The organism is Borrelia sp. A-FGy1, from assembly GCF_014084025.1.
Lineage (GTDB): Bacteria > Spirochaetota > Spirochaetia > Borreliales > Borreliaceae > Borrelia.
In genome coordinates this window covers 115,344-173,014 of the sequence record NZ_CP043682.1, presented here as the reverse complement: position 1 = coordinate 173,014, position 57,671 = coordinate 115,344, and the positions used below count along the sequence as shown (strand labels likewise).

Genomic DNA, 57,671 nt, shown 5'->3' with positions numbered 1-57,671 from the left:
ATATCATTAGTTTAATTTTAAATAATTTTGAAAGTGCTGAGTATTCGCTTACTGTTTTTAAAGGTAAACCAGTTTTAATTTTACCCTTTTCTAGAGATAAAGCTAGCTTAAATAAGATATTAAATTATATCCAGCCTAATTTAATAAGCTTTCCTGGTAGTTTTTTGAGTGAAGGAGTATTTAGTGCTATACAGGAAATAAAAGATGATTCTTATCATAATTTTTTAATAATTTTAACGGATGGAGATGAATGGGGGGAAAATAATTATTATAGATTTTCTAAATTAGTTGATGTTATGGATATTAAGAGTTTTATAGTTGGAATTGGTGGTAATAATCCTTCTCCTTTAATTGATAATAATGTAAGTGTTAAAAATAAGAAGGGAGAAATAGTTAAAGCTTTGCTTAATGAAGATAATTTACGTCTTCTTGCATCTTCTCTTAAGGGATCTTATTATGATTTATATTTAAAGGGAACAAATTATGTTATTAATGAAATAAGAAATGATATAATAAAAAAAAGTTCAAGTGATATTATGATTATTAGTATTCCAAGATATAAAATATTCTTAGTTGTTTCTTTGTTATTTATGATGTTGTACATATTTGTTAAGGTTATTAAATGGGACGAAACTTTTTAGTTAAATTATTTTTAGTGTTTATGTTTGTACTTTTTTTTTCTTGTACTAATCTTAAATCTATGTCTCTTATGGCCATTGGAAATTATGAATATATTAGAGGCAATTATCAAAGTGCAATTTCTACTTATTATAATCTTGTAGATAATGTTAAGAGTTCTGCTTGGGGTTATTATAACCTTGGGATTGTATATTATTCTTTAGGTGAATATGAGAGTTCACTTCGTATGTTTTCATATGCAAGGAGAGATGATGATGTTTTTTTGAATTTTAACATAAATTATAATGAAGGAATAATATATTATAATCAAGGGCTTTACCGAAAGGCTGAAAAAGCCTTTAAAGAAGCTTTAAAGATTAATCCCGCAAGTTATAATGCTAAATATAATCTTGAACTTGCAATAATTAAAAAAAGAACTATTTCAGATAATTTTGAAACTTTAAGTGTTGATAAGAGTAAAGATTTTATTGAGAATAATGAAAATTTTTTGAGATATATTGAAAATCTTGAGAGGATTTTATGGGTAACGAAGTCAGAGGAGGATACTGTGTCTCCAAAAGAAGATTGGTAGTTTTAATATTTTCAATCTTCTTTTTTATAAATTTTGAAATTTTTGCCTTATCTGGTAATGATTATTTATTATCAACTAAAGTTCTTAAAGGAGATAAAGTTATTCACATTATTAGGTTAAATATGTTTCAGGAGTTTGATAATAGTTTATTAAAGTTAGAAATAAGCAAAGATATGGATGATAAAACTAAGCTTGTATCAATATCTAGAGTTGCGGATGGAAATAGTTTTATTATTGAAGTAGTAATTGAATATTATTTTGAAAAATTAGGATTTGTTAAAATTCCTTCTTTAAAATTAATTTATCGTGATAAGGTTTATTTAAGTTCAGAATATGAAGTAAGTATTTTGAGGAAGGATGAGATGCAGTCTTTTGGTTTACCGGTTGAATTGTATTGGGACTTCGGCAATAAAGAAATTTATGAGTATCAAAGTATTGGGTTTATTTTACGTTCAAATTGGCTTACAAATAGCAATTTAAATTTTGTTACTGGTACTTTTAGTGCGGTTAAAGATACTATGATTGATAGGACGCCTATATTTGGAAGTATTAAGTATAGGACTTTCAATAGTAAAGAAATTTTAGATGTTCCTCTTTATAATTTTATTTTAACTCCTCTTAAGGGAGTAAAAGAGATTATTATTCCTAGTGTTTCTTTTAATGTAGACGAAAATATTACTCGTATAGTTCCTGAAATTTTTTTAAAAGTTAAATCTATCCCAGACGAAGTTAAGTCTTTAGCTGTAGGCAATTTTAAAATTGAATATGAATATCCAAATTCAACTTTGATTAATCAAGATACTTTTACTATTTTAGTCAAAATAACAGGACAAGGAAATCTTCCACATATTCGTTTTCCAGAAATTGAAACTTATAATTCAAAAATCATATATAAAAAAGAATATTATAATTTTGAGCCTTCTAAAGATGGATATAAAGGTAGTATATCTAAAATTTATACCATTAAGCCAGATAATAGAGGTAATTTATTTTTAAATATTGGTGATTTTACTTATCTAGATCCTGAAGATGAACAGGTTTATAGTCTTGAGGGCAAGCGACTGAAATATGAGTCCTATGGAGAATTTAAAAGTGGTGATGATTCTAATAAGGATTTATTTACTGATTTTAAGTTGCTTTCATATTATGATATTTTAAATTATAAAAATAAAACTTTTTTATTCCTTGTGCCTGTTTATTACTTGATTTTAATTCCAGGATTTTTATTCTCTTTAGTTATTTTTATTAGATATAAAAAATTTTTTCTTGCTTCGGGTTTTGGATTGGTTATTTTAATATTAGCCATTGGGGTTAGTCTTAATGCTATAAGTGATGGTTCTTTTTCGGAAGAGAGTATAAATGATTTAATTAAAAGTTATAAATCAGAAAATTATAATGACTCGCTTAATAAGATAGATAATATTATTAAAAAAAATCCAAGTTATTCAGGACTTTGGTTAAATAGAGCTCTTATTTTGAGTAAAATGGAAAAAGATTTTGATGCTATTTATTCTGCATATAAGGCATTTTTCACTTCTCCAAATAATGATACCTTTTATAAAGTTATTGATTTAATTGAAGCTAGAAGAGGAGTTAGTGAGAATATTAGAAATAATAGTTTTGTGTTTTCTAATGTTTTTTTCATTGTTAGTTTAATTTTAATAAATGTTTTAATAATAGTGCTTTCTTATAAATTTTATGCAAGGAATTTAAAGAAAATAATTTTATTTTTACTTTTTTCTGTGACTTGTTTTACTTTGTTTCAAACATATTATTTTTATATAGAACAACAGTCTGAAATTGGGATTATTAAAGGTGATTTGGTTTCTCTTTATAAAGTTCCTGATAATTTTTCAAGGAGCTGGAAATTTATAAAAGGAAATGTAAGCGTTTATATGCTTGATAAAAAAGGTGACTTTGTACTCATTCAAACAAATCATGGACTTCAAGGTTGGATTTATAGAAATTTCATTTCATCTGTTAAGGATAACTTGATATAAGAAATAGTAAATGATTTATTTCTCTCTATATATTATTCTGCCCTTTGTAAGGTCATAAGGTGATAAGGCGACCTTTACCTTGTCACCAGGAACTATTTTTATAAAATGTTTTCTCATCTTTCCAGACAAATGAGCTAGAACTAAATGTCCATTTTTAAGTTCTACTCTAAACATTGTATTAGGAAGAGATTCTTTAACAATCCCTTCAGTTTCAATAGCTTCTTCTTTAGTATCCAAAATGTCTCCTTGTTGCTTATAGAACCACAATAAATTGTACACAATTAATAATATCATTGCAATTATTTTTTTGATAAAAATTAATGAGCTAGTTTACATTGTATGGGATTGTTTATATAATTACACGAAGTTTTTTAAAAAGTGTAATTTATTATAGGGAGGTAGGATCATGCAGAAAAATAACTTTGAGCATGAGTTTGTTTTAAAGATGAAAAATCTTCTTTTGGAAGCAAAAAGAGAAATATTGAATTCTATAAAATCTGTTGAAGATAGCAAGAGAGAAATTATTAGCAATGATCTTCATTTGAAGGACGTACTTGATATTGCGTTTGATAACATGGATGGAAATAATCTTGAAGCTCTAAGCTCTGTTGAGAAAAAAAATCTTCATTTAATAAATCAGGCACTTTATCGTATTTCTCAGAGTACTTATGGAAGATGCTTAGCTTGTGATAAGGATATTGCAAAAGAGAGACTTGAAGCTATCCCTTATGCATTTTTGTGTATAGGTTGTCAGACTAGGAAAGAGAAAAAGAATAGAAGATAAAATTTGCATTTAATTTAATTATTTAGAATGGTAATTTCTACTCTTCGATTTTTTGATGCTAACGGAGATGAGCTTTCATACTTAGGTTTTTTAGCACCCCATCCTTTGAAAAATATTTGATTTTTGTTTTTTACTTTCATTTTTAATAAATAGTTTCCAATTGAATGAGCTCGTTTTTCTGATAATTCTTGCATTTCTTTTTCTGTTCCAAATTTTGCTGTATGTCCTTCTATTAGGATATTGTTATCTTTGAATTTTTCTAATAGCTTAGCTATATGATTTAGTTTTTTATATTCTTTTTTCATTATTTGGAAAGAGTCGGGGTGAAATTCAATATCTAAGCTTAGGTTAACTCCTTTTTCATTTTTCTTTATATCAATAGAGTCTATTTGTTTTTCTTTAACATATTCTTTTACTTCATTCTCTATTGATTTATCATTTTGCAATTCAATGGAGATTGTTTCTCCAGATGAGTTACCAATCATTTTGATATTATTTTTATCATTTTTCATTTCAAACAAGTATGTATCATTGTATTTATATGTATTTCCTGCTTTTGAATCAAAGTAAATTATTTGTTTAACTTTTTGAGAGAATGAAATGTTTTTTATATTATATCTAGATTCATAATTTGAGTGAATTATATCGTAATTTTTCCCTTTTATTTTTTCTTTACCCTTATACACATAATTTACATTAAACTTTACAATAAAATCTTTTATTTCGCTTGAGATTGTAGATGCTTGAATGTATTCTTCTGCTGGATATGTCCAATTTTCATTTATTCTTAAAGATCTTTTTGGGAATCTTGGGATTCCTCTAACAGAGGGTCTTTTTTGATTATTGCTTATTTTATATTCACCTTGTTTATTTATGCTAAAGTTTCCTTCAAATTCTTCCTTAAGAAGAAAGACATCACTCTCATTATCTCTCTTGAGTACCCTAAAATAAGATCTAATATCTGCAAAGTTATCTTTTATGTCTTTTACTTCGCTTGAAACTTGGATATTGGTTTTAGTTTTTGCATGAAGTTTTCCGTTTAGATAAATTTCTTGATTGTCCGTGCTTTCTATTCTAAATTTGGTTCCTTTAACATATTTGAATTCTAGTATTTCAAATGCAAAGGTTATATGCTTTATTAAAAATAATAGGGTAATAATTTTAAAATTCATTTAAGAAATTATACCACAATTGAGAAAATATTTTATTGTTAAAATATTTCATTAAATCTTTTTAATAAAGCTTTAATGTTATTATATTTTGTTTATAATAATTATATATAGACATTAGTTTTATTGGTTTAATTAAATTAAATTATTTTTGAGGTTATAAAATTATGAGAAAAAGTGGAATTTTACTAAGTATTAGTTCTTTGCCATCTAAGTATGGAATTGGGGATTTAGGAAAAGGGGCATATAGATTTGTAGATTTTCTGGCCGCTTCATATCAAGCTTATTGGCAAATATTGCCTTATTTCCCTACAGATTTTGTAGGTTCGTCGCCTTATTCAAGTTGTTCCGCCTTTGCAGGCAATATTAATTATATTGATTTAGAGGCTATTAGTAGATTTATTGATATAGATTTAGCTACTCTTGAATGCTTGGAAAATAGATGTATTGATTATAATAAGGTTATAAGTGTTAAAAACACTGTTTTAAAAGAAGCTGCTTTAAACTTTTTGCATAGAGCAAGTGAAGATGAGATAAAAAAGTTTGAAAAATTTAGAAAGTCTGCTTCTTATTGGCTTTTAGATTTTTCAAGCTTTGTTGTTTTTAAAAATTATTATTCTAGATCAGAATCTTTAGAGGCTTTTAATGTTTTATTTAGTAGAGAAATTCTTAAAAGAGATAATAGGGCTTTAGCTAAGCTTAGGGAAGTGCTTGATGTTGATATTAAAGTACAACAAGTATTACAATATTTCTTTTTTTCACAGTTTAAAGATTTAAAGAGGTATGCTAATTCTGCTGGGGTTAGCATAATAGGAGATATTCCTATTTTTGTTTCTTATGATTCTGCTGATGTTTGGGCACATCAGAAGTATTTTAAGTTAAAGTTTGATGCAAGTAAAGATAAGGTAACAGGTGCTCCACCTGATTATTTGTATAGGGAAGGACAGCTTTGGGGTAATACAGCTTACAACTGGAAGGCTTTAAAAAAAGATAGCTATGAGTGGTGGATTAATCGTATTGATTTTTTACAGAAATATGTAGATATTGTCAAAATTGATCATTTTAGAGGATTTGTATCGACTTGGGAAGTAGATGCGAGAGAGACTAACGCTATTAAGGGACATTGGGTTAGGTGTCCTGGAAAGGATTTTTTGAAACATCTTTTAAGTAAAATTAATAATTTGAGAATTTGGGTAGAGGATCTAGGATCGGGATTTGAAGATACATTTAAATTGAGAGATTATTTTAATTTTCCAGGAATGAAAGTAATGCAATTTGCATTTGATTTTGATGCTAAAAATCCATATCTTCCTCATAATTACATAAGGAATTGTATTGTATATACAGGCATTTATGATAATAACACTACTCGTGAATTTATTAGTTCTCTTGATGATAAACATAAGAGATATATTTTTGATTATTTTAATACCGATGAAGATTCTGTTGTTTGGGATATGATAAGAGGTGCTATGGCTAGTGTATCAGATAGTGTAATAATCCCAATGCAGGATTATCTTGACTTGGAGGGTGAATTTAGGATGAATATACCTGGTACAGTTTTTAATAGTTGGACTTTTAAGATGCTTAATAGTGATTTGACAGATAATTTAAGCAAAAAGATAAGTGATATTACAAAACTTTATGGGAGAATTTAGTAACAAATTTAATTATTTGTTAAAATAGTATTTATTTTAAGCGATTCTTGTTTTAAGAAAGGTTGTATGTTATTTGTATGAAGTTTAATATACATAGGATATTTTTTTACCTAATTTATTTTTTATTGTTCTTTCATTTATATTCGTTAGAAGAGACTGAGTATTTTAAGAATAATGATTTATTTTTTGTACATGAAGGTGCATTGTACAAGAAACACAATAATACAGTATTTAAGGTTGATCCAAAAGGGCTTGAGACTAGATGGATATATCCTTTTACAAAGCCTGTTCCTAAAAGAATAACCTCGGTTTATGAGGACTTTTATTCATCAAATGCTCTTTTAACAACAAGTGATTCTGTTTATTTTTCTCATAATTATTTTAAGAGCTTTATAAAATTATTTGGAAGAGATAAGTTTAATAAAAATTCTTATATTACATCAAGTGCATTATCTCAAGGAGAAAATAAGCATATTGCTATTGGAACTTCTAATAGCGGAATTTATTTGAGTGTGAATGGTAATTTGAATTTTAAAAGCTTGAATTATTTAATTCCTAAAACCTATTTAGGCGCTGGTTATTATGATATTATAAGTGCAATAGAATTTTCTAGAAATAATCAAGGTGAATTGTATTGCTCCTATGGAATTTATGGAGATATCATCTTAATTAATGTTGCTTTAGGGATTGTTAAAAAAATAGAGTTTCCTTTTAAGAAGCAGATAGTTCGAATTATTGATTTATCTCATTCAAAAAAAGAAAAATTGTTAGTTAGAACTTATGATAACTATTTTTATTCTTATTCTGATGGTAAATGGACTTTTGATAGTCAATTTTCTATTTATATGGGCGATTCTTTTGCAAAATCAAATAGGATGACCCTTGCTTCTAATAAAGGCGCTATTTATTTAACGGCCTATACTCTCAAAGATAAATCTGCTGTTGATGCTAGATTTGAATTTATAAGAAATTTAGGTATGAATGCTGTTATAATTGATTTTAAAGATGATACTGGCATGCTGACTTATTCAAGTGAACTAGTCATGCCAAATAAGATAAAGGCAGTTAAAAATTTAATAGATGTACCCTATATCTTAAAGAAGGCGAGAGACTTTGGCATATATGTTATTGCTAGAATTGTTGTATTTAAAGATAAAAAACTTTATTCTTACAATAATTTTGAGTATGCTCTTTGGGATAAGGCAAATAATCAACCTTGGGCAAATATAATAAGGATTGATGATGGTGATTCTTATAAATATATTCAAAAGGAGCATTGGGTAGATTTATTCTTAAAAGATACATGGGAGTATAATATATCTATTGCAAAAGAAATTCAGTCTCTTGGAATTAATGAAATTCAGTTTGATTATATTAGATTTCCAACAGATGGGCCTATTTCTCTTATATCTTCAAGATTTAGTAAGTATAATATGAGAGCAATTGATGCTATTGAATCTTTTTTAATTATGGCTAGGGAAAATATTTCTATTCCTATTTCTATTGACATTTATGGAAATAATGGATGGTTTATTACAAATAGTATTGGACAAAATATTTCTATGATTTCAGATTATGTTGATGTTATTTCTCCAATGTTTTATCCTTCTCACTATACTAATGATTTCTTAAATGATGAATTGTATTACACTACTCGTGCCTATAAGATTTATAAGGAAGGTAGCAATAGGGCTGCTGTGTTTTCTTTTAATAAAGCTGTAATTAGGCCTTATGTTCAAGCTTTTTTGCTTGGACAAGAACGATATGTGAGTAAAGAAATATATTTAGGATATTTTTCTAATCAGTTAAGAGGGATTAAGGAATCCTTAGGCAATGGATTTAGCCTTTGGAATGCATCTAACGTTTATTATATGGTTAAGAATAATTTAAGTGAATTTTTGCCTAATTGATATAATTTAAAAGGAGATTGTTTTGGAATACGTTCATTTTTTTTATGTAGTATTTAGTATATTTTTATTGTATTTTGGTGGAGAATATCTTTTAAGAAGTTCTGTAAGTATTGCCACTTATTTTAAAATTCCTCATCTTTTAATTGGCGTTACTATAGTATCATTCTCAACGAGTGCACCAGAGCTTTTTACAAGTTTAGTAGCATCTTTTAAAGGTAAGAATGAAATTATTGTTTCTAATGTTATTGGAAGTAATATTATTAATATGTTACTTGCACTTCCTTTGACGGGAATCTTTTTGAGTATTGAAACAGAATTTAAAAGACTTAAGCTTTCTTTTATAATTTTATTTTTTTTAATGTTTCTCCTTTTAGTGCTTTCTTTTGATATAAATTATTTAGAATTTTTTAGAATGCCTTATTATAAGATAAGTTCATTAATAATTTTAATTTTCTTTTTATTTTATCTAATTTTATTTTATAGAGAAGAAAAGAAATACAATCTTGTTTCAAAAGAGATAAAAGAAGCTAATTGTGATTATGGTATCAAATTTTTATTTTTAAATGCGTTTGCATTATTTTTAGGTATTTATTTTTTGTATTTGGGTTCAAAATTATTAGTGGATAGCTCAGTCTATATTGCGCACAATGTTTTTAATGTTAGTGAGAAAGTTATTGGGATTATTCTTGTAGCTTTTGGAACTAGTATACCAGAAATTGCAGTTTCTTTATTTTCTGTGGTTAAAAAAGAAACAGAAATTGCTATTGGAAATATTATTGGGAGTAATATATTTAATATTGGATTGATTTTATCTAGTAGTAGTTTGGTAAGACCAGTATTGATGAATGATATTTATTTTTTTGACTTTATTATAATGTTTTCTGTATCTTTAATTTTGTTGTTAATAGTTAAATTTAAAGGAGTTTTTAGTAGGGGTCCTTCTATTCTTTTTTTGCTTTTATATGCTTTATATAATATATTTTTGTTTGTAGGTGACTGTACTTACTGTACTTAGTTATTTTATTAATGTTATGTTTGTATGCTATTATTTTTTTTCGTATGAGGAGATTGAAAGTATAAAATGAAAAAATTGCCAGAAATTTTCTATCTCAATGATAAAGATTTGGATATTTTAATATCTCAGATAGGAATATCTTCAGATATGCAGAAGATGATTTTAAGAATTATTATTGAGCATAAACAAAATGTTATAGATTATGCTGGATTTATAGAGGATTATTCTGTTAAGATTCGTAGCCTTAAAGGAGAGCTTGATTTTTTATTTCGTAAGCTTTATGAAGTTAGGAGAGGAATTATTATTAATAGAGTAACATCGGACGGGGAATTTTTACCTTATCGGATTATTATAACAGACGAAGGGAGCTATGATTTTTATTATTATGCTATTGAGGATTTATTTTTAAAACATTATTTGGGAATAGAACTTTTTAGTAATTTACTTACAGTTAAGAATATAGATACGAGTTTGTTAGTTTTCCAGGAAAAATTTGTTATTATTTCTAATTCAGATATTAATTTAAGATACTTTCAAGAAAATGCTTCATTAAACAAGATTTTTGTTTTAAATTCTTTAATAATTCCATCAGGAAAAGCTTTATACTTTATTGAATTTATGAAGAAAATTTTATTTAGCATTGCTTCTAATAGTATGGTTAAAGATATTTTTGTTAAGACTAAAAATTTGAAACTTAGTGAGTATGATCGAATTTTGGAAGATAGTGTAAGTGGGTCTGGGGTTGTTTATAATCTTCTTTTGGGAATCTTAGAAAGTAAAGATGAAATTTTAAATAAGAAGGGAGTTAATATTTCTAAAAATTACTTTACTTTCTTAGAAATATTAAATATTTATATCTTTAATGAAAAAAATTTAGAAGAGCTTAAGACTGTAGAGAGTATTAAAATAGACGAAACTTTAAAATCAATTGAAAAAACAATGGAGTTTAAGCCTGGGTTTATTAACATAGAAGAATTTAGAAAGATTCTTAAGGAGCATTCTGAAGAGTTGTCTGATCCTGAGTATTTTTTAAAAGTTTCCAATGAATATTTTTTTGAGTCCAAGATTAAGGATATTTTACCTAAAGTATTTAGCATTAAACCTGGTATTTATTTATATAAGTCAAGAGTTTATTCTATGTTTTTAAAAGAATTCGATCGAATTTTAATTGATGTTAAAGATGAATTAAGGAATGAATTGTTTAAGATTCTTAAAAATGGAAAAAATTCTTCTTCTATTTTTACTGAAGAAGGACTTGATAAGACTTTAAGAGAGTTTATTTCTAATTATGATATTAATGATTATTGTTTAAAAAATAAAGTTTCATTTCTTGATTTTATTGTTTCTCATTATAGGAGAGTTTCTAAAACACAAAATATACAGGCGCATCTTAAAGAGATAATAAAAGCAGAGGCAGCTAAATACTTTAAGAATAGTAATGAATTTTTACCACTTTATAGGATTTATAAAATTGATTTGTTTAGTATTTTAAATTCTGCATATAAGGATTTAGGTTTGTTAAAAAAGATTTTTCTTTTCTTAACAGGGAAGCATCAAAGCTATAAAGAAGCTTTGTCTAGACTAGATATTAAATCGGGATCGGTGGTTAAGAGTAGAGGTACAGGTCTTTTTGATCCAAATGAAAGAATGCAAAGGCAATTGAGTAAGAGACGGAAACAAAGAGAAGACAAAAAAGAACAGGTTAGGAATTCTTACTTGAAAAAAGATAAAGGGAACTTAACTCCTAAAGAAACAAATAAAGACTATAGTAAAACAGAGCAAGATGAAGCTTGGTCAAAATTTGAGGATAGACTTAATAAAAATAACTTAAAATAAATCTTTAGGCTTTCTTGCTATATTCTTTGAAGTTTGACATTCAGCATAGTGTCTTATCTTCCCATTTTCAAATTTAGACTTCATTATGATTTTTCCGCCCCATCTACTTAATAATTCTTTAGTTCCACTTCTTTGAGCATTCTTGGAAAGCTTTGCCATCTTAAACTCCTAATCATAACATTAATTTATTGTATAATAAATCTATCAGAATAAGGTTAATTTATCAAGGAATAATTATGTTTTTTATAATATTTTTTATGACTTATAATCTTTTTTCAAAAGAAGTTTACTATAGATTTGTTGATTATGATATTGATTATAAAATAAAAGGGAAATATAAGATAAGTAAAGAAGAAGCAGAAGAAGAATGTGGATATAAGTTTATTTATAATGATGAAGATAGGCTTATATTTGTAGATTATATTGGTAAGCTCAATATTTTAATACCTTCTTTTTTTTGTGTAAATCAGGTTAAAATAGAATATTTTAAGAATATAGAAAGGCGTTTATTTTTAAATAGAGGCTATGCTGCTCGGAATTCAAAGGATGTTTATATTGAGCAAATAGAATATCTTCCAGGAGGCAGAATTAAGAATATTTTTAATTATAATAAATCTAATGAAATTATAAGTGATAAATATGGAGTTTCCTATTATTATTTTGTTTATCATGATAATAATAGTTTTGATGTTTATAGGTTTAGTGAGTCTGGGTTTCAAATTAAAGATTTAAATGATGTTCATTATACTAGGATTTTTTATGATGAAGCTATTCATACAAAAACAGTTTTATATTATGATGATAATAACTTTAATATAAAAGCTAAAAATGGAATATATGGATTTAGATTAACTTATGATAGCGAATATAATATTGTAAAAGAAGAATACTTAGACCAGGAATCTTATTTGTATGCGAATCCTTTTTCTGTTGCAATAAAGACATATCGTTATGATGTTGAGGGTAAGATTATTGAAATTTTAAATTATGATCTTAAACATAATCTGACTCCTGATGAGAATAATGTAGCAATATATAGATATGAATATAATTTAAAGGAAAAGGATTATTTTCATAAAGAATATAATTATAATCCTAATAATAACTTGACTGTTAGTCAAAATGGTTATGCTATGAAAAAAACAATTTTTTATATACAAAATAATGAAAAAAGGGTAATAAATTATAGCAATAAAATAAATAAAAATTATAATAGTGATGTTCCTGCTAATTATGAAGAAAAATATGAAATAATTGATAATTTTAGGGGTGTTGCAGTCTATAGTTATAAGTATGATAGTAACTTTTGTTTAATTGAAAACCTTTTTTTTGATAAAAATTTTAATTTGGTAAGTGATATAAATGGTGTTATGATTTATAAATATTCTTATAATGAAAATGGGCTTCTTATAACCCAAGAACATTATGGAGATTTTGATAATCCTATAGAAAATATTCATGGTGTTTTTAAATATAAATTTGCTTATGATATAAATGGAAACATGACCTTTAAGAGTAATTACTCTAAGAATGGAGTTTTGGTTGCAGATCTTAGTTCTGTTTTTGAATATGCTTATGAGTATGATAAGCAAAATAGGCTTATTAGTCAGAAGAATTTTGGAAATTTGGGTCAATTACAAGATGATATTTATGGAGTTAGTATGTATAAATATGAGTACAATAAATTTGGAAAGATTGCTAAGAAAACAAATCATGGTCCAGACTTAAGGTTAAGAGATGATATTGGGGGCATTTCTATTTTTAAATGGATTTATGATAGTAAGGGGAATTTGATTAATTTTCAAAAATTTGATTCTTTGGGTAATTCAATATAAATATTTTTTGTTTTCATGTTTTCCAATTGAACAGATTATTTCATAATTGCTCATGCCAGATGCTTTGCTAAGTTCATCTAAAGTTAATTTTTCAGAAACTATTTCTACTTTTTCTCCTATATTGATTTTTAAATCTTTAGGTATTTCAATTATTGTTATATTCATGCATACTTTTCCTCTAATGGGACATTTTCTATCTTTTATTAGAAAATAAAAATTGTTAGATGTATTTTGCGGAATACCATCGAAATATCCAACAGGTACAAGTCCAATTTGTATGTTTTCTTTTGCGATAAATAGACCAGAATACGATACTGTTTCTCCTTTACTTATCTTTTTGAGAAAGATAACTTTTGAATATAAACTTAATACAGGCTTTAAATGTAAATTATTTTTTGATCTCTTTGGATTTGAGTGGTATCCGTATAGAATAAGTCCGGGTCTTACCATGTTAAATTTTTCACATATTGTGTAATTTTCTGTGTGTTCTGAGTTGGATACATGAATAAATTTGGGGGTTATGTTGTTTTGATTAAGTTTGTTTATTAAACATATAAACTTTTCTGTTTGTTCTTTGGTGATTTTTATGTTTTCTGTTGTAGGTAGATGAGTACAAACTCCTTCTAATTCTATGGATTTTGAATCCTGAATTTTCTTAGCTAAGGCTAAAGCATTTTCTATATTAATGCCATATCTATTCATTCCAACATCAACTTTTAAATGGACCTTGATTTTTTTACCTTGCCTTAAGCATTCTTTTTCTATTAATGATAGGTATTGAGAATCAGCAATAAAGGGTGTAATGTTGAACTTGACCAGATTTTTTACTTCGCTTTCATCTGTATTGATATAGAGTAATATTTTTGCGTTTTTGTCAATTTTTTTAAGTTTTAATGCATCATCTATCCAAAAAAGCCCAAAGTAATTTATTCCCTTTTCTTTTAAAAAGTTAAATATTTCAATAAGCCCATGTCCATAAGCATCAGCTTTAAGAGTTGCTATTATTTCTCTACTTTTAATATGTCTCTTGATTGACATTAAATTATACTCTAAATTTTTTAAGTTTATTATTATTTCTTTATTTCTATTCATTTTTAATATTATATATTAATATTTATCTTAAAATAAAATTTTCATTTATGCTTTAATTTTATTTATTCTACTGGTATTGGGAAGTATTTAAAGTTTTTCTTTTTATAAACTAATCTTAATTCTTTTTGAAAGTCGTTATATATCTTAGGATTGATTCTTATTTTATATTTTTTTTCTAATCCATTTTTTTTATTTTTTACTGTTATTCTTGAAATAATATAGTACCAATGTGGATGCTTGTAATATCCAGCAATTGTTTTAGCAAGTGTGCTAGTTCTTATTACTCCAAAAGAATATGCATCTGTGCAGCCTTCTTTTTGTGAATTTTGTTTTCCAGTTGCTATGCTATTTAAGTAATATATAAAGTTTCCATTATCAGGAGTTAAAAATTTTAATTGGGTTATTTCATATTTTTGAGAAGCTTCACTTGACAAATCAAATGAAATAGTAGCTGCTGAACCAATAATGACAAAAGCATTGACAAATGAATAAGTTATTCCTTTAAGTTCTTTTATTTTTTGACCTTTAGGATCTGTTAATTCCATATAGGGCATGCTAACTGCGACTTCAGCTGTTGCGAAAAAGAGACTTTTTTGTAATGTTTTAACATCTACTTTTATATTTTCTTTTACAATATTTTTATTATTTTGGAATAGATCTATTTTATCTGTTGCAAACATAAATTGACTTAATCCTATAAAGAGAAGAGATAAAATTGATTTTTTTGGCATTTAATTCTTATTTATGTCCTTTTTAAGTAATTTTTGTTTAGAATACAAGAAGATAAATTTATCTAATTATATCATAATAAAGAGATTTTATAGATAGGATAACCTTATTGTGATTTTATTTTTTGTAAGAATTCGTGGTCTTTTTTTAAGAAATAAAATATCTGGAATTATCAGCTTAAAGTTATGGTTTAATTTGTAATTGATTTGAATAATAGTAATAAAATAGTTTTATGGATAGAAAACTTTATCAATTAGAATTTTTATTACCGATGCTAGTTTGGATATCAAAATAATCCGCCTTTCACATTGTTTTGATATCGAATAAATCAAAAGCTATTTCTTTAATTTTTGGATGCAATCTTGCTACTTCTTTTAATAGATCATGTACAAATTTTGAGTTTAAGGATATTTCATATATTTCTAATTTTTGACTCTTTTTATTTTTTAAAGTTAGTTCAGCAATCATATAGTTCCATTCTCCATTTATATATGTATGGTCAAAGGCCAATCTAACTTCATCGCTTATTAGTTTTCCAAAGGGATAGGATGTTACATAGCCTTTTTCCCCTGATGGCTCAGGTGGGAGTAATTTGGAGTTTTTAATTACTAGGTTATCACCTGCTGTTTTTAGTTTTAAATTTTCAACTATGTATTCTAGGTCACCTTTTTGAGTTGTTTCAATAAGAATTAAAAGAGATACAGTATCGCTTAATTCTTCATTCATCTTAATAGGAGAAACTACATAAGAATAGCCCATCTTTTCCCTAAGATTGGAAATTTGTTTTCCTTGTTTATCAAGAATTGGCATTGTTTTTGTTTTTTTCCAGGTAACAATTGCACTTTTATTTATTACAGGTAATTTTTCTATGTATTTTTCTCCATCGATGAATTCTAGTTTATTGTTCCCTATTTGTATTCCAACTTCTCCACTTAATTTAACTTTCTGATGTTTTCTGAAAAAGGCACATCCTATTATTAATAAAAATAGCATGGGAAGTATAAGGAATTTTATATTTATTTTGTTTAACATAATATTTTTCTCCCCTTTTTATGAATATTCTTTAATCAATGCTTTAAGCATGTTTGATGGAAATTGAATTAGTAAATTGCCACATTCTCCTTCTTTTATAAGAATATTATGATTTAAACTTATCTAATAATAACATCATTTTAGTATTATTATTGCACGTTTTAGTTATTTTTTTAGAAATTTAAATAGAACTAGTATATTTTTTTATAGTAAAGGTACTTTTGCTGCAAAAAAATGAATTGTTCCAATAATTATTGAAAATATTCCTATTAATTTCTTATTTTTTTCAAGTAAAGATTTAAATTTTTCATATTCTTTATTGTTTTGAATATTTGTTGGAATCTTTTGGCTTAAGAAAAAGATAAACCCTATAAAAAATAAGCTAATGGCAGGAAGTAAATTCCCAATTATAGGCAAACTATAGGGTGTAATTATTTCAAAAATGCTAGCTATTAAAAATACTGTCCCAAAAATGCTTCTTATATTTTTGTTATTATTAATTAAATTTACGAATTCTTCGAATAAAATGGAGAACTTAAATTTTTCTCTTAAAATTGGGAATGTTAACACTATACCTCCCAATATATTAAGCAAGACTGATATAAAATACACTTGTAACATTTCTAACCCTCCAAAATCTATTGTTTTACTAAAGCAAGCCTTATCTTCTTGTTAATTTATTAAGATTACACTCAGTAAAATTTCACTTCTATATGCAACATTAGTATATAATGTATAGCTAATATTGTCTACGTGATCATGTTATTTTCAGTGATCTTATTATCTAATTATGTTTTTAAGCTAGATTTTCTAGCTCCTTGTTTTTTTCTTTGAGTATTGATTTTCAAATATAAATTTTATTCATTTTTTCGTATTTTATTATTACTATAGGTTTGTAGTTAGTTTAGCTTAGATTTTATAAATTTTAGAATTAATATATATTTTTATAACAAATAGTATTACAACAAAGATCATCCCTATAATTAAACGTTTTGTTAATGTTTGTTTATATTTTCTTTGTTTTTTTGTTTTGCAATTTTTGTTTTTCATGGATTACTTATTAAGTATGAGTATCATAGTTTAAGTAGTGTGTTTAAATTCCACCAATAAACACTTACTCCACTTTTTTCTCCGTAAAGTATGCTAAGTATTCCATCTTTAGATAGACTTTCGGCAAGAAATGTAAGGTTTGTAGGTTCAATTAAAATCATTTGTTCTTTAATTTGTCCGTTGATATCCAAGTTCCATATTAAAGTATTGAGCAGGTTTTTTATGTTAGTAGATGCTATTATTCTATCTTTTTGAATTCCAATAATGTTTATAAAACTTTCCTGTTGATCGTCTAATAGATTTTTGGGTAAAATAATTTTGTCTTTTATTTCAAATTCTTTATTATTATTTAAACTTATTTTGTGGAGATATTGATTTTTAATTCTTACGCCAAGATCATTGATATTTTCATTGGTTCCAATGTTTTCATAGTAGGTTGTCTTGACATAAATAATTTTTTTATTTACTTCAAAAAATACTTTATCTATTGATATATTATATTTTTTGGTTTCTTCTTCAGGTATTTTTAGCATATATTTATTAACGTAAATCTTATAAAGAGGCAATAAATTATTATCATAAGAATATATGATATACCCTTCGCTATATATAGTTATTATTGCTATATGATTTCCATCATCAATATTTATGTCGTAAACTTGTGGAAATGGTGTTCCATTTTTTCCTTCTTGTCCTAAAACTTCTACAGATAAGTCTTTATTTAAAATAAATATTTTAGTAAAGTATGCAATATTTTCCTTTTTGTCAAACTTAGCCTTTCTGTAGTCAAGTTTGTCTGACACTATAATAAAATCTTTTGACGGATAGATGGCTTGAATGCCTTCAAAGTCTATTTCTTTGATTTTAAGGTCATGATTTGTTTTAAATATTCCATTTTGGTAAGCTTGAATTAATTTTCCATAAGAATTAAAAATCATTAATTTGTTTGCTTTTGCTTCTACAATGTATACAAGTCCGTTATATGTTTTAATATCAAAACTTGAATTGTTAAATTTGTTTTCAAGTGGTGTAATTTCTCCAGGCAATGTTCCAAATGGTATCTTGAATTGCTTTTCTCCTAGTTCATTTAAAGTTTTATGGTTACATGATATAATTATAAAAAATAAACTTGGTATGTAAATTTTATAAAACTTTCTCATGTTTTAGATGTTATTATTTTAAATGGTTAAAAGTCAATTGTTTAGGAGAATTGATACCTAATATGTTAAAAGCGATATTTGAAACAGCCTTTGGTTCAAAAATTAAGAGAGATTTGAAAAATTATCTTCCTGCTTTAAGAAATATTAATAAGCTTGAATCTTGGGCACTTTCTTTGTCAGACGAAGACTTTAGTAGCGAAACACAGAAATTTAAAAATGAACTTAATGAGGGTAAAACTTTAGAAAATATACTAGAAAGAGCTTTTGCGCTCTCTAGAGAAGCTGCTAGGAGACGTCTCAAAGAGAGACCTTATGATGTTCAAATTATTTCAGGACTTGCGCTTCATCAGGGGAAAATAATAGAGATGAAGACGGGTGAGGGTAAAACCCTGTCTTCTGTGCAGGCTGCATATCTTAATAGTTTAACGGGTGATGGTGTTATTATTGTTACTGTTAATGATTATCTTGCTGAGCGTGATTCAAATTGGATGAAACCAGTTTTTGATCTTTTGGGAGTTAGTGTTGGTGTTGTACTTTCTAAAATGGATTATGACAGAAGGAAATTGGAATATCGCAAAGATATTACTTATGTTACAAATAATGAACTTGGGTTTGATTATTTAAGAGATAATATGCGTTTTGATTTAGCACAGAAATCTTTAAGAAATTTTAATTATTGTATCATTGATGAAATTGATTCTATTTTAATTGATGAAGCTAGAACTCCTTTAATTATTTCAGGTTCTACTGAAGGAGACACTAAAGCTTATCTTGAAGTTAACTCTTTAGTGCCTCTTTTAAAGGAATGTTCTAAAGATCCAAAAACAGGGGACTATCCTTTAGAAATTGATGAATTTGATGGAGATTATACTATTGATGAAAAAAGCAAGAGAATATCTTTCACGGTAAATGGATTAAATAATCTTGAGAAAATTTTGGTTTCAAAAGGAATAATTAAGGGATCTATGTATGTTGATTCTAATTTTAATTATGTTCACTATATGACCCAAGCCTTAAAAGCTCATTTGCTTTTTTTAAAAGACAGAGAATATATTGTTGGAAAATCTGGAGTTGAGATTGTTGATGAGTTTACGGGTCGTATTTTAACAGGACGAAGATATTCTGATGGATTACATCAGGCTATTGAAGCTAAAGAGGGAGTTAGGGTTGCTAGTGAAAATAAAACTATGGCAACAATTACATTTCAGAATTTGTTTAGAATGTTTAAGAAGATTTCTGGGATGACAGGTACTGCTGATACAGAAGCTAAAGAATTTCATAGAATATATAACCTTGATGTTGTAGTTGTTCCTACAAATAGACTGGTGTCCCGAATAGATGAGGATGACGTTATTTATTATACTGAAGAATTTAAGTTTAATGCAATTACTGATGAAGTTTATGAAGCTTATAAGAAGGGACAACCTGTTCTTATTGGTACTGTTTCTATTGAAAAATCTGAAATTTTGTCAAACATGTTTAAAAATAAGGGAATTAGGCATGAGGTTCTTAATGCAAAGAATCATTCCCGTGAAGCTTTAATTATTGCTGAAGCTGGCGCAAAACATTCTGTTACAATTGCTACTAATATGGCAGGCAGGGGTACTGACATTAAACTTGGAGGTAACCTTGAGCATAGAGTTCGTAAAAAGATTGGAACAGAAGAAAGTCTTGAGGAATTTCAAAGGGCTGTTCGCGAAGAAAGGGAAATATATATTAAGGATTATGAAGAAGTGAAGGAACTTGGTGGGCTTTATGTTATTGGTAGTGAAAGACATGAATCAAGAAGAATAGATAATCAACTTAGAGGAAGAAGTGGAAGGCAAGGAGATCCGGGACGCTCAAGGTTTTATGTATCTCTTGAGGATGATTTAATGCGTCTTTTTGCAGGCGATAGTTTGAGATCATTAATGGGGAAGCTTGGGATGGCTACAGGAGAACCTATTGCACATTCTTTACTAACTAGGTCCTTAGTCAATGCGCAAAAGAGGGTAGAAGATAGGAATTTTGAAATTAGAAAACATCTTCTGGAATATGATGATGTTATAACAAAACATAGGGAGTTCATTTATGCTCAAAGAGATTCAATTCTTGCTGATGATAATATTAAGGAACGCCTTCTTCTTTGTTTAAGGGAATACCTTGATTTTTTGTTTGATGATAAGGGGAAAGGTGATATTGTTACGGGTGCTGTATTAAGTGAAGTAAATTCAATTTTTGCCTACATGATGGAGAATATTGGATCTGTTGAGGGCATTGGTATTTTAGATTTAAAAGAAAAATTAATAAAAATTGCAAAAGCCAATTTGGATGAAAAGGAAGATTTAGTTGGCCCCGAGCTTTTGAATGAATTTTTAAGGTATGAATATTTAAGGAATATTGATTTTAAATTTCAGGAACATCTTGCAAATCTTGATTCTTTAAGAGAATCTGTTTATCTTAGATCTTATGCTAACAAAAATCCTATTACTGAATACAAGGAAGAGGGATTTTTAATTTTTAGTGAGCTTGTTAAAGATATTAAAGTTGAGACTTTGAGACGAACTTTACAGATGAAAGTTGATATTGATTCTAGTAGTTATAAAAATAAGCCCCTTAAAAAAATAAGCGCTACTCATAAAAAATTTGCAGATTTAGTTTCTGGAGAAGGAGATAATCATAGAGGAGTACAAATAGTTAGAAGTAGCCCAAAGATTGGTAGAAATGAGCCTTGTCACTGTGGAAGTGGCAAAAAGTATAAGAATTGTCATGGAAAAGGTTAAAAATAGGAGGATTTTATGTTTAAGTTGCCAGAGCTTGGTTATGATTATGGTGCTTTAGAGCCATATATTGATGCTAAAACAATGGAAATTCATCATAGCAAGCATCATAATGCATACACGGTAAATTTAAATTCTGCCCTTGAGAAGACAGAAATAAATTATTCTAAAGGTGGTATTGAAAGTGTATTAAAAAATATCCAGAGTTTTCCTCAGGAATTGCAAACGACAATAAGAAATAACGGGGGTGGTTATGCTAATCATGTTATGTATTTTAGAATTTTGAGACCAGGAGATAAAGATAATATTTTGGAAAATTTTGAAGAACATATTAATACTGCTTTTGGAGATCTTGACAAACTTAAGATGGCTTTAAAGGAAGCATCTATGAAGATATTTGGGAGTGGTTGGGCATGGTTAGTTCTTCATGCAAAAAGAGAATTACAAATAATAACAAAAGCAAACCAAGACAGTCCTTTGATGGAAGGATATAAGCCTATTTTGGGTATTGATGTCTGGGAGCATGCTTATTATCTTAAATATCAAAATAGAAGATCAGATTATCTTGATTCGTTCTTTAAGGCTTTAAATTGGGAAGAGGTTTCAATGGTGTATAATGAAGCGATAGAATAATTTTATTAAAAGATTTTAAACTAATAAACTAAGGCACACATGAATTATTATAAAGCCTAGTTTAGTTTTTATTGTTGGTTTAAATTGATTAGCCTTATATTTCGTTGTTAAAGTTTTCTTTTTCAATATCATTGAAGTATTTTACTGTACCAACTTTAAGTTCGTATGTTGCAGCTTCATCTGATACAATAATTGCTTTTTTATGCAGTTGTAATGCACTAATTGTCCACATGTGGTTAATTCCGCTTTCAATGGCGTGTTTTAATGCTCTTGCCTTATTATGTCCATTTACAATAATTAGCAATTCTTTTGAGTCCATAATTGTACCTACTCCTACTGTTAAGGCACTTTTGGGAACTTTATTAATATCGTTGTCAAAAAATCTTGAATTTGCAATAATTGTATCTTTAGTTAATGTTTTGACTCTCGTCCTTGATTTAAGAGACGATCCTGGTTCATTAAAAGCAATATGTCCGTCAGGCCCAATTCCTCCCACAAACAGCATAATTCCACCATAGGATTTAATTTTTTCTTCATAGTTTTCGCATTCTTTGTAAAGATTATTAGCATTTCCATTTAGAATATGTACATTTTCATTTTTTATATCTATATGTGAGAAAAAATTATTCCACATAAATGAATGGTAGCTTTCAGGATGGGTTTTATCTAGTCCTACATACTCATCCATATTAAATGTAACCACATCTTTGAATGAAATTTTTCCAATTTTATTCATTTCAATTAGATTTTTATACATTCCAATAGGAGAACTGCCTGTTGGAAGTCCTAAAACGAATGGTTTTTTTTTTGTTGGTGAAAATTCTTTTATTCTCATTGCTACATGGTTGGCTGCCCATTTTGAAATGCTTTTATAGTCGGGTCTAATGATTAATCTCATTTATATTTATCTCCTTGTTTTTGCGATTAAAATCAAAGCTTATTAAAAATTATTTTTGATTCTATCATAGTTAATTTCAAGTTTAAGTCTTTATCAAGTACATTTATATTTGCATCGTAGTCATGGCATATTAATGCTTTTTTTTCAAGATTAATTATTCTTGTTGGGTTATATGAACTTGCTTGGATAGCGTCGCTTAAACTATATCCAAATTCTACTAAATTTTTAATACCTTGTATCATTGTAAGAGATGAGCCTGCTATTGTATCATTTTCTACTGTGTGAAATAAACCATCATTCTTAAGGTAGACCTCTTCTCCATTAGCGATTAATTTTCCTGTTTGCTGTAGTGTTGGAGTTAGGCCGTCAGTTACAAGAATTAATTTGCTTATGTCTTTAAGTTTTCTGAGCATTAATACAAGTTTTGGATGGATATGGTATCCATCAGCAATAATTTCGCAAGATACATCTCCATGGATTAATACTGCTCCTATTGCATTTGGATTTCTATGATCAAGTTTTGACATTGCATTGAAGAAGTGAGTTGTATGAAGTATGCCTACTTGAAAAGCCTCAATCATATTTTCGTATTTTGCATTGGTGTGTCCTGCTTGGAGTGTTATATTGTTTTCCATACAAAACATTGCAAGTTCTCTCATGCCTTTAAGTTCAGGTGCAACTGTCATTGTAGCAATATTTGTTCTTTTCCTTCCAAAAGAATCTGTGAAAGTACCTCCGGCTGCGTCTATAAATTTTTTCATAATATCTATACTTGGCTCTTGAAGGTAAGAGATAGGATGAACACCTTTTTTTTCAGGGGAGAAAAATGGCCCTTCAAGATGAAGTCCTAGGATCTTAGCACCTTTTTCTTTACCTATAGCGTCTGTGCATGCTTTGATAATCGCAATCATTTCATCAATTGGACGGGGATAAAGTGTTGGCAAGAAACCGACTACTCCGTAGTCTGCTAAATGATGTGACATTTTAATTATTGATTCTGTTGAACATTGATCAGTTCCATATCCATAAAAACCGTGTATGTGGTTATCATAAAAACCTGGTGTTATATAGTTTCCCTTAATATCAATCATTTCATATTCTTTTAGATCAATTTTTTCAAGTCTGTCGGATGTTACTATATCAAAAATTTTACCTTTTTTAATAAGGACAGCTGAATTTTCTATTTTATCATTTCCTGTCAGTACGGATTTTGAGTTGAATAAACATAAATTTGGCATATTTACTCTCCTACGAACTTAAATTTTACTATAATCAAGGGGTGTTTTTAAAGTTTTTATTTTCTTGATATATTTTTCATTTTTATATATTAACAATTTTGTTAGCTTTTTAGATAAGCTTTATTATTAATTTTTTTATGTCTTCTGTGTTAAACTTTTAGTACAGGGGGGTATTTCGTGTCTTCTGGGTTTTTTGTTCCAGGCGTAGATAATAAGTATAATACTAAAGAAATACGCGAATCAATGCTTAAAGTAGATAAAGCTAAAATAGATACATCGTTGAAGAAACTTGAGCAGTTAGAACAAGAAAGAAACGCTTGGCAAGTGATTAATAGGAAAGTTTCTACTTTAAATTCACTTGCAAAACAAATTACATCTATTAATAGTCCTTTTAATCACATGTCAGGAAAGTCTAGTAATAATAATGTGCTTTCTGTGTCTGCTCGTTATGGAGCTAAGAATGAAACTTATAGGATTAATGTTAATCAAGTAGCCAATTCGGATGTTTTTTTATCTGCAAATTTTAAACAGAAAGAAATTGCTATCCCTGTAGGAGATTATACATTTTTAGTAGGCTCTAAAGAGATTAAGTTTAAGAATAATGGAGATATTGAATCTCTTGTGAATGATCTTAATAATCGCGGTAAGGGATTTTTAACTGCAAAAGTTATCAAAAGCGATAATGCTGGAAATAGTAGATTGATTTTACAATCTTTAAAAGAAGGTGAATCTAATAAACTTATTATAAAAGATGAAGCTTTAAGGCTTGCTAGACAAATAGGCATTTTGAGTGAACTTGAAACAAATTTTACTCCAAATCTTACAGAAATTGTTAATAGTCAACGAAATAGCAGCAATAACATTTCTCTTAATAAGAATAATATCATATTGGAACCTTTATCAGAAATTTCAATAAATATTCCAGAAAATATTGAGATTAGCAGTGGAAGTAAAATTAAATTTGATATTAAATATCACGACACAGATGATGAAGGGATTTTAAATGAAATTATTTTTAACCCTGGAGAGGCTACATTTGAAGATGCTAAGGTTGAGGGGGAAGATAGTATAATTAATCTTGGACCTGATCATAAACCTCCTTTAAGGGAAAAAAAATATATTCAAATGAATATGGTAAAAATACACAGTAATTCGGGATCTTTGGAATTACCTCCAGTAAATGTTTCAAGTGAATTTGAAAAAATTGAGGTTGAAATTGGGGCACTTTTAGATTTAAAAGAAATAAATATTGAAAATAAAGTTAATAACAAGGTATTCACTATTCGTAATATTGAGATCTTTGATCCAAGAAGCAGAAATGGTTATTTACCAATAAATGCAAAAAGCTTTGCTGAGAATGCAAAGCTAAGATTTGATGGAATTGATATTGAGCGTGATTCAAATACTATTAATGATTTGATCCCTAATGTTACATTAAATTTAAAGAAACCATCGGAAGAAATTATTATTGCTCAGGTTGAACCTGATTATGAAGGAATTAAAAAACTTTTGTTAGATTTTCTTGTGGCCTATAATGAAGTACTTGCTGAGATTAATATTGTAAGTTCAAATGAGGATAATACAGAGGGTAAAAAGTCAGATGTACTGGAGGAATTGACTTATTTAAGTGAGGAGAGTAAAGAAGAGGCTTACAAGAATTTGGGGACTCTTAAATCAGAATTTGCATTAAAGAATCTTAAGGCAAGATTAGAGTCAATTATATTTAGTAATTATAGGACTAGTGATCCTAATTTTTCAATAATAAGTCAAATAGGAGTATTTACTAATTCCATATCTTCTTCAGGTGGTCTTTCTCGTTATTTGCAACTTGATGAAAAAAAGTTTAATGAAATAATACAAAACAATATTAGCTCAGTAAGAGAACTTTTTGCTTTTGATCTTAATGAAGATCGTATTTATGATGATGGTCTTGCTAAGATACTTGGAGATTATCTTTTTCCTTTAGTAAGTTCTGGGGGTTTTATTTATAATAAAATAAGGAGTTATGATCTTAAGATTCCTAATCAGAAGAATGTGGTTGAGGACTATAAGAAAAAATATGAGGAACGAGAGAGAAAGGTAGAAGGAGAGCTTAATACTTTAGATTTTACTGTAAAGAGAATGAAGGAGCAAGAAGATATTCTTAAATCTTTTGATTTACAGAGACAAAATAAGTAATGAATTTAATTTAATTTATGTTATGTTTATTTTTTTATTGTTTTTGTGATATCCTTTTTTAGAAGGCAAAGGGATTTGCCAAAATTATAGAATTTAATCATGGAGGAATAACATATGATCATAAATCATAACACTTCAGCTATTAATGCTTCAAGAAATAATGGCATTAATGCTACTAATCTTAGCAAGACTCAGGAAAAACTATCTAGTGGGTATAGAATCAATCGTGCTTCTGACGATGCTGCTGGTATGGGTGTTGCTGGTAAGATTAATGCTCAAATTAGAGGATTGTCTCAAGCATCTAGGAATACTTCAAAGGCTATAAATTTTGTTCAGACAACTGAAGGTAACTTAAATGAAGTAGAAAAAGTGTTGGTAAGAATGAAAGAGCTTGCAGTTCAAGCTGGCAATGGTACATATTCAGATGCAGACAGAGGTTCTATTCAGATTGAAATTGAACAATTAACAGATGAAATTAATAGAATTGCTGATCAATCTCAGTATAATCAGATGCACATGTTATCCAACAAGTCTTCTGCTCAAAATGTAAGAACAGCTGAAGAACTTGGGATGCAACCTGCAAAAATTAATACACCAGCATCGCTATCAGGAGCGCAAGCTTCATGGACATTGAGAGTGCATGTGGGTGCAAACCAAGATGAAGCTATTGCTGTTAATATTTATTCAGCTAATGTTCCTAACCTTTTTGCCGGTGAGAGTGCACAGATAGCAGAATCACCAGCTCAAGCGGGGACTCAGCAGCAAGATGGTGCACAGGAACCAACAGTAGCAGCAGCTCCAGCTCAAGGGGGAGTTAATTCTCCAGTTAATGTTACAACCACTGTTGATGCTAATATGTCACTTGCAAAAATTGAAAATGCTATTAGGATGATAAGTGATCAGAGAGCAAATCTTGGTGCTTTTCAAAATAGACTTGAATCTATTAAAAATAGTACTGAATATTCTATTGAAAACTTGAAAGCATCTTATGCTCAAATTAAAGATGCTACAATGACTGATGAAATTGTTTCATCTACAACTAATAGTATTTTAACGCAATCTGCTATGGCAATGATTGCACAAGCAAATCAAGTTCCTCAGTATGTGTTGTCACTTCTTAGATAAATTTGATTCTTCAAGAAAGAAAGGGTCTTTAATAGACCCTTTCTTTTTTGCTTGTAACAGGGAAAATATTGATGTTTTAGTATAATTAATATTGATATGCTTAATTACAATATTTTCATTAGGAGTGCACTTTGTATAAGGCTAGCGTTAGAGTTAAAAACCTTTATAAAACATTTTCTTATAATAATAGCAAAAAGCAAATAGTTAAAGCAATAAATAGTTATGAATCCGGAAAAGATAGGGCAGAAATTTATAAAGAATCTGCAGTCTTTATTGCAAATGCTAATATTAGTCTTGATGTTTATGAAAATGAGATTTTAGTTATTATGGGAATGTCAGGCTGTGGTAAGTCTACTTTTGTTAGATGTTTAAATGGTATATATAAAATAGATTCTGGATCTATTTTGATTGATAATATTGAGATGAATGATATTAATCAAAAAGATCTTTCTGCTTTAAGAAAAGATAGATTTGCTATGGTATTTCAAAGTTTTGGACTTTTCCCACATATGAATGTTTTAAGAAATGTCACTTATGGACTTGAAGTTAAAGGTATTTGTAAAAAAATTAGAATACAGAAAGCTCTTGATGTTTTAAGGCTTGTAGGGCTTGAGGATGCTCAATATAAATATATAAATGAACTTTCAGGTGGAATGAAGCAGAGAGTTGGCATAGCAAGAGCTTTGGTGGTTAATCCGGATATACTTTTAATGGATGAGGCTTTCTCAGCTCTTGATCCTTTAATTCGTGGAGAAATGCAGGATGAGCTTTTAAGATTGGTAGATAAATTGAAAAAGACGGTTGTATTTATTACGCATGATTTAATTGAGGCCTTTAAATTGGGCAATAGAATTGTTTTTATGAAAGATGGAAAGATTATTCAAGTAGGAAAACCTTTGGAAATATTGGCAAATCCTAGTACAGATTTTATAGCTGATTTTATTAAAAATCTTCCTGTTTTAAGCATTTTAAAGATTAAGGATATTATTAAAATGGATTTTGCTATTAGTGAAGATTCTGATAGAATTAATGTTATTATTAAAAAAGAAGGTAGTAAGTTTAGCTTGTACAATAAGATTAATAAAAGAAAATATAGTAATATTGTTGCTTTAAATCTAAGGATAGATGATGAGATAAAAAGTGTTGTTCAGTATTTAAATAAATTAAATTATTTGGTAATAACAGATAATAGAGATAGTATTATTGGTTATATTGATTTAGGGGAAATTACTGGGTTGTTGTCAAGGTAGTTATTTGTGAGTAGAGATTTTGTAGTATCTAATATAGATAAATTTTTTAACTTTTTGGTTGACAATTTTGCAGATTCAAATGGTATAGGATTTTCAAGGTTTGTTCTTTTGTTTTATGAAAATTTAAAAATTTTATTTCTTTTTATTAATCCTATTCTTTTTATTGTTATCATTTGTGTTTTCAGTGTTTTATTTTTAAAGAAAAGGTTAGCTTTATTGATTATGTTGGGATTTTGTTTTATTTTATATTTTAATCTATGGGAAGTTTCAATGGATACTTTATCAATTATTTTTGTGTCTGTATTATTTTCCGTAATTTTAGGAATTCCAATAGGTATTTTAGGTGGATATTATTCTAAATTTTATGTGTTTTTAAAGCCTATGCTTGATTTAATGCAAGCAATGCCCCCATTTATTTATTTAATACCAGCTATACCTTTTTTTGGTATGGGGACATCTTCTGCTATTTTTTCTACAATAATTTTTGCAATGCCCCCGGTTATTAGATATACAAGGTTAGGAATTGTTCAGGTACCGGGGGAGGTAATTGAAGCTGCAAAATCTTTTGGAAGTAGTAATTTTCGTATTCTTTTTCAGATTCAGTTACCCTTGGCTCTTCAAAGTATAATAGAGGGAATTAATCAATCAATAATGATGGCAATATCTATGATAGTTATTGCAGCAATGGTTGGATCATCAGGATTAGGTAGGACTGTAATATATTCTGTTGAGAGATTGAATTTTGGAGAAGGTTTAATATCGGGATTGGCAGTTGTTGTAATAGCTATTATTTTAGATAGGATTATGCAAACAATTTTTATTAAATTTAGTTATTTAAACGCTGATAATTATGGAATCAAAAAAGAAAATAAATTTAAGAGATTTTTAGAAATGTATAATAAGTAATATTATTTGTGTTAATTGATGGAGAATTTTTTAATGAAAAAAAAATTATTTTTCATTATTTTAATAATTTTTATTTTTACCTTAATTTCTTGTGATAAAAATGATATTCTTGAAGATGCAAAAAAAGTCAAAATTGCGTATGTTAATTGGATAGGTGAAACAGCGTCCACTAATGTTATTAGGGTTGTTTTTGAAAGAATGGGATATAAAGTGGAAATATTTCCCGTTACAACTTCTGTTATGTATCAGTATTTGGCTTCAGGCCAGATAGATGGAATGGTATCTTCGTGGATTCCGACTGCTGATAAATTTTATTATGAAAAACTTAAAGATAGGTTTATTGATCTTGGTGCTAATTATGAGGGCACATTACAAGGATTTGTTGTGCCTAGTTATGTTACAATATCTAGCATTGCTGATCTCAAAGGTAGAGGAATTGAGTTTGGAAATAAGATAGTAGGAATAGATGCTGGGTCAGGTACTCAACTTTCTGTAGAAGAAACACTTAGGCGTTATAAATTAGATAAAGAATATGAACTTATTCCTTCAAGTGAAAGTGTAATGCTGGCAAGTTTAGAGTCTGCTATTAAAAAAAATGAGTGGATTATAGTTCCTTTGTGGAAGCCCCATTGGGCGTTTGCTAAATATGATATTAAATTTTTAGATGATCCCTTGTTATCAATGGGTGAATCTGAAAGTGTACATACTCTTGTGAGACTTAAACTTAAAGAGGATGATCCTGATGCATATTATTTATTTGATAATTTTTATTGGAATGATAATTTAGTATTGCCTTTAATAGATAAAAACTATAAAGAGCCCGGACGGGAATATGAAAATGCTGTTGAATTTATTGATAGTAATAGAGAACTTATTAAAAGTTGGGTGCCAGATAAATATAAAAATTTATTTGATTAATCTTTTCCTAAATTCTTTTAATGAACTTAATATTGGATTTTCAGTTGGTAGTGACTCATTCCCACCTTTAAATAATGAATTGCATCTTAATATTCTTAGTATGATTAAAATCATTGCGATTGCAATGTTATATTTTTTTAAGCATTTTAATGCATAATTTGAACAGCTAATTTCATATATACAACGAAATCCAATAACTTTGGAGAAAACTTTTTGATATATTATAATCAATAAGATAGCTATTAGATTAAATATTAGTAAAAATCTTTTTAAGAAGTGCATGTTTAGATTATATTATGTTATCATTCAATAAGTAATATTAAGTAATTTTTAGTTTATCTGGGATAGGTTAGTCGTGTTTTTATGCCTTAAGGGGGGGGGTAGTATTAAAAGATTAGTACTGATTTTTATTTTAGTTTCTTCATCTTATGCAGAAACTATTAAGATATCTGGTGAAGATGCTGTTCGCATGGCTTTAGACAATAATTTAGATATCAAGAATGCCAAATATAGAGAAAAGATTAAGAAATTGTATAAAGATAATTCTTGGAATGTTTTTATCCCAAGTTTAGGTGTTAATGCGGGATTGTCAAGGACACCTTCTTTTATTTTTAATGCAGGAGAAAAAGATTATTGGGGAGTAGGTATTGGAGCTTCTGCTAATCTTGTATTAAATCTATCTGTTTTTAAAAAGATTAAACTTACTATTTTTGATTATGAGAGCGCTAAGATAAATAGAGAGAAGGCTATTAAAAGTATTAGATTGGGCGTTCTTAAAATGTGCAATGAGTTGATAGCTTTAAAAATCACTTTAGAAGTTTTAGAAAGCCAATTGAAGAATAGCAAACTTAAATATGAACAAGCTAGAATTGCATATAATAATGGGCTTTTATCTGAGTTAGATTATCTTGATATTAAACTTAAATATGACAAGTCCCAACCTACTTTAGATGAGCAAATTATTAATTTTGAAAAATTAAAAGAAGAATTTAAATTATTAATAGGATTGGATATTTTGCAAGATTTTGAGATTATAGGAGAATTATCAGGCGAAATGCTAGATTTTTCTTTAATTAATGAAGTTATAGATGTAAATGAGTCGCTAGACATAAGAGCTATAAATAATTCTTATAATAGCATTCAAAAATCTCTTGATGCTATTTGGCTAGATACATTCTTGCCGAGTTTTTCTTTTAGAATTTCTTATTCCGGATCTATTCCTTTTAGCAGTAGTTCAGTTGGTTTAAAGAATGATTTTTCTGCTTCATTGGGCTTACAATATAATTTAACAGAAATGTTGCCATTTTCAGGGAACTTCACAAATATATGGGATAAAGATTTTCAATTAGAAATATTAAGAAATCAAGTTTCAAATGAAATTCGCAAGTTTAAATCTAGCATTGTATATAAGCGTAAGGATGTAAGAAGATATAAATCTATTTTAGATGCTTCGAGGATGAATTTAGAGTTGGCCAGGAAAAATTATCAAATGGCATTTGATGCCTTTAATTCAGGTGGGATAGATATTTTAAAGTTAAATGATATTGAAGTTTCTTACAAAAAAAGTGATTTGCAGTTTATAAGGGATAAGTTAAATTATGCTAATGCAGTTCTTGAATATAAAGATTTAATAAATGCCTTAGATTAATATGAATAGGGATGTTTTATGAATTCAGTTCTTAATATAGTTTTTAGTTTTCAGTACTATTTATTGTACTTAAGTATATTATTGTTTTTTTCTTGTAATAGAAATTTGAAAGAATATATAACTGAAAATAATTCTAATGAACCTTATAAATTTCCAGTTATTGCTATGAAAGTTAGAAAAGGAACCTTAAGTAATTATATTGCGTTGAATGGTGATGTAGATACCAAGGTTAAGGCAGACATATTCCCAAATATTGCAGGTAAAATAACAACTCTTAACATAAGGCTTGGGACTTATGTAAATAAAGGGCAAGTTATTGCGGAGCTTGATCCTTCTAAACCAGGGTCTCTTTATTTAAGGAGCCCAGTAAAAGCTCCAATTTCTGGATATGTTTTAGCTGTTAATAGTAAAATTGGCGAAACAGTGGGTCCTCAAACAAGTATTGCTTTAGTAGGTAGAGTAGATACAATTCAAATTAGGGCTTATGTTTCTGAAAGATATGTTTTAGATGTTAAGCCTGGCAACAGTGCAATTATTGAAATTGAATCTTATCCTGGTGAAAAATTTAAGGCAAGGATTTCAGAAGTATCCCCTGTTCTTGATTTTAAAAGTCGTTCAGCGGAAGTATATCTTGAACCTGTGAGAAATAATGAAAAAAAAATGGTTATTGGGATGTATGCAAAAGTCAAAGTTGTTACCAATCGTTTAAAAAATGTGATAAAAATTCCAAGTAGCGCTTTTGTAGAGAGAGAAGGAAAGAAGTTTATTTTTAAGATAAATGAAGATATGAGAACAGTACAGATGTTATTTCCTATAATAGGTTTTGAAGTAGATAATATTGTATCTGTGATTGATGAGATTAATGAGGATGATTTAATTGTAATTGAAGGCATGTCAGCTCTTTCTGATGGATCTTTAGTGAATGTAATAGACATTAGAGAAGGGGTTGCAATTGAAGATAATTTGTAATTCTTGGGGAAAGGTATGATAATAAAGAGGATAGTTGATAAGCCAATAACTATATTGATATTGTTTTCATTGATAACTATGATAAGCACTTATACCTTTACAAGGCTAAAAATAGATTTATTACCCACAATTGAAAATAGCGTACTTACTATTCATACAGATTACCCAGGTGCCTCTCCAAAAGAAGTTGAGGAAAGAGTGTCTAGTGTTCTTGAAAGTGGACTTGCTTCAGTAAAGAATATAGAGAAAATAGATAGCTCCTCTTCTAAGGGGGTAAGTACTATTGTTATGAAATTTTATCATGGGACTAATTTAGATTTGGCTTTAAATGAAATAAGAGATACATTTGAATCCTTAAAAGACCTTTTACCTAAAGAGGCTAGTTCACCTAAGATTATGAGATTTCGTTCAGATGATATACCAGTAGTAACTTTTGTTATTTATTCAGATAGGTCTGTTTCAGAGCTTAGAAAATATGCTGTTAGCATTATCAAACCTAAATTAGAAAGTCTTAATGGTGTTGGCTTTGTAGATGTTTTGGGGGGTAGCGATAGGAATGTTTTAATTGAAATCTCTCAAAATAAATTAGAATCATATGGACTTACTTTGTCAGAGATAGCAACAACAATTTCTACTCAGAATTTTGAAATGTCGGCTGGTAATATAATAGATAATGGGTTAGAATACTTGGCACAAGTATCTGGAAAATTTGCTTCAATGAAAGATTTGGAAAATGTGGTTGTTTCTTATAGAAGGCCGGATACTTATTCTTCGGGCAATGCTTCTATTGTTCAGATAAAGCTTAAAGACATTGCAAAGATTAAGAATACTTTTAAAGAATTAGAAAATTATATTTATTATAATGGTAAGCCTTCTGTTGTGTTGGAAGTGAAGAAGCATAGTGATGCAAATTCTATTAAAGTTTCAAATACAGTTAATACAGAAATTGATAAAATTAAGCTTTCATTACCAAAAGACATATCTTTAGAACTTGATACAGATACTTCTGAATTTATTAAGGAATCTATTTCTTCTGTAAAGGATTCAGCTTATTATGGAGCGGTTCTTGCAGTATGTATTATTTTTTTCTTCTTAAGAAGCTTTAGGGCAACAATTATTATTGGAATTTCAATACCATTGGCTTTGATTATTACATTTTGTTTAATGTATTTTGTAGATGTTTCACTAAATTTGCTAAGTCTTTCAGGGCTTGCTCTAGGTATCGGCATGCTTGTCGATTGTTCTATTGCTGTAATAGATAATATATACAAGTATAGACAGAAGGGAACAAAGCTTATTCCAGCTGCAATTCTTGGAACTCAAGAAATGATGCTTCCAATTATATCTTCAACTTTAACATCAATTTGTGTATTTGCGCCTGTTATTGTTTTTAGATCTGAATTAGGATTTATTGCCGATGTTGTTAGAGATTTTGCTTTTACTATTGTTATATCCTTAGCAGCCTCTTTATTTGTTGCAATTTTTTTAGTTCCTACTCTTGCAGCTCATTATGTTGGTCTTTATACTACCTTTCAAAAGCCTATCAAAAATAAATTTGCTAAAAGAGTTGATGATTTTTTTTATGAGATTTATTATATAGGAGAAGTATTTTATATTAAGTTACTAAAATATGTTTTGTCTCACAAAATGATTTTTTCACTTATTGTTATATTTAGTTTTGTCTTAAGTATAAGCTCATTTGTATTTTTAAATGTATCTTCTGGGCCTAGTGTGAAGTCTCCTTCGATTAGGTTTACTTTTCAGTTTCCAAATAAGGTAGACTTGGAGAGTTCAAAATTTTATGCGGATAAATTTTTAGAAATTATAGAAGATGAAATTAAGGTTTATAAGAGTTTCATTACTTATGTGTATTCAAATCAAGTGACTTTTCTTTTTAAATTACCTTCAAAGACAGAATCAGATGAAAAATATATTTTTCAAGACCCAGAAATTATTAAATATAGGATTTATGAACGCATCGATAAGCTTTATCCTAATTTGAGCACTAAGACTTCTACGGGAGGTGGTGGATTTTTTCAAGGTTCTCCTATTGATATTAGGATTATTGCTTCTGATTTTGAGTCTGCAAGAGTTTATGGAAATTTATTGGTTCATGCTTTAAAGAAAGAATTTCCTAATCTTATAAATCCTGTGCTTAATGTAAAGGAAGAAGAACTTCAAATTGATATAGAAATAGATAGAGACAAGGCTTATTCTTATGGAATTAATATGAATACTCTTTCGGTGGAAATTAAAGCCAATATTGATGGAATTTCTGCTGGAAAATATACTGAGGATGGTTTAAATTATAATATTTTACTTAGACTTGATAGGAAAGATATTACTAACTTAAAAGATTTGGATAAGATTTTTGTTAAAAATACATCAGGGATTAAAATTCCTCTCTCTTCAGTAGCTAAATTTAAGAAGACAAAAGGGGTCGGGGTTCTTTTTAGGGAAAATCAATCTTCAGTAGTACGTCTTAGTGCAGGTATTCCTCCAGGCGAAAATTTGGCTTTAATTACGTCAAGGGTGACAGATTTCGTAAATAATAAATTTCCTCAGAAAGATGGCGTGTTGTTTGATTTTAAAGGAGAGTATAATGAATTTACTAAGAATATGGAACAATTTAAAGTATTAATTTTTATGGCTATTTTACTTGTGTTTGGAATAATGGCATCACAATTTGAATCTCTTTTGAAGCCATTTATTATTTTTTTTACAATTCCATTAACTGTAGTAGGTGTTTTAGTGATTCATCTTATAACAAGAGAGGATATCTCTATTTTTACAGGTATTGGCATGCTAATGCTTGTTGGGGTTGTTGTTAATACAGGCATTGTTTTAATAGATTATATTAATTTGTTAGTTAAAAGGGGATTTAGTCTCAGGGAATCCATACTTGAAGGAAGTAGATCTAGATTTAGACCCGTTTTAATGTCTTCTTTAACATCAATAATAGGCCTTATCCCCATTGCATTTTCAGAATCTAGTGGAGGTGCTCTTGTAAAACCGATTGCTATTACTTTTATTGGCGGAATGACTGCTAGTACATTTCTTACTTTACTTTTTATTCCTATGATTTTTGAAATTTTTTCTAAAATTTCCATAAAAAATATAATCTTTTCAAAATCATTAAAATTTGCCAATAAGAATTCTTTGCATAAAAATGAGGCAAACACTTGCGTAGTTAAGAAAAATAAGGTTAATAATAATCTTAATAATTTCTTTATTGAAGAGGATGAGGATTAATAAGGGGTTTTATGTATAGGCTAGAAATAATTTCTAACTTGTCTTTAGAACATGATCTGCATGAATGTATGCAGGAGATAGAAAAATATACAGGTGAACTTATATATTATTCTAAGATATATAATGTTCATGGTAAAGGACGAAAAGGTGAAAAACGATCTAATGAAGTTTGGCCTGAGGAGAATTTTATTCTTATAATTTATACTGATAACTTAGTTGTTATGGAAAGATTAAAAGTTGTAGTAGAGATGTTAGACAAAGAGTATCCTACAGAAGGAATTAGGGTTTTTGTTTTGGGTGTTTGATATTTTTGTATTTTTCATAATTAGATTTAAAAATGATATCTTCTAGTTTTCATTAAATTTATTGAAATTTTTCTTTAAAATTGCTAATAATAATTGGTATTATTATAAGTTATAAAATATGGTTAAAAAATGGATTTGTGATTTAATAATTTAAGATGGTATAATTAGAGTATAATACCATACTTGTTAAGTGAGATTGTATGTCAATAGTAAAAACATTTTTTGAAGTTGCTGATAGGCTAGGAGGTGAAATTGCTCAGATATATAAGAGCAATAAGAGCTATTGTAGGGTTACTTATAAAGATTTAAAAAATGATGTTTTAAAATTTGCGTCATTCTTACAAGAGATGAATTTAAGTAGTCAAGATAAGGTATTTATTTGCTCTGAGAATAGAATGGAATGGACTGTTATAGATTTTTCAATTTTATCTTTAGGAGCTGTAGATGTGCCCAAAGGAGCTGATGTTACTCTTTTTGAAGCTGAGGTGATTATTAATTCTATTCTACCTAATATAGTAATAGTTGAAAATTTGAATCTTCTTAATTTAATTATTCAAGTTAAGTTTAAGATAAATCCTATAATAATTGTTATTGATGATTTATCAGATAGAGATAGAGATAGATTTAGTGGTTTTAAAATCTACTCTTATAAGGAATGTATTTCAATTGGAGATAAATCAAGGAGAGACGAGGATATTATTAAAGCTTTAGATAGTATTGATATTAATGATATGGCAACTATAATATACACTTCTGGTACTACAGGAACTCCTAAAGGAGTGATGCTTTCTCACTCAAATTTCCTTTATCAGGTATCTAGTTTTAGCAATATGATTAATACTTGCGAAGGACAAATATTTATGTGTATTTTACCAATTTGGCATTCATTTCAGAGGTCATTTTCTTATAATATTTTTCTTAAAGGAATGACTTGTTTATTTTCAAGTATTGTGCCTAGGAATATGCTTGATGATATTAAAAGTATTAATCCTCATTATATTGCTGCTGTGCCTAGACTTTGGATTGCAATAAGACAAAATATTTACAAGGAAGTTGCAAAGAAATCATTTTTGTCAAAGTTATTATTTAAGTTTTTTGTTAGTGTAGCTTGTTTTAATGATATATGTTATCGTACAATTTTAGGATTGTATCCTGATAATGGATTTAATTTGTTAATACCTGTGAGAAAAATACTAGGAATATTGGGTTTTATTGCTTTATTCCCTCTTAAAATTGTGGGTAATTTAATTATCTTTAAAAAGATAAAGAAAGTTTTAGGTAATAATTTTGTTGTAGGAATTACTGGCGGTGGTAGTATGTCTTTGTCTGTTGTTAGGTTTTTTAATTCAATTGGGATTGAGCTTGCTAATGCTTATGGATTGACAGAAGCATCTCCTGGTATTGCCTCTAATGAACATAGGAAAACAATACTTGGAACTTGTGGTAAGATATTGCCTGGAACTATTGCTGAGATTAGAGATGATGATGGTAATAAACTTAAAAAACCAGGAAAGGGTATTTTATTTGTTAAGGGACCTCAAATTATGCTTGGATATTATAAAGATGATAAGTCTACAAGACAAGTTATTGGTTCTGATGGTTTTTTAAATACGGGAGATATTGTCAAATTATCGAAGGATGATGTTGTTCAAGTTATTGGAAGAGAAAAAGATACTATTGTTTTAAATAATGGAGAGAATATTGAACCTGCTCCAATTGAGGTTAAGTTAGAAGAGTCTTTATTAATAGAAAAAGCTGTTGTTGTGGGTCAAGATCAAAAATTTTTGGGAGCATTAATTCTTCCTAATTTTGAAGAAATAAATAAATACTTAGAAAGTATGGGACAGAAGATTCTTGATTATGATAATAGACGTCAAATTATTGCTAATAATTTTGTACTTAAGGCTATTAATGACGAGATAAAAAAGCTTATTAATAAAGCTAATGGATTTAAACCTTTTGAACAGATATTAAAATTTACTCTTTTAGAAAAGCCATTTGAGGTAGGTAAAGAAGTATCAATTAAGATGGATGTTAAGCGTAACTATATTTTAAATTTTTACAGGAATGAGATAAAGAATTTATTTTCTTAGATTATTTGAGACTTATTTCAAGATTATCTATATCTTCTATTTTTGTGTTAGGAGGGTGAGATTGTTTGTACACAAAACCATTTCCTTGTATCTTTATTTTTATATTTGTATAATTTTTTAAAATTTTCATTAAATCTCTTTTAGAGATTCCTATAAGGTTTGGTAAGTATTCTGTTTTTTCATACTTTATTATGTGTCTTGGTAAGCTAATTTTTGAGGGAGATTTAATTTTGTTGTATTTATCTTTGTTATTGCGATATTCAATTAATTCTATTATTTCTTTGGCCATTGGAGCAGCAATCCTTGTTCCATATATTATCTTTTTAGGATATCTATATACAATATATATGATATATTGTGGTTTTTCTGTTGGATATATTACTAATATTGAAGATGTATAATCTTCTTCTGAATATTTTCCTGTGGTTTGATCAATGACTTGTGAAGTTCCACTTTTTGCTGAGATGCTTAGATTTTTTATCTTAAGTTTTGGTATCCCGCCTTTATTTACGACTTCTCTCATCATTTTTAAAACTTCTTTTGCTGTATGAGCAGAGATTACTTTTCTCTTTTCTTCTTTTTGAAATTCTTTAATTGTGTCTTCCATTTCGTTGCTGATTTTTTTTATGATTTTGGGTTTTATCATAATTCCATTATTGCTTAGTGTACTAGCAGCTTGCAGGATTTGAATAGCTGATACTCCTATTTCTTGCCCAAATCCGATTGTAGGCTTACTTCTTCCTGACCATTTTGAGTAATGTTTTAAAAGTCCTTTTGTTTCCCCAGGAAAAGGAAATCCAACTTTTTCTCCAAATCCAAACTCAATAAGCTTTCTATAAAAATATTCATTACTTACTTTATCTGTAATATGGGCTATTCCTACATTTGAAGAATGAATTAAAATTCCGCTAGAATCAATGTAATCATAGGGAGGATTTAATGTTTTTATTGTAATCACTTCCCCTGATTTAAATTTTTTTTGATATATGCCATTATCTAAAAATTTTTCATTTAATTTTAGTTTCCCACTATCTAATATAATTGCAACTGTAAAAATTTTATTAATACTTCCAGGTTCATAAGTTAAAGAAGAAGCAAAATTATTCCATATATTTCTAGGATATTTTGAATAACAATTGGCATCATATTGTGGAAATTGAAGCATAGAGAGAATATCTCCATTTTGAGCGTCCATTACCATAGCAATCATACTTTCAGGGTTGTTTTCCTTAAAATATTTTTTAGCTATTTGATTTATGCTTCTTTGTAAATCTATGTCTATTGTCAGATATATGTTGCTTATACTTAAATGTTCATTTATGGAGTGTTGTCTAGTGAGATCTTCATTTAGTGTGCTATTTAGAGATAATTCAAGCCCATTAAGTCCAATGTTGTCAGTTCCTACAAATCCTGTAATATTACTTGTTAGTTCTCGGAAAGGATAAATTCTTTTGTAGTCTGGATAAAGGGTGACTTCTTTTAATCTTCCTTCTGATTGAATTCTTTTAATTAAATCGGATTCTTCTCTTGCTACTTTTCTTTTTATGTACATAAATCCTTTTTTTTCGGATAATTCTTTTTTAAGTACATTAGGTTCAATTTTAAGAATTGCACCAAGAGTTTCTGACATATTTACAATATCTTTTATTTTATTTATGTCCGCTCCTACTGAGTATGATTTTGATGAAAATGCTATTACTTTTCCATTTCTATCATAAATATTTCCTCTTTTTGAAGAATTGTTTATATTTTGAGAGAAATAAATAGTGTTTTTTAAAGACATTAGGATAAAGTATTTATAAATGGGTAGTATTGTTATTATTAAGAAGATTATAAGAACTATATTTAATCTTAATTTGCTAGTTGAGTTTTTAGACATTAAGTACTGTGAGCAACTCCTTGCATATACCAAACATTTAAATTGTTAAGAACTTAATATTAAGTTTTTCTTGTATTTATAATATTATATTATGAAAAGATTAAATTTGAAATTGATAGAGGTTTAAATATAGTGGATGTTAGGACTTTGAAAGGTTTTAAGGATTATATGCCAAAGGAAGCTTTAATACGTACTCATGTAATAAAGCAAATATATAGTGTTCTTATGTCATATAATTTTGATTTAATAGACACCCCTGTTCTTGAATATTCTGAGTTACTTTTTAAAAAAGGTGGAGATGAAGTAGAAAAACAGACATATAGATTTAAAGATAATGGAGATAGAGATGTTTCTATGCGTTTTGACTTAACGGTGCCTTTTGCAAGATTTATTACTACCAATAGGGCTAAGATTAAATTTCCTTTTAAAAGATTTCAGATAGGAAAAGTATTTAGAGGTGAAAATACTCAGAAGGGCAGATATAGGGAATTTATGCAATTTGATTTTGATATAGTAGGTGAGAATACTTTTCAGAGTGATTCTGAAATTTTATCTATTGTTTATTGTGGGCTGGAAGAGATTTTTTTAAATTTTATAGAAGGTATTGATAGAAAGTTTATTATACATTTTTCTCATATTGGAATATTGAATTCTTATATTTATAAGTTAGGATTAAGAGATAAAAGTATCTTTATTTTAAGAAATGTGGATAAATTGGATAAAATTGGAATAGAAAACGTTAAGAAAAATTTACTTGCAGAGCTAAGTGAAGAACATGTTAATTTAATATTAGGATTTATAAATTTGAAAGGAACCTTTTGGGACAAATTAGAGGCTTTGAAAGGTATTTTAGGATATAATGATGATATTAAAAGAATTGAGAATATTTTTGTACATCTTAGTTCGTTAGGAATTCAAGATTCTTTTAATTTTAATCTCAAAATAGTACGTGGACTTGATTATTATACTGGACTTGTATTTGAAGCTGAGATGCTGGGGATTAATATGGGAAGTATTTGTAGTGGTGGAAGATATGATAATTTAATTTCATCATTTTCTAGTTCTTTACAAAAGGTGTCGGGTGTTGGAGGTTCTTTTGGTATTGACAGAATTAAAGATATAATTGAAAATGAGAGATTTAATTATATCAAATTATTTGTTACTAAAGCTAGCTCTAGAGTATTAATTGTTAATATAGAGAGTAGTTTAGAGAATTATTATTATAAGCTAGCGGATAGATTTAGAAGGCATGATTATTCTAAGGTAAATAATATTGCCTGTGAGGTATATCCAAAGAGTAAAGAAGGTAAAAATATTAAGGAGCAGATTGAATATGCTCTTAATAAGGATATAAGGTTTTTAGTTTTTATTGGCCAAGAAGAATATAGAGAAGATAAGATGAGAATTAGAGATTTGACTAAAAAAGAGGAGTTATTGCTGTCTTTCAGTGAGGCTATAAAAATTATTAAGGGGAATGATAAATTTTTATACACACCTTTTTAATTTAAAAGAACTTAACTCTGTTTTAATAAAGAAGATTATAAAAAGACAACTAGTTTTTTGCTTTCTCTATAGTGCGAATAGTAATTGCATTTAAAGTGAGCTCATTTTTGGTATAGTCTATCTGTCCAAGAATTTCAACTGAGTCTTTAAAATCAATATCAATATCAAAAGTTGTTTTTGTTGTAATAATACCTTCAAGAGCATTTTTATTATACCCTACATAAAAGTCAAAATAAATTATATTATCTTTTTTTTCAATATTGTTTACAATTCCTTCCCATTTTACATATGCATTTGAATAAATTAACGGAGTTTTTTTAATTTTTTTTAAATCCAAATAATCGTCAAAAGTAATAAAATCTGGTCTTGAGATAAAGCTAGCAAGATTTTTGGCTTTTAGTTTAATTGATTCTGATGCATTTGAGTTTAGTATTTTGTTTATTTCAATTCTTGCAAAATTGTCTTTATTTTCTTTTAGGTGATTTTTTATTTTTTGAAATGAATTTTTAATTTCAGTTTCAGTTAGTATGAATACAAATTGTCCTTCGTTGTTTTCTATCTTTTCTTTATCATTTATTTTAATATCATCGATATATGCTGTTATATTGTTAATAGTTTTTTTATTTTTTGATTTTGATCTAAATTGCAATATGCTTTCTTCTTTAAAATTTATAAATAAAAATATTGCTAAAATTAAAGAAATAAGGCTCCCTGCTGTTAATAATATTTTTATTGATTTAAATAGGGTTTTCCCTGTTTTTATTTTTATTTCTGGAAAAAGTTTGTCATATGTTTTTTTTTTGTTAAAAAATAATGTACCTTGGATTGGATTCTTTCTAATGGTTTCTAAGGAGAGCTCTGACCGTTTTGTCTCTTGATTTTCTTCTATCATTTTAAGCCATATCCTTATTGCCTTATCTTCTTTGCCTTGAGCTACTAATAGTATTGCAATTGATTGTTTAATATCTGGTTCTGTTGGATTTAATGTATATGCCTTCTTTAGATATGCTTGAGCGTTTGCTAAATTGCCCATTTTAAGGTAAGACATTCCTAAAATGTAATGATAAAAATAGTAATTTTTGTATAAGAAAATTTCCTTTTCTAAAAGCTTGATTACTTCTGAATATTTATGAGAGTTATAATAGTGAATAGATTTATTAATAATTTTATTAGGTTTCATAAAACAGAAGTTACCCTCATAATTTTATTTTGAAGATCATTATATATAGATTTTATCTTAAAAAAATAATAAATAAAATATTGCGTTTTGTTTAAAAAGGCAGATTTGACTAAAGGTTGATTAATGATATAATTTACATAAGTTCTTTTGGGATTTATGTAAATTATAAAGTGGTAGGAATGTGTCATCAGAAAAAATCACGGAATTAATTAAGGATATTTACTTAAACTTCAGAAAAGGTGACTTTAAGGTGGCTTTGATGAAATCGGAAGAAGCACATTCTCTTGATTTTGATAATATTGAAATTTTAACAGCTTTAAAAAGCTCTGTATATTGGAATGGTCAAGTTGAAAGTCTTGATAGGATAGGTAAAGATTATGAAAAAGCTGAATTTTTAATAAGGGAATGGAATAATTTTGCAAGAAGATATTTAAAAAAAATGAATTTTGATTTTGTTCAAGGGCGTAATTCAATTAAATATTTTGTATTTCATTTGTGTTTAGAGATATATAGTAATGCATATAAGTTGCAACCAGAAAACTTAGATATTTTAATAAAGATTGCCAAATCTTACAAAGGGATGGGCAATTATGAAAAAGCTATAGCCGTTTTTTTACAGATATTAGGAGATGCTAAAGAAAATCCAGATGTAGTAGCTGAGCTTGCTGATTCTTATGCTCTCATTGATGAAATTAAGGAAGCTAAAGTATTATTTAGAGAAGCTTTTTTTATTAATCCTCAAAAGATAGATATAGATTCACTTGAGTCTGAAATGATACTTAAATTGATAGAAGCCATTAAAGGTGAGAGAAATGTATCTGATACTCTTATTAAGGAGTGGATACCTGTTTACGGGACATTGAATGGTGTTTTTAATATAAAGAGAGAATTGAGACCTATTGAGCTTGGACATTTAAAGCAATCTGTATATAGTTTACGCAATGAGCTTAAAGCAAAATCATATAGATCAATAAATGAGAGCATATTGCTTCCAAGGCTTATTAATAAGTATTTTTGGCTTATTGACCATTATGTTAGGATAAAAGAAGATCGGGCTCGAATTGATGAAATTTTATCTTATATTAAAGAAATAGATATAGGAATATATCAGCAATATGTAAATTAGGTTTAATAAAATTGATATTAGGAGAGTTTAATGTCTAATATTACTATAGAAAAATTAGATAATATTTTGCAAGAAGATAAGTGGACAAGGATAGTTGTTAACAATTATTCTCTTACTAAGATAAAGGAATTAGATGGGTTAGTAGAAGATATCATTTGTAAAAATTTAACAGAAGAAGCTTTAGATATTTGCGGCAAGCATTTAAAAGATGTTAAAAAAAGTATTGCTGGTCTTTATGTTTCGGGTATGCTTATATATAGTAGGAGACCCCTTAATGATATGAGTTTGCTTACGGTTTTAGATTTATTTTCTCAGAATCTGAAGTGGTCTCTTGTTGAACACATATGTAATAAAATGCTTTTGATTTCTGAAAATAAACATGCGCTTTATACTCTTGCAAAGATATATGCTCAGAATAATGAGAATGATAAGCTGCCAGATGTGTGGGTTCGTATTGTTGAGGCTGATGTAGACGATACTACCTTTGTAAGACAGCTTGCCACTTATTATGAAAATATTGATATACAAAAATCTATATATTTTTTTAGAAAGGCTATTTATCGTTTTATTGAAAAAAAACAGATGTCAGGCATTCGTGAAGTATGGAATAAATTAACTCGATATGTTTCTGATGATTTTGACTCTTTTCTTCTTATATTGGCAAAGGTAGAAAAAGAACTTGGTTTTAAGAAAGTTGTAGTTCTTTATGAAGATTTATATGAGCATTATTCTGCAAGTGGAAATGTAGATGAGACAATAGAAATTTTAAAGGGAATTTTAAAACTAGACAATAAAAATCAGAGAGCAAGAGAAAATTTGGTTCTTTTTTTAAGAGAAAAGTATAAGGATGTTAAAAATATTGAAGAGTATCTTGAAAAGTCTGATATTGAAAGCTTAGATAAAAATTTTATTGATGTTTATTCTGATTTTGAAAAGTATTTATTTTTTGCTAAGGGTAATTTTGTATATCATCAAACTTGGTCTGTTGGAATAGTTAAAGATGTAAATGATCAAGGTATTGTTGTTGATTTTGTATCAAAGCGAGGACATTTTATTAGTTTTGATATGGCCATATCTGCTTTGTCTCCCCTTGAAAAAGAAGATATACGAGTTTTAAAGGCTATTAAACCAAAAGAAGAACTTATAGAAAATATTAAAAGAGATGTTGAATGGGCATTAAAGATTATTATTAAAAGCTATAAATCAATCGATCTTAAGGGAATAAAGAAAGAGCTTGTTCCAAGTTTGATGACTCAAAATGTATGGAATGCTTGGAGTATTAAAGCTAAGCAAATTTTAAAAGATAATCCTCATTTTGTAATGGCATCTGGCAGAATAGATTGCTATATATATAACGAAAGAGCTTCTAATTTTAATGAAAAAGTTTACGATAAATTTAAAGTAGAGAAAGATTTTTATAAGAGATATGAAATTTTTATTAATTATTGCAATGTAAGTGGCGTTGAAAGAAATTTACATGTTGAAGAAGAAATGCTTAATTATTTTTTAATTTATGTAAATAATTTTACAAAAGTTGATCATCATGTTATAAGTTCTTATGTAATACTTAAATCTTTAAAGAATTCTGAAAGTGAACTTGCTTTGAAGATTAATATTGAAAAGGATATTAATTTAGAGGTTCTTTTAAGGGAGTATTCTAAGGATATAGTGGATCTTTTTGATTCAATTTTGAGTTCAGAAATTAAGAAAGAATTGGTATCTTTGATTAAAGAAGAATTAGCTAATTGGGTTTTTTATTATAAAAGACTTTTCCCTTATTCTGTTAACAAAAAGTTAATTGATGCTCTTTATAAGGAAGATATAGGAGAAACAGAACAACTTTTTAATTATATTATAAAAAATTATAAAATATACAAAGACGCATATATTTGGCTTTTAAAGCATCATAATTCTTATTCTCTTAATTTAGCATATACCGATTCAGAGCTGTTAATAAATTTAGTTAAAATTTTAGCCGATAGCATTATTAAGATTAATAATAAAAATAATTCTGTTTCTAATAAGAGAATTTATAAGATGGTAATTAATCTTTTGATTAAGGATAAATATCTTAGTACATCTTTAAGTGAAATTATGAATGAAGAGCTTGCTAAAAGATTATATATGACTTGTTTTTATATAAAAGATTTTCCACCAAAGGATCTATTAGCCATTAAGACTTCAATAAGAACTGTGTTTGATAATATTGAATTTGAAGATGAGAAAATTCAAATGTCAGGAGATAAGGCTGAAGTAGGGTTTTTGACTATTTTGAGTTCTTTAAATAGAAAACAAAAGGAGTTGCAATATTTAAAGGATGTGGAGATACCTGAAAATTCTAAAGAAATTGGAAAGGCACGTGAACTTGGTGATTTGAAAGAAAATGCGGAGTATCACTCTGCAAAGGAAAGACAACAATTTTTAACAAAGAAAATGAATTCTCTTATGTTAGAAATAGATATGGCTAAGGTTATCGACACTAAAGAACTTCAAAGCTCTGTTGTTGGATTTGGAACAAAAGTCATTATTTTTAATAAGGATACAGAGAAAGAAGAATCTTATTTAATATTTGGACCTTGGGAGTCAAATCCAGATGAGGGTATTATTTCTTATAAATCTCCTTTTGGAGAAAATTTATTAGATGCTAAGGAAGGCGATCATCTTGATTTTGTAATAAATGAAACTCATTTTAGGTATTGTGTAAAAAAAATAGAGGCTGCTAGAATAAATTAGAAGAGAGAAATGTCAAAGTTAAAAAATCAAAGAGAAACTACTAGTGAAAATAATATGAGTGATAAGTTGAATAAAGAAAAAGCCATTGAGCTTGCTAGGATTCAAATAGAAAAAGATTTTGGAAAGGGAAGTCTTATTAAGATGGGAGAATCTCCTGTAGGTAGGGGTATTGAAAGTATATCTAGTGGCTCTATTTTGCTTGATGAGGCCATAGGTGTTGGAGGATATCCTAAGGGAAGGGTAGTGGAGATATTCGGGCCTGAATCTTCTGGTAAAACTACTTTAACTCTTCAAGCTATTGCTGAGGTACAAAGAGGGGGTGGTATAGCGGCTTTTATTGATGCTGAACATGCTCTTGATCCTGCTTATGCAAGAGCTTTAGGTGTAAATGTTGATGAACTTTGGCTGAGTCAGCCCGATACGGGAGAGCAGGCGCTTGAAATTGCTGAATATCTAATTAGAAGTGGAGGAGTTGATTTAATTGTTGTCGATTCTGTTGCTGCTTTAACACCGCAGGCGGAGATAGATGGAGAGATGGGAGATGCTCATATTGGACTTCAAGCAAGATTAATGAGTAAAGCTTTAAGAAAGATTACAGGAATATTATCTAAATCTAATTCTTGCATGATGTTTATTAATCAAATAAGAATGAGAATAGGCGTTATGTTTGGTAGTCCAGAGACTACTACAGGAGGTAATGCTTTAAAATTTTATTCTTCACTTCGCATTGAGGTTAGGAAAATTGACCAAGTTACGGGGAATTCTTCTGATGATGTTATTGGCAATAAAATAAGAGTTAAAATTGTCAAAAATAAATTAGCTCCTCCTTTCCGTAAAGTAGAGCTTGTTATTTATTTTGGTAAAGGTATTTCTCGTGAGGCTAGTATATTAGACGCTTCAGTTAAATATGGTTTGATACAAAAAACAGGTTCTTGGTATTCTATGAGAAATGATAAATTAGGGCAAGGGAGAGAGAGTGTTATTAATTATCTTACTAAAGAGAAAGAGATTGCCAATGAACTTGAGAGTAGACTTAGAAAGATAATTTTTGAAAATTTTACTGAAGATTCTTTTGATGTTGAAGAATTGAAAGTTGAGCAAGCAAAAGAAAATTAGTTGAATTTCTGTTGATTTCTTTTAGGGATTTTATTTTTGATATCTCTTAAAGTAATCTTTTTTATATCTTATTTATATGGCTGAGAGGAAAAATTGTTGATATCAGGAATTGAAGAGCTTAGAGTTCATGTTTTTTTGGCTAATAAAGGCTTGGATTCAAGAAGAAGTTGCGAAAATCTTGTTAGAAACCATTTTGTAAGAATAAACGACAGACTTGCAAAGGTAGGAGATAAGGTAATTTTAGGAGATAAAGTAGAATGTAAGGGTCGTATATTTGTTTTTAAGAAGTCTAAGACTGATAGTAAGCTTTATATATCGCTTCATAAACCTAAGAATTATTTGTGTTCTAATTTTGATCCAAGTGGAAGAAGATTGGCAATATCTTTGGTTCAACCTTTATTTAAAGAGAGGCTATTTTCAATTGGTAGACTTGATTTTAAAAGTTCTGGACTTTTAATTTTTACTAATGATGGTCAATTTGCAAATAATATTGTTCATCCAAGGAATGAAATAGAAAAGGAATATGTTATCGAGTCAAAAAAGAATATTAATGAGGATTTACTTATTAATTTTAAGCGGGGAATAAGAATAGGTGGGGAAACTTTTAGGTTAAAATCTTATGTAATGCTCAATGAGAATTCTGCTAAATTAGTCTTAAATGAGGGTAAGAATAGGGAAATTAGGAAAGTTTTTTTAAGTAGAAATATTTTTTTGAAAAAGATTCATAGAATTAGAATAGGAAATATTAAATTAAATGATTTAAGAGAGGGTCAAATTAGAATTATTCCTTTAATTAAAATTGATAAATTAAAAGCAGAGCTTTTAAGAGGAGTTAAATGATCATAGCAATTGATGGTCCTTCGGCTTCAGGAAAAAGTTCAATTGCAAAAGAATTAGGAATAAGGCTAGGCTTTAAGTTTATTAGTTCTGGCTATCTTTATAGAATAATAACTTTAATTGCACAGCAATTTACTTTGAATGAATATGATTTACTTAGTGAGAGAAAAATTTTAGAACTTATTTCTAAAAATGATATCAAGTTTGATGGTACTGATTTTTTGCTTAATGATGAAATTGTTATAAGACATATTTTGAATGATAAGATAGATCTTCAAGTTGCTCTGTATTCATCTTATGTGGGGGTTAGAGATATTGTTAATAAAAAATTAAGAGAATTGGTTAAATTAGATAATGATAATTATATAATAGAAGGTAGAGATATTACTACTGTAGTTTTTTCAGAAGCAGAATTTAAGATATATTTGGATGCTTCTATTAAAGTGCGTGCTTTAAGGCGACATAAACAAAGAAATGGAGATATGCCTTTAAATGAGTTAGAGTATGCGCTAGAAAGACGAGATGAGATTGATAAGAATAAAAATTATGGTAGATTGAAATTAGCTAAAGATGTTTTTTATATTGATACAAGTTATAAGTCCTTAGATGATGTATGTGATAGTATTATAAAGATTTTGAATTTGAAAAAATGATATAGAGAGGTGGTAAGCATGGAAAATCAAGAAGATTTACAAGAAAGTTATCTGAAGGTTCTTGAAAAGGTAGATCTTGGAAGTAATGTTTCTGGTATTGTTGTAAATATTATGAGAGACTATGTACTTGTAGATATTGGTTATAAATCTGAAGGTTTTATTAAAATTAGTGAATTTGATAATATTCCAAATATTGGAGATAAGATTGATGCAATAGTTACAAGAATAGGAGGAGAATTAGGTTTGATTCTTAGTGTAGAAAAGTTTCACTCTCTGAGTTTTCAAGACAAGGTTGATGAATATATTCTAAATAGAAAAGTAATTAAGGGCAAAGTTTTATTTGAGATGTCAAGTGGATATAAGATTCAGATTAATGAAAATACTATTGGATTTATGCCATTGTATTTAAGTTCTAAGTCTAAAGATGAAAAATTAAAAAAAGGTTCGATTGTTGAGTTTTATGTTATTGAAGCAATTAAGACTGATGGTTTGAGACTTATACTTGATAGGCGGACTTTAGAATGGGAACGAGAGATTGAAAAGAGGAAGGAGTTTGTTAGTTCTTATAATGAAGGAGATATAGTTGATGGAGTTGTTGAGAAAATTATAGAGTATGGGGCTATTATAAGGATTAAAGATTTTGTTTTAGGAATATTAAATAAAAGGAATATTGCCTTTACTCGTGTTGAAAATATTGAGGATTTTATTCGTGTTGGTGATAGATTGAAATTGAAAATTATTAAACTAAATCTGAAGACAGCAAAGATGGAGTTATCTCTTAAGGCTTTAAAGACAAACCCTTGGGATTCTATTGAATCTAAATATGTAGTTGAAAGTATTGTGAAGGGAAAGGTTGTCAAAATATTACCCTTTGGTGCTGTAGTTGAGCTTGATAGTGAGATATCGGGATTTCTTCATGTAAGTAATTTTTCTTGGGTAAGAGCGATAAAGAGTCCTAGAGAAGTGGTTAAGGTCGGGCAAATTATAGAAGTTAAAATTTTAGAAATAGATAAAAAAAATCAAAGAATATCTTTAGGTATTAAACAAGTTAATGGAAATCCTTGGGATAATTTAGCTGATAGGTTTTCTGTTGGGAAAATTATTCAGGGTGTTGTTAAAAATATAACAAAAACAGGTGCCTTTATTAATATTGAAGAAGGTATAGATGCATATATTAGTAAATTTGATATTTCTTGGTTAAATGATATTAATCCTGAGGATTACTTTAAATTGGGGAGTTCTATTAGTGGAAAAATTATTGAGTTTGATGCAAAGAGACAAAATATTAGATTGGGTATTAAACAGTTGGAAGAGAATCCTTGGGATGATTTTGCTAGGAGTTATAAAAAAGGCGATTCTCTTGAAGTAGAAGTTGTTGAGAAAAAATCGAAAGGACTTCAAGTAAAAGTTTATAACAAAATAATGGGATTTATTAGTAAAATACAACTTGGAGATACTAAAGAATCTAGCATGGATACTTTTGATAATTTGAATATTGGAGATAAGTTAAAAGTTGTATTAACAAATATTGATTCTAAGAATAAATTGGTTTTGCTTTCTTATAGAGAATATAAGAGTCAAAAATCAAGAGAGGAAATTTCTTCTTACTTGTTTAAGGAAGATGAAGGAGAGTCTTATAAGCCATTTGAAAATTTACTTAAAAGGAAAGCTGATGTTTAAAGGTGGGGGTTTGCTAGGAATCATTGCGGTTGTTATTATTGCCTTTGTTGGTGTTGTCTCTTTTTTTTATAATTCTATTGATGTAGATTATGTTAAGACAGGAGGAGAAATAGTAGAAAAGCTTGAATCTGATTTAAATATTTATTTGAGAGAAAAAAATATGGAGGAAAGGGATAAGATAGATGGTAGAATAAATGAATATATAAACAAGATAACAGAGGTTTCTTATGAATTTATTCCGAGGTTTTATCTTGCAAGATCTACTTATTTTCAGAGTAAAGGATTATATAATGAAGCCCTTTCTGATTTAGATATTGTTCTTAATTCTAAGTGGATTGAGAGAGAAATAGCTTGTATTAATAAAGCTGTAATTTATGAAAAAATGGGTAAAATAGAAGATGCTTTATTGACATATGATATGATTATTAAACAAACAAAATTTAACTTTATTAAGATTAAGGCTTTGATTGGTAAGGCTTTAATTATTGAAAGTAGAGATAAAAATATAGCTATAGGTATATACGATGAAATTTCTAAATTTTCTTATGAAAATAATTTATATGTAAATATAGCCAAGAATAAGCTTTTGCAGCTTAAGTAACTCAATTTTATTTATTTTATAATAATGAGAAAAAATTTTGCTAGTATATTAAGTTTTTCTTTATTGGTTTTAGGGTGTGGCCTTGAGGATATTACTATAGTTGACCCTCCTATTAGGGTCGATAATAGGGCATCTAGGGATACTCTTGCTTTTTTGCTACCCCCTGGATATTTTAATAAATTGAATACTTCTAAAATTAAAGGATTCGATATCTATTATAAATTTTATCCGGAGGGTTCAAATTATCATTATGATAGTTTTGCAAAGACAGTTCAAAAGGATTTCGATGCTTTAAAGGGAGTTTTTAATAATGTTTCTGAGTTTAATAGTAGAGGATTCTATAAGATAAATCTACATGAGAATCAATTTTCAGGTAGGCCAACTTTAAAATTAGATAAAAGTTGGATTGATAGAAAATTTCCTTTATATTTTGAACTTAATTTTGAGGCTTTAAGAAAGAATACCCCTGGATCAGTTTTTATTAGTATAAGGAAAGGTAGTAATTCTTCTGCTCCTGTTATTGATGAAGTTAAAACTGTGTATAGATCTTATGTCGTTGATGGCTTATATGTTGAATTTTGTGAGGCTCTTAAAAAGAATAAAGTTTCAGATATTGATCAAAGACCTTTTGATCTTAAGCATATTGATAATGATTTTTTCACAAGAGATGTTTCTCCTAAATATAATTTAGTAATTTTTGTTATGGCAGTAGGTAATCTCATAGAAGATGATCTTTATAGTGTTATGTTAAATATAGGTAGCTTAGGTAGCTTTAGATTAGAGACTTAGTTAAGGGTGATTTATGATAACATTTTTTTTCCATTTAATTTTAACTAATATTGTTATTTCTTTTGTGGTTAGTTTTTTTGTTGTTTTTTTTGGTATATTAAAGTTTGGGTTTTTATTAGTTTATTTTATAAGTTTTTTAGGAAGTATTTTATTTTTATTTTTTATCTCTTTTTTTTATTCTGATTATTATAATAGGCAAATAGATTTTTTAATTTATTTATTTCCAATTATTGGTTCGATAGTTTTTGTGTCTTTATTAAGATTTTCTGAGAAAAATAAGAATGATTTGTAAGGATAGTTTGATATAGTTTTTTTATCTATTTCTATATCTATTTCTAATTTTATAGACTTTAAAATTAATTTTGTGTTTCTTAGTATTGAAGTTGATGGGAATTCAATAATGAAAATGGCAGAAAATAAAGGTGATCTATAAAGAGAATAATCTTTCTTAGATTTTCAGGTGCTTTTGAAAAATAGTGTAGAGATGGGGGATAAATGTTTAATTATAGTTGATGTTTTTAAGGGAATGGGTTTAAATTACATTGGTAAAATAATAGGAATATAGAAACAATCTTGATGGGATAGATGTTAATTTTATATATTTGTTTCGGTTAAATAGAAAATAGTCGAAGCATGTGAGATTTTATTTATTCACTTTAAATAGCTAAATAAGAATTTTTTATCATTATGTTTCACTTGGATATTGTAGAAATAAAGAAAGAGGACATATCAGTATCAGTTTTAAGAATGGATTTATAAATGTTTAATTGAGCATATTAATTGCAGTTACTCAGCTATAATAGGCTTACCTATTGGTTTGTTTTATGATATTCTTATTAGAGAAAAATAATATTCGCTATGTAGATAGTGAGCAAAGAGAGGGATTTAGGAGGTTATTTTGGCAGTTATTACGATGAAGAGTCTTTTGGAAGCTGGAGTTCATTTTGGGCATCAGGTAAAAAGACTTGATCCTAGGATGAAGAGATTTATCTTTTCTGAGAGAAATGAAATACATATTTTGGATTTGCAAAAAACTTTGCAAGGAATTAAGGATTCTTATGAACTTGTACAAAGTGTTATAAAGAGTGGTAAAAAAGTTTTGTTTGTTGGGACTAAAAAACAAGCAAGTGAAATCATTGAACAGGAAGCTAAAAGAAGTGATATGCCTTATGTGAACAATAGATGGCTTGGTGGGATGCTTTCAAACTTTAATACTATTAAAAAATCAGTTCAAAAGTTAAAAAAGTTAGAAAAAATGGAAGTTGATGGTACTTTTGATATGATAAGCAAAAAGGAAATTTCTCAACTTAATCGAGAAAAGTTTAAATTAGCTAAAAATTTGACGGGGATTAAAGATATGGAAGATCTTCCAGGTGCTGTTTTTATTATTGATCCTAAAAGAGAACAAATAGTTATTAATGAAGCTAGAAAGCTTGGTATTCCTATTGTCTCAGTTGTCGATACAAATTGTAATCCAGATGTCATTGATTATCCAATTCCTGGAAATGATGATGCAATTCGTTCTGTGGCCTTATTTACTAAAATCATATCTGATGCCATACTTGAGAGTGATAAAGAAGTAGGAATTCAAATAGTAGAGAACTTAAATGAAGAAGACTTGATGAATGAGATTGAAGTTAAAAATGGTATTGAGAAAGAATTAAAAGAGTAGGAGAAGATCAGTATGAATGTTAGTCCTCAAGAGGTAAAAAGACTTAGAAATACAACTGGAGCTGGATTTGGTGATTGTAAGAAAGCTTTAGAGATTGCCGGAGGTGATTTTGAATTAGCCAAGAAGAAACTCAGAGAGATGGGAATTGCATCTGCCGATAAGAGAAGTAATAGAGATGCTAAAGAAGGTCGAGTATTTTCTTATGCAAATATGGATAGAGTGGGTCTTTTGCTTATTTCATGTGAAACAGATTTTGTTGCCATGAATAATGATTTTATATCTTTTGGAAATTCTTTAATAAAAAATTTAGTTGAAAATGCTAGAGATTCTTTAAATGAAGAACAGGAGCATGGAATTAAGAATTTAGCAGCTACTATAAAAGAAAATATTCAAGTAAAGAAGATTTTTATTACAAATGTTTCATCTAATGAACTTGTTAAGTATTATCTTCATGGTGAGCAGTCTAAAATAGGTGTTTTTGTTAAGTTACGAGTTGATAATTCTTTGAAAATAGGAGATGAAAGGTTGAATAGACTTGCGATGGATTTGGCATTGCATGTGGCTGCTTTTGCGCCTATTTATTTAAGTGTTGATAGTATTTGTCCTAATTACATAAAGGAGCAAGAAGAGATATTTATTAACCAGGTGAAAAATAGTGGAAAATCTGAAAATGTAATTAAGGGAATAGTATCTGGAAAACTTAAAAAGCATTTAAGTGAGGTTTCTCTTTTAGAACAGAATTTTGTAAAAGATGATAAATTAACTGTTAAAGAAAAAATAGAAGAGATTTCAAGGTTAATTTTGAGTAAGATAGATATAATTGATTTTAAATATTTAGGTGTTAGATGATTATTTTTAATGATTTTCATATTTCCTTATTTTTTTTAAAAAGGGGGGTGATTGAGTGGAGAAATATAAGGCTTTACTAGAAGAAAAAGTAAACAAAATTCTTTTGTCTCTTGAGAATGAATATAAATCTTTAAGAACAGGCAGGATAAATAATGCTCTTTTTGACAAAATATTGGTTGATTGTTATGGAGAAAAAATTCCTTTAACTAGGGTTGCTAATGTTAGCATACCAGAAGCGAGACTTGTTATAATTCAACCTTGGGATAAGAGTTTATTGGGCAAAATAGAGCAGGCTATACTTAATTCAGATCTTTCCATGAATCCTTCAAATGATGGATTTGTACTTAGAATTAAAGTTCCTGCTTTGACTGTTGAGAGGCGTAAGGAGATAGTAAAGCAGGCAAAAAAAATAGCAGAAGAATATAAAGTTATGGTTAGGAATGTTAGGCAGGAGTTAAATAGTAAGGCAAAAAGCCAAGAAAAAGATTCTGAGATTACAGAGGATGGTTTATGGCGTATTTTAGATGAAATACAAAAGGGTATTAATTCTTATATTAAAAGAATAGACAAAATTTTAGAGTCAAAAACAAAAGAGATTATGGAAGTTTAAATTTATGTGCATAAATTCTCTTCCAATGCATGTTGGAATAATCATGGATGGCAATAGGAGATGGGCTTTAAATAAAGGTGTTTCTTTGCTTGAAGGGCATAGAGAGGGATTAAAGAACGCTAAGGATATAATTAAACATTCTGTTAAGCTAGGTATAAAATATTTATCACTTTATGTATTTTCTACAGAAAATTGGAGCAGAACGCAATATGAGATAGAATATTTAATGTTTTTAATTGCTAATTACTTAAATTCTGAGTTTGAATTTTATAGTGAAAATAATGTAAAAGTAGTAGTTTCAGGGGATATTGAAGCTTTAGAAAGAAGAGTAAGGGAATCAATTATTGATACTATTAATTTTACTAAAAATTTTACTGGTCTTATTTTAAATTTAGCTATTAACTATGGTGGACGAAATGAAATAGTGAGAGCTGTTAAAAGAATTATGAATAGTGATTTAAAAATTAATTCTTTAAACGAAATTGAATTTGCAAGATTTTTAGACAATCCAGAGCTTTGTGAAATTGATCTTTTGATACGTACTGGAGGAGAGATGAGGATAAGTAATTTTTTTTTATGGAGAGTTGCTTATTGTGAATTTATTTTTTCAAATATTTTGTGGCCCGAATATTCTATTTCTCATTATGATAAAGATTTGAAATGTTTTGAAAAAAGGAAGAGAAATTTTGGGAAATAGAAATTTATTTGAACTTAAGTCTAGAAAGTTGGCATTCATTAAACGACTTGGAACATTTTTATTTTTTGTACCCTTAGTTTTATTTTTGATATTTTTAGAGTTTAAAAATTATTTATTTATTAATATTCTAATTTTTATTTTTAGTGGATTTTCTGCAAAGGAGGTTAATGATTTGCTTAAAGCTAAATCTTCTTCTATTTCGAATACTCTAGCATTCTTTTTGGGTATATCACCTCCAATTTTGACATATGTACATTTTAATATTTTTGATTTAGGTATCAACATAATATTTTATTTAGTTATAACTTTAGTTTTTAGCAATTGGATTGTTAATTTAGCTTTCATTAAGGAGCATGAAATTGTTAATTTTTTATCGCAGGCCACTTCGATAATTTTTATACTTATATATCCTGGTGTTTTAATTTCATTTATTGTCGCTATTACAACTTTACCAAAAGCTCCTATTCTCTTATTAATACTTTTCTCTATGGTGAGTGGTAATGATACTTTTGCTTATCTTATTGGGTACTTTTTTGGAAAAAATAGTTTTAGGCCCACAATTATTAGTCCTAATAAAACTATAATGGGATTTTTGGGTGGAATATTATTTTCTGCTTTTGTTGCAATATTTGTAGTATTTTTAGGAGTTATAAATTTAACATATGGAGAAGCTGTGGTTTTTGGTATTTTAATGGGATTTTTTACTATTGTTGGTGATTTGTTTGAATCTGGGCTTAAACGTAGTGCATCAGTTAAAGACTCTGGAAATATTATCCCTGGCAGAGGTGGTGCTCTTGATTCAATCGATTCATTTCTTTTAGCAGGTCCTATATTTTATTTATGCTTGGCATAAAGCTTTTGGGAGGAATTTATGTATATTTTTCTTAGTATTTTGGGCTTTACTTTAATAATATTCGTCCATGAATTGGGTCATTTTTTATTTGCAAAGCTTTTTAAGGTTAAAGTTGAAATTTTTTCTGTTGGGATAGGTCCTAGCATTTTTAAATTTAAAATTAAGGATACAGAGTATAGATTTTCTCCTTTTTTTTTGGGAGGATATTGCAAGCTTAAAGGATCTGAACACTTAGAAAATG

49 protein-coding genes and 1 pseudogene (2 of these 50 cut by a window edge) are annotated in these 57,671 nt (G+C 28.1%); 37 read left to right on the top strand and 13 right to left on the bottom strand.

Features of this window, described 5'->3' with window-relative positions; translation table 11 throughout:
• The 3 genes in view from F0310_RS00805 to F0310_RS00795 are tightly spaced (each overlapping or abutting the next) and all read left to right on the top strand, a layout consistent with a single transcriptional unit that may run on beyond the window.
• Window positions 1–641, top strand: the 3' portion of a protein-coding gene (locus F0310_RS00805) for a vWA domain-containing protein (RefSeq protein WP_182117079.1). Its footprint begins 349 nt before the window's first position; the window shows 641 of its 990 coding nt (coding positions 350–990); the start codon falls outside the window, past its left edge; its stop codon occupies window positions 639–641.
• Complete coding sequence (locus tag F0310_RS00800; RefSeq protein WP_182117078.1) at window positions 623–1,210, top strand: tetratricopeptide repeat protein; 588 nt, start codon at window positions 623–625, stop codon at window positions 1,208–1,210. The genes F0310_RS00805 and F0310_RS00800 overlap by 19 nt, the downstream gene beginning before the upstream one ends.
• Window positions 1,159–3,210: an SH3 domain-containing protein gene (locus F0310_RS00795; protein WP_182117077.1), complete on the top strand. Its 2,052-nt coding sequence runs from the start codon at window positions 1,159–1,161 to the stop codon at window positions 3,208–3,210. Before F0310_RS00800 ends, F0310_RS00795 begins: the two co-directional genes overlap by 52 nt.
• Before the next feature lie 15 nt (window positions 3,211–3,225).
• On the opposite strand, the gene infA is transcribed toward F0310_RS00795, so the two are convergent.
• Complete coding sequence (infA, locus tag F0310_RS00790) at window positions 3,226–3,447, bottom strand: translation initiation factor IF-1 (RefSeq protein ID WP_120103977.1); 222 nt, start codon at window positions 3,445–3,447, stop codon at window positions 3,226–3,228.
• Window positions 3,448–3,616: 169 nt separating this feature from the next.
• On the opposite strand from infA, the gene F0310_RS00785 reads away from it, so the two are divergent.
• Window positions 3,617–3,994, top strand: a complete 378-nt coding sequence (locus tag F0310_RS00785; RefSeq protein WP_182117076.1) for a TraR/DksA family transcriptional regulator — start codon at window positions 3,617–3,619, stop codon at window positions 3,992–3,994.
• Between the two features lie 14 nt (window positions 3,995–4,008).
• Here F0310_RS00785 and F0310_RS00780 read toward each other — a convergent pair whose 3' ends face one another.
• Window positions 4,009–5,166 carry an OmpA family protein gene (locus F0310_RS00780; RefSeq protein WP_182117075.1) on the bottom strand — a complete coding sequence of 386 codons (1,158 nt, stop codon included), beginning with the start codon at window positions 5,164–5,166 and terminating at the stop codon, window positions 4,009–4,011.
• Between the two features lie 164 nt (window positions 5,167–5,330).
• On the opposite strand from F0310_RS00780, the gene malQ reads away from it, so the two are divergent.
• The 4 genes from malQ to F0310_RS00760 all read left to right on the top strand — a co-directional run bounded on the left by malQ (window position 5,331) and on the right by F0310_RS00760 (window position 11,582).
• Window positions 5,331–6,821: a 4-alpha-glucanotransferase gene (gene malQ / locus F0310_RS00775; protein WP_182117074.1), complete on the top strand. Its 1,491-nt coding sequence runs from the start codon at window positions 5,331–5,333 to the stop codon at window positions 6,819–6,821.
• A 71-nt stretch (window positions 6,822–6,892) separates the two neighbouring features.
• Complete coding sequence (locus tag F0310_RS00770) at window positions 6,893–8,731, top strand: putative glycoside hydrolase (protein WP_476577984.1); 1,839 nt, start codon at window positions 6,893–6,895, stop codon at window positions 8,729–8,731.
• Window positions 8,732–8,753: 22 nt separating this feature from the next.
• Window positions 8,754–9,746, top strand: coding sequence for a calcium/sodium antiporter (locus F0310_RS00765; RefSeq protein WP_182117072.1), 993 nt, complete (start codon window positions 8,754–8,756; stop codon window positions 9,744–9,746).
• A gap of 66 nt (window positions 9,747–9,812) precedes the next feature.
• Window positions 9,813–11,582, top strand: a complete 1,770-nt coding sequence (locus F0310_RS00760; RefSeq protein ID WP_182117071.1) for a hypothetical protein — start codon at window positions 9,813–9,815, stop codon at window positions 11,580–11,582.
• Here the strand turns inward: F0310_RS00760 and F0310_RS00755 are convergent.
• Window positions 11,574–11,741, bottom strand: a complete 168-nt coding sequence (locus F0310_RS00755; RefSeq protein ID WP_182117070.1) for a hypothetical protein — start codon at window positions 11,739–11,741, stop codon at window positions 11,574–11,576. The two genes, F0310_RS00760 and F0310_RS00755, sit on opposite strands and share 9 nt — an antisense overlap.
• Window positions 11,742–11,818: 77 nt before the next feature.
• Between F0310_RS00755 and F0310_RS00750 the strand changes: the two genes are divergently transcribed.
• Window positions 11,819–13,417 carry a hypothetical protein gene (locus F0310_RS00750; protein ID WP_182117069.1) on the top strand — a complete coding sequence of 533 codons (1,599 nt, stop codon included), beginning with the start codon at window positions 11,819–11,821 and terminating at the stop codon, window positions 13,415–13,417.
• Here F0310_RS00750 and alr read toward each other — a convergent pair.
• The 5 genes from alr to F0310_RS00725 form a co-directional block, all read right to left on the bottom strand.
• A complete protein-coding gene (gene alr / locus F0310_RS00745; RefSeq protein ID WP_182117068.1) occupies window positions 13,409–14,509 on the bottom strand; it encodes an alanine racemase in 1,101 nt (366 codons plus the stop codon). The genes F0310_RS00750 and alr overlap by 9 nt on opposite strands.
• Window positions 14,510–14,571: 62 nt before the next feature.
• Window positions 14,572–15,240 (bottom strand): BB0158 famile outer surface lipoprotein, encoded by a 669-nt coding sequence (locus tag F0310_RS00740; RefSeq protein ID WP_182117067.1) that lies wholly within the window; start codon window positions 15,238–15,240, stop codon window positions 14,572–14,574.
• Between the two features lie 301 nt (window positions 15,241–15,541).
• Window positions 15,542–16,270 carry a S2/P23 family protein gene (locus F0310_RS00735; protein WP_182117066.1) on the bottom strand — a complete coding sequence of 243 codons (729 nt, stop codon included), beginning with the start codon at window positions 16,268–16,270 and terminating at the stop codon, window positions 15,542–15,544.
• Between the two features lie 204 nt (window positions 16,271–16,474).
• Entirely contained in the window at window positions 16,475–16,891 is a 417-nt protein-coding gene (locus F0310_RS00730; RefSeq protein ID WP_182117065.1) for a hypothetical protein, read from the bottom strand.
• A 452-nt stretch (window positions 16,892–17,343) separates the two neighbouring features.
• Complete coding sequence (locus tag F0310_RS00725; RefSeq protein ID WP_182117064.1) at window positions 17,344–18,480, bottom strand: LIC_12708 family protein; 1,137 nt, start codon at window positions 18,478–18,480, stop codon at window positions 17,344–17,346.
• A 62-nt stretch (window positions 18,481–18,542) separates the two neighbouring features.
• Between F0310_RS00725 and secA the strand changes: the two genes are divergently transcribed.
• Both secA and F0310_RS00715 read left to right on the top strand, forming a co-directional pair.
• Complete coding sequence (secA, locus tag F0310_RS00720) at window positions 18,543–21,242, top strand: preprotein translocase subunit SecA (protein WP_182117063.1); 2,700 nt, start codon at window positions 18,543–18,545, stop codon at window positions 21,240–21,242.
• A gap of 15 nt (window positions 21,243–21,257) precedes the next feature.
• Window positions 21,258–21,872 (top strand): superoxide dismutase, encoded by a 615-nt coding sequence (locus F0310_RS00715; protein ID WP_182117062.1) that lies wholly within the window; start codon window positions 21,258–21,260, stop codon window positions 21,870–21,872.
• Between the two features lie 94 nt (window positions 21,873–21,966).
• On the opposite strand, the gene nagB is transcribed toward F0310_RS00715, so the two are convergent.
• Window positions 21,967–22,770, bottom strand: coding sequence for a glucosamine-6-phosphate deaminase (gene nagB, locus F0310_RS00710; RefSeq protein WP_182117061.1), 804 nt, complete (start codon window positions 22,768–22,770; stop codon window positions 21,967–21,969).
• 32 nt (window positions 22,771–22,802) lie between these two features.
• Window positions 22,803–24,008 (bottom strand): N-acetylglucosamine-6-phosphate deacetylase, encoded by a 1,206-nt coding sequence (nagA, locus tag F0310_RS00705; protein WP_182117060.1) that lies wholly within the window; start codon window positions 24,006–24,008, stop codon window positions 22,803–22,805.
• Between the two features lie 177 nt (window positions 24,009–24,185).
• Between nagA and fliD the strand changes: the two genes are divergently transcribed.
• The 5 genes from fliD to F0310_RS00680 all read left to right on the top strand — a co-directional run bounded on the left by fliD (window position 24,186) and on the right by F0310_RS00680 (window position 30,385).
• A complete protein-coding gene (gene fliD, locus F0310_RS00700; protein ID WP_182117059.1) occupies window positions 24,186–26,186 on the top strand; it encodes a flagellar filament capping protein FliD in 2,001 nt (666 codons plus the stop codon).
• Between the two features lie 114 nt (window positions 26,187–26,300).
• Window positions 26,301–27,311 carry a flagellin N-terminal helical domain-containing protein gene (locus F0310_RS00695; RefSeq protein ID WP_182117058.1) on the top strand — a complete coding sequence of 337 codons (1,011 nt, stop codon included), beginning with the start codon at window positions 26,301–26,303 and terminating at the stop codon, window positions 27,309–27,311.
• 131 nt (window positions 27,312–27,442) lie between these two features.
• Complete coding sequence (locus tag F0310_RS00690; protein WP_182117057.1) at window positions 27,443–28,561, top strand: ATP-binding cassette domain-containing protein; 1,119 nt, start codon at window positions 27,443–27,445, stop codon at window positions 28,559–28,561.
• A gap of 6 nt (window positions 28,562–28,567) precedes the next feature.
• Window positions 28,568–29,467 (top strand): ABC transporter permease, encoded by a 900-nt coding sequence (locus tag F0310_RS00685; protein WP_182117056.1) that lies wholly within the window; start codon window positions 28,568–28,570, stop codon window positions 29,465–29,467.
• A 33-nt stretch (window positions 29,468–29,500) separates the two neighbouring features.
• Complete coding sequence (locus F0310_RS00680) at window positions 29,501–30,385, top strand: glycine betaine ABC transporter substrate-binding protein (protein ID WP_182117055.1); 885 nt, start codon at window positions 29,501–29,503, stop codon at window positions 30,383–30,385.
• Here F0310_RS00680 and yidD read toward each other — a convergent pair.
• Window positions 30,374–30,667: a membrane protein insertion efficiency factor YidD gene (gene yidD, locus F0310_RS00675; RefSeq protein ID WP_182117054.1), complete on the bottom strand. Its 294-nt coding sequence runs from the start codon at window positions 30,665–30,667 to the stop codon at window positions 30,374–30,376. The genes F0310_RS00680 and yidD overlap by 12 nt on opposite strands.
• A gap of 127 nt (window positions 30,668–30,794) precedes the next feature.
• Here yidD and F0310_RS00670 point away from each other — a divergent pair, with 127 nt between their 5' ends.
• The 5 genes from F0310_RS00670 (at window position 30,795) to F0310_RS00650 (ending at window position 38,652) form a co-directional block, all read left to right on the top strand.
• Window positions 30,795–32,033 (top strand): TolC family protein, encoded by a 1,239-nt coding sequence (locus F0310_RS00670; protein WP_182117684.1) that lies wholly within the window; start codon window positions 30,795–30,797, stop codon window positions 32,031–32,033.
• 18 nt (window positions 32,034–32,051) lie between these two features.
• Entirely contained in the window at window positions 32,052–33,002 is a 951-nt protein-coding gene (locus F0310_RS00665) for an efflux RND transporter periplasmic adaptor subunit (RefSeq protein ID WP_182117053.1), read from the top strand.
• A 15-nt stretch (window positions 33,003–33,017) separates the two neighbouring features.
• The gene (locus tag F0310_RS00660; protein ID WP_182117052.1) at window positions 33,018–36,254 is read left to right on the top strand and encodes an efflux RND transporter permease subunit; all 3,237 of its coding nucleotides are present in this window, start codon (window positions 33,018–33,020) and stop codon (window positions 36,252–36,254) included.
• An 11-nt stretch (window positions 36,255–36,265) separates the two neighbouring features.
• Entirely contained in the window at window positions 36,266–36,559 is a 294-nt protein-coding gene (locus F0310_RS00655) for a PG0541 family transporter-associated protein (RefSeq protein WP_182117051.1), read from the top strand.
• A 200-nt stretch (window positions 36,560–36,759) separates the two neighbouring features.
• Window positions 36,760–38,652 (top strand): AMP-binding protein, encoded by a 1,893-nt coding sequence (locus tag F0310_RS00650; protein ID WP_182117050.1) that lies wholly within the window; start codon window positions 36,760–36,762, stop codon window positions 38,650–38,652.
• Window position 38,653: 1 nt separating this feature from the next.
• On the opposite strand, the gene F0310_RS00645 is transcribed toward F0310_RS00650, so the two are convergent.
• Window positions 38,654–40,531: a penicillin-binding protein gene (locus tag F0310_RS00645; RefSeq protein WP_182117049.1), complete on the bottom strand. Its 1,878-nt coding sequence runs from the start codon at window positions 40,529–40,531 to the stop codon at window positions 38,654–38,656.
• Between the two features lie 132 nt (window positions 40,532–40,663).
• Here F0310_RS00645 and hisS point away from each other — a divergent pair, with 132 nt between their 5' ends.
• The gene (gene hisS / locus F0310_RS00640) at window positions 40,664–42,034 is read left to right on the top strand and encodes a histidine--tRNA ligase (RefSeq protein ID WP_182117048.1); all 1,371 of its coding nucleotides are present in this window, start codon (window positions 40,664–40,666) and stop codon (window positions 42,032–42,034) included.
• 49 nt (window positions 42,035–42,083) lie between these two features.
• Here hisS and F0310_RS00635 read toward each other — a convergent pair whose 3' ends face one another.
• Complete coding sequence (locus F0310_RS00635) at window positions 42,084–43,214, bottom strand: tetratricopeptide repeat protein (protein ID WP_182117047.1); 1,131 nt, start codon at window positions 43,212–43,214, stop codon at window positions 42,084–42,086.
• 181 nt (window positions 43,215–43,395) lie between these two features.
• On the opposite strand from F0310_RS00635, the gene F0310_RS00630 reads away from it, so the two are divergent.
• The 15 genes and pseudogenes from F0310_RS00630 to rseP all read left to right on the top strand — a co-directional run.
• The gene (locus F0310_RS00630) at window positions 43,396–44,340 is read left to right on the top strand and encodes a tetratricopeptide repeat protein (protein ID WP_182117046.1); all 945 of its coding nucleotides are present in this window, start codon (window positions 43,396–43,398) and stop codon (window positions 44,338–44,340) included.
• Window positions 44,341–44,370: 30 nt separating this feature from the next.
• Window positions 44,371–47,073, top strand: coding sequence for a transcription elongation factor GreA (gene greA / locus F0310_RS00625; RefSeq protein WP_182117045.1), 2,703 nt, complete (start codon window positions 44,371–44,373; stop codon window positions 47,071–47,073).
• A gap of 9 nt (window positions 47,074–47,082) precedes the next feature.
• A complete protein-coding gene (recA, locus tag F0310_RS00620; RefSeq protein ID WP_182117044.1) occupies window positions 47,083–48,189 on the top strand; it encodes a recombinase RecA in 1,107 nt (368 codons plus the stop codon).
• A gap of 99 nt (window positions 48,190–48,288) precedes the next feature.
• Window positions 48,289–49,042, top strand: a pseudogene (locus F0310_RS00615) (pseudouridine synthase).
• Window positions 49,026–49,679 carry a (d)CMP kinase gene (gene cmk, locus F0310_RS00610; protein WP_182117042.1) on the top strand — a complete coding sequence of 218 codons (654 nt, stop codon included), beginning with the start codon at window positions 49,026–49,028 and terminating at the stop codon, window positions 49,677–49,679. Before F0310_RS00615 ends, cmk begins: the two are co-directional and overlap by 17 nt.
• Before the next feature lie 18 nt (window positions 49,680–49,697).
• Window positions 49,698–51,359 (top strand): 30S ribosomal protein S1, encoded by a 1,662-nt coding sequence (locus tag F0310_RS00605; RefSeq protein ID WP_182117041.1) that lies wholly within the window; start codon window positions 49,698–49,700, stop codon window positions 51,357–51,359.
• Window positions 51,352–51,960 (top strand): hypothetical protein, encoded by a 609-nt coding sequence (locus F0310_RS00600; protein WP_182117040.1) that lies wholly within the window; start codon window positions 51,352–51,354, stop codon window positions 51,958–51,960. Before F0310_RS00605 ends, F0310_RS00600 begins: the two co-directional genes overlap by 8 nt.
• Before the next feature lie 24 nt (window positions 51,961–51,984).
• Window positions 51,985–52,749, top strand: coding sequence for a hypothetical protein (locus F0310_RS00595; protein ID WP_182117039.1), 765 nt, complete (start codon window positions 51,985–51,987; stop codon window positions 52,747–52,749).
• A gap of 13 nt (window positions 52,750–52,762) precedes the next feature.
• Window positions 52,763–53,041 (top strand): hypothetical protein, encoded by a 279-nt coding sequence (locus tag F0310_RS00590; RefSeq protein WP_182117038.1) that lies wholly within the window; start codon window positions 52,763–52,765, stop codon window positions 53,039–53,041.
• Window positions 53,042–53,647: 606 nt separating this feature from the next.
• On the top strand, window positions 53,648–54,421 hold the full coding sequence (gene rpsB / locus F0310_RS00585) for a 30S ribosomal protein S2 (protein WP_182117037.1): 774 nt from the start codon (window positions 53,648–53,650) through the stop codon (window positions 54,419–54,421).
• Between the two features lie 12 nt (window positions 54,422–54,433).
• Window positions 54,434–55,270, top strand: a complete 837-nt coding sequence (gene tsf / locus F0310_RS00580; RefSeq protein WP_182117036.1) for a translation elongation factor Ts — start codon at window positions 54,434–54,436, stop codon at window positions 55,268–55,270.
• A gap of 55 nt (window positions 55,271–55,325) precedes the next feature.
• Window positions 55,326–55,880, top strand: a complete 555-nt coding sequence (gene frr, locus F0310_RS00575; RefSeq protein WP_182117035.1) for a ribosome recycling factor — start codon at window positions 55,326–55,328, stop codon at window positions 55,878–55,880.
• Between the two features lie 4 nt (window positions 55,881–55,884).
• Complete coding sequence (uppS, locus tag F0310_RS00570; protein ID WP_182117034.1) at window positions 55,885–56,577, top strand: polyprenyl diphosphate synthase; 693 nt, start codon at window positions 55,885–55,887, stop codon at window positions 56,575–56,577.
• Entirely contained in the window at window positions 56,567–57,430 is an 864-nt protein-coding gene (locus tag F0310_RS00565) for a phosphatidate cytidylyltransferase (RefSeq protein ID WP_182117033.1), read from the top strand. The genes uppS and F0310_RS00565 overlap by 11 nt, the downstream gene beginning before the upstream one ends.
• An 18-nt stretch (window positions 57,431–57,448) precedes the next feature.
• On the top strand, window positions 57,449–57,671 hold the 5' portion of the coding sequence (gene rseP / locus F0310_RS00560) for an RIP metalloprotease RseP (RefSeq protein ID WP_182117032.1). Its footprint extends 1,067 nt past the window's final position; 223 of the gene's 1,290 nt are visible here — the first part of the coding sequence; the start codon lies at window positions 57,449–57,451; its stop codon lies beyond the right edge, outside the window.

Coding starts and splice junctions, on each gene's coding strand:
- F0310_RS00800 (WP_182117078.1), top strand. CDS start 623: ATGGGACGAAACTTTTTAGTTAAATTATTTTTAGTGTTTATGTTTGTA.
- F0310_RS00795 (WP_182117077.1), top strand. CDS start 1,159: ATGGGTAACGAAGTCAGAGGAGGATACTGTGTCTCCAAAAGAAGATTG.
- F0310_RS00785 (WP_182117076.1), top strand. CDS start 3,617: ATGCAGAAAAATAACTTTGAGCATGAGTTTGTTTTAAAGATGAAAAAT.
- F0310_RS00780 (WP_182117075.1), bottom strand. CDS start 5,166: ATGAATTTTAAAATTATTACCCTATTATTTTTAATAAAGCATATAACC.
- malQ (WP_182117074.1), top strand. CDS start 5,331: ATGAGAAAAAGTGGAATTTTACTAAGTATTAGTTCTTTGCCATCTAAG.
- F0310_RS00760 (WP_182117071.1), top strand. CDS start 9,813: ATGAAAAAATTGCCAGAAATTTTCTATCTCAATGATAAAGATTTGGAT.
- F0310_RS00755 (WP_182117070.1), bottom strand. CDS start 11,741: ATGGCAAAGCTTTCCAAGAATGCTCAAAGAAGTGGAACTAAAGAATTA.
- F0310_RS00750 (WP_182117069.1), top strand. CDS start 11,819: ATGTTTTTTATAATATTTTTTATGACTTATAATCTTTTTTCAAAAGAA.
- alr (WP_182117068.1), bottom strand. CDS start 14,509: ATGAATAGAAATAAAGAAATAATAATAAACTTAAAAAATTTAGAGTAT.
- F0310_RS00740 (WP_182117067.1), bottom strand. CDS start 15,240: ATGCCAAAAAAATCAATTTTATCTCTTCTCTTTATAGGATTAAGTCAA.
- F0310_RS00735 (WP_182117066.1), bottom strand. CDS start 16,270: ATGTTAAACAAAATAAATATAAAATTCCTTATACTTCCCATGCTATTT.
- F0310_RS00730 (WP_182117065.1), bottom strand. CDS start 16,891: ATGTTACAAGTGTATTTTATATCAGTCTTGCTTAATATATTGGGAGGT.
- F0310_RS00725 (WP_182117064.1), bottom strand. CDS start 18,480: ATGAGAAAGTTTTATAAAATTTACATACCAAGTTTATTTTTTATAATT.
- secA (WP_182117063.1), top strand. CDS start 18,543: ATGTTAAAAGCGATATTTGAAACAGCCTTTGGTTCAAAAATTAAGAGA.
- F0310_RS00715 (WP_182117062.1), top strand. CDS start 21,258: ATGTTTAAGTTGCCAGAGCTTGGTTATGATTATGGTGCTTTAGAGCCA.
- nagB (WP_182117061.1), bottom strand. CDS start 22,770: ATGAGATTAATCATTAGACCCGACTATAAAAGCATTTCAAAATGGGCA.
- nagA (WP_182117060.1), bottom strand. CDS start 24,008: ATGCCAAATTTATGTTTATTCAACTCAAAATCCGTACTGACAGGAAAT.
- F0310_RS00695 (WP_182117058.1), top strand. CDS start 26,301: ATGATCATAAATCATAACACTTCAGCTATTAATGCTTCAAGAAATAAT.
- F0310_RS00680 (WP_182117055.1), top strand. CDS start 29,501: ATGAAAAAAAAATTATTTTTCATTATTTTAATAATTTTTATTTTTACC.
- yidD (WP_182117054.1), bottom strand. CDS start 30,667: ATGCACTTCTTAAAAAGATTTTTACTAATATTTAATCTAATAGCTATC.
- F0310_RS00665 (WP_182117053.1), top strand. CDS start 32,052: ATGAATTCAGTTCTTAATATAGTTTTTAGTTTTCAGTACTATTTATTG.
- F0310_RS00660 (WP_182117052.1), top strand. CDS start 33,018: ATGATAATAAAGAGGATAGTTGATAAGCCAATAACTATATTGATATTG.
- F0310_RS00655 (WP_182117051.1), top strand. CDS start 36,266: ATGTATAGGCTAGAAATAATTTCTAACTTGTCTTTAGAACATGATCTG.
- F0310_RS00650 (WP_182117050.1), top strand. CDS start 36,760: ATGTCAATAGTAAAAACATTTTTTGAAGTTGCTGATAGGCTAGGAGGT.
- F0310_RS00645 (WP_182117049.1), bottom strand. CDS start 40,531: ATGTCTAAAAACTCAACTAGCAAATTAAGATTAAATATAGTTCTTATA.
- F0310_RS00635 (WP_182117047.1), bottom strand. CDS start 43,214: ATGAAACCTAATAAAATTATTAATAAATCTATTCACTATTATAACTCT.
- greA (WP_182117045.1), top strand. CDS start 44,371: ATGTCTAATATTACTATAGAAAAATTAGATAATATTTTGCAAGAAGAT.
- recA (WP_182117044.1), top strand. CDS start 47,083: ATGTCAAAGTTAAAAAATCAAAGAGAAACTACTAGTGAAAATAATATG.
- cmk (WP_182117042.1), top strand. CDS start 49,026: ATGATCATAGCAATTGATGGTCCTTCGGCTTCAGGAAAAAGTTCAATT.
- F0310_RS00605 (WP_182117041.1), top strand. CDS start 49,698: ATGGAAAATCAAGAAGATTTACAAGAAAGTTATCTGAAGGTTCTTGAA.
- F0310_RS00600 (WP_182117040.1), top strand. CDS start 51,352: ATGTTTAAAGGTGGGGGTTTGCTAGGAATCATTGCGGTTGTTATTATT.
- F0310_RS00595 (WP_182117039.1), top strand. CDS start 51,985: ATGAGAAAAAATTTTGCTAGTATATTAAGTTTTTCTTTATTGGTTTTA.
- F0310_RS00590 (WP_182117038.1), top strand. CDS start 52,763: ATGATAACATTTTTTTTCCATTTAATTTTAACTAATATTGTTATTTCT.
- tsf (WP_182117036.1), top strand. CDS start 54,434: ATGAATGTTAGTCCTCAAGAGGTAAAAAGACTTAGAAATACAACTGGA.
- uppS (WP_182117034.1), top strand. CDS start 55,885: ATGTGCATAAATTCTCTTCCAATGCATGTTGGAATAATCATGGATGGC.